The sequence below is a fragment of the Geobacillus proteiniphilus genome, from assembly GCF_001908025.1.
Lineage (GTDB): Bacteria > Bacillota > Bacilli > Bacillales > Anoxybacillaceae > Geobacillus > Geobacillus proteiniphilus.
In genome coordinates this window covers 1-57,671 of the sequence record NZ_MQMG01000012.1, presented here as the reverse complement: position 1 = coordinate 57,671, position 57,671 = coordinate 1, and the positions used below count along the sequence as shown (strand labels likewise).

53 protein-coding genes and 1 pseudogene (1 of these 54 running past the window's edge) are annotated in these 57,671 nt (G+C 54.6%); 53 read left to right on the top strand and 1 reads right to left on the bottom strand.

What is annotated here, in order from left to right; translation table 11 throughout:
• From flhB to BRO54_RS05925, 35 genes are all read left to right on the top strand, one after another.
• Positions 1-144: the end of a flagellar biosynthesis protein FlhB gene (gene flhB / locus BRO54_RS06095; RefSeq protein WP_074043423.1), read on the top strand. It extends 939 nt beyond the left edge of the window; only the last 144 of its 1,083 coding nucleotides appear in the window; its start codon lies beyond the left edge, outside the window; it ends in the stop codon at positions 142-144.
• 18 nt (positions 145-162) lie between these two features.
• Positions 163-2,208: a flagellar biosynthesis protein FlhA gene (flhA, locus tag BRO54_RS06090; RefSeq protein ID WP_074043422.1), complete on the top strand. Its 2,046-nt coding sequence runs from the start codon at positions 163-165 to the stop codon at positions 2,206-2,208.
• A complete protein-coding gene (gene flhF / locus BRO54_RS06085; RefSeq protein WP_074043421.1) occupies positions 2,205-3,317 on the top strand; it encodes a flagellar biosynthesis GTPase FlhF in 1,113 nt (370 codons plus the stop codon). The genes flhA and flhF overlap by 4 nt, the downstream gene beginning before the upstream one ends.
• Positions 3,311-4,177 (top strand): MinD/ParA family protein, encoded by an 867-nt coding sequence (locus tag BRO54_RS06080; RefSeq protein ID WP_074043420.1) that lies wholly within the window; start codon positions 3,311-3,313, stop codon positions 4,175-4,177. Before flhF ends, BRO54_RS06080 begins: the two co-directional genes overlap by 7 nt.
• 9 nt (positions 4,178-4,186) lie before the next feature.
• Complete coding sequence (locus BRO54_RS06075) at positions 4,187-5,236, top strand: protein-glutamate methylesterase/protein-glutamine glutaminase (protein WP_074043419.1); 1,050 nt, start codon at positions 4,187-4,189, stop codon at positions 5,234-5,236.
• A gap of 12 nt (positions 5,237-5,248) precedes the next feature.
• Entirely contained in the window at positions 5,249-7,249 is a 2,001-nt protein-coding gene (locus tag BRO54_RS06070) for a chemotaxis protein CheA (RefSeq protein WP_074043418.1), read from the top strand.
• 84 nt (positions 7,250-7,333) lie between these two features.
• Positions 7,334-7,771 carry a chemotaxis protein CheW gene (locus tag BRO54_RS06065; RefSeq protein ID WP_074043428.1) on the top strand — a complete coding sequence of 146 codons (438 nt, stop codon included), beginning with the start codon at positions 7,334-7,336 and terminating at the stop codon, positions 7,769-7,771.
• A gap of 22 nt (positions 7,772-7,793) precedes the next feature.
• Complete coding sequence (locus BRO54_RS06060; RefSeq protein WP_011230744.1) at positions 7,794-8,426, top strand: chemotaxis protein CheC; 633 nt, start codon at positions 7,794-7,796, stop codon at positions 8,424-8,426.
• The gene (locus tag BRO54_RS06055; protein WP_074043417.1) at positions 8,423-8,920 is read left to right on the top strand and encodes a chemotaxis protein CheD; all 498 of its coding nucleotides are present in this window, start codon (positions 8,423-8,425) and stop codon (positions 8,918-8,920) included. Before BRO54_RS06060 ends, BRO54_RS06055 begins: the two co-directional genes overlap by 4 nt.
• Positions 8,921-8,958: 38 nt before the next feature.
• Entirely contained in the window at positions 8,959-9,714 is a 756-nt protein-coding gene (locus BRO54_RS06050) for a FliA/WhiG family RNA polymerase sigma factor (protein WP_074043416.1), read from the top strand.
• 16 nt (positions 9,715-9,730) lie between these two features.
• Positions 9,731-9,976: a hypothetical protein gene (locus tag BRO54_RS06045; RefSeq protein ID WP_074043415.1), complete on the top strand. Its 246-nt coding sequence runs from the start codon at positions 9,731-9,733 to the stop codon at positions 9,974-9,976.
• Positions 9,977-9,984: 8 nt separating this feature from the next.
• Positions 9,985-10,602 (top strand): hypothetical protein, encoded by a 618-nt coding sequence (locus BRO54_RS06040; protein WP_074043427.1) that lies wholly within the window; start codon positions 9,985-9,987, stop codon positions 10,600-10,602.
• Positions 10,603-10,762: 160 nt separating this feature from the next.
• A complete protein-coding gene (gene rpsB / locus BRO54_RS06035) occupies positions 10,763-11,470 on the top strand; it encodes a 30S ribosomal protein S2 (protein WP_021322279.1) in 708 nt (235 codons plus the stop codon).
• A gap of 157 nt (positions 11,471-11,627) precedes the next feature.
• Positions 11,628-12,512, top strand: a complete 885-nt coding sequence (gene tsf / locus BRO54_RS06030; RefSeq protein ID WP_011230750.1) for a translation elongation factor Ts — start codon at positions 11,628-11,630, stop codon at positions 12,510-12,512.
• Positions 12,513-12,580: 68 nt separating this feature from the next.
• Positions 12,581-13,303 (top strand): UMP kinase, encoded by a 723-nt coding sequence (gene pyrH / locus BRO54_RS06025; protein WP_074043414.1) that lies wholly within the window; start codon positions 12,581-12,583, stop codon positions 13,301-13,303.
• 2 nt (positions 13,304-13,305) lie between these two features.
• Positions 13,306-13,863: a ribosome recycling factor gene (frr, locus tag BRO54_RS06020; RefSeq protein ID WP_011230752.1), complete on the top strand. Its 558-nt coding sequence runs from the start codon at positions 13,306-13,308 to the stop codon at positions 13,861-13,863.
• An 82-nt stretch (positions 13,864-13,945) separates the two neighbouring features.
• The gene (locus BRO54_RS06015; protein ID WP_014195472.1) at positions 13,946-14,719 is read left to right on the top strand and encodes an isoprenyl transferase; all 774 of its coding nucleotides are present in this window, start codon (positions 13,946-13,948) and stop codon (positions 14,717-14,719) included.
• Positions 14,716-15,510 carry a phosphatidate cytidylyltransferase gene (locus BRO54_RS06010; protein ID WP_033025096.1) on the top strand — a complete coding sequence of 265 codons (795 nt, stop codon included), beginning with the start codon at positions 14,716-14,718 and terminating at the stop codon, positions 15,508-15,510. The genes BRO54_RS06015 and BRO54_RS06010 overlap by 4 nt, the downstream gene beginning before the upstream one ends.
• Before the next feature lie 20 nt (positions 15,511-15,530).
• Entirely contained in the window at positions 15,531-16,679 is a 1,149-nt protein-coding gene (gene dxr / locus BRO54_RS06005; RefSeq protein ID WP_033025097.1) for a 1-deoxy-D-xylulose-5-phosphate reductoisomerase, read from the top strand.
• A gap of 2 nt (positions 16,680-16,681) precedes the next feature.
• Positions 16,682-17,947 (top strand): RIP metalloprotease RseP, encoded by a 1,266-nt coding sequence (gene rseP / locus BRO54_RS06000; protein ID WP_176202387.1) that lies wholly within the window; start codon positions 16,682-16,684, stop codon positions 17,945-17,947.
• 23 nt (positions 17,948-17,970) lie between these two features.
• Complete coding sequence (locus tag BRO54_RS05995; RefSeq protein ID WP_013523414.1) at positions 17,971-19,674, top strand: proline--tRNA ligase; 1,704 nt, start codon at positions 17,971-17,973, stop codon at positions 19,672-19,674.
• A 107-nt stretch (positions 19,675-19,781) separates the two neighbouring features.
• Positions 19,782-24,086 (top strand): PolC-type DNA polymerase III, encoded by a 4,305-nt coding sequence (locus tag BRO54_RS05990; RefSeq protein ID WP_074043426.1) that lies wholly within the window; start codon positions 19,782-19,784, stop codon positions 24,084-24,086.
• 244 nt (positions 24,087-24,330) lie between these two features.
• Positions 24,331-24,804: a ribosome maturation factor RimP gene (rimP, locus tag BRO54_RS05985; protein ID WP_015374427.1), complete on the top strand. Its 474-nt coding sequence runs from the start codon at positions 24,331-24,333 to the stop codon at positions 24,802-24,804.
• 24 nt (positions 24,805-24,828) lie between these two features.
• Positions 24,829-25,980 carry a transcription termination factor NusA gene (gene nusA, locus BRO54_RS05980; RefSeq protein ID WP_033025099.1) on the top strand — a complete coding sequence of 384 codons (1,152 nt, stop codon included), beginning with the start codon at positions 24,829-24,831 and terminating at the stop codon, positions 25,978-25,980.
• 13 nt (positions 25,981-25,993) lie between these two features.
• Positions 25,994-26,284 carry an RNase P modulator RnpM gene (gene rnpM / locus BRO54_RS05975; RefSeq protein WP_033025100.1) on the top strand — a complete coding sequence of 97 codons (291 nt, stop codon included), beginning with the start codon at positions 25,994-25,996 and terminating at the stop codon, positions 26,282-26,284.
• Positions 26,274-26,582 (top strand): YlxQ family RNA-binding protein, encoded by a 309-nt coding sequence (locus BRO54_RS05970; protein ID WP_033025101.1) that lies wholly within the window; start codon positions 26,274-26,276, stop codon positions 26,580-26,582. The genes rnpM and BRO54_RS05970 overlap by 11 nt, the downstream gene beginning before the upstream one ends.
• A gap of 13 nt (positions 26,583-26,595) precedes the next feature.
• A complete protein-coding gene (gene infB / locus BRO54_RS05965) occupies positions 26,596-28,815 on the top strand; it encodes a translation initiation factor IF-2 (RefSeq protein ID WP_033025102.1) in 2,220 nt (739 codons plus the stop codon).
• Positions 28,812-29,090 (top strand): DUF503 domain-containing protein, encoded by a 279-nt coding sequence (locus BRO54_RS05960; RefSeq protein WP_011230764.1) that lies wholly within the window; start codon positions 28,812-28,814, stop codon positions 29,088-29,090. The genes infB and BRO54_RS05960 overlap by 4 nt, the downstream gene beginning before the upstream one ends.
• 15 nt (positions 29,091-29,105) lie before the next feature.
• Positions 29,106-29,489, top strand: coding sequence for a 30S ribosome-binding factor RbfA (gene rbfA, locus BRO54_RS05955; RefSeq protein ID WP_033025103.1), 384 nt, complete (start codon positions 29,106-29,108; stop codon positions 29,487-29,489).
• A gap of 54 nt (positions 29,490-29,543) precedes the next feature.
• Positions 29,544-30,452, top strand: a complete 909-nt coding sequence (gene truB / locus BRO54_RS05950; RefSeq protein WP_033025104.1) for a tRNA pseudouridine(55) synthase TruB — start codon at positions 29,544-29,546, stop codon at positions 30,450-30,452.
• Positions 30,453-30,495: 43 nt separating this feature from the next.
• A complete protein-coding gene (gene ribF / locus BRO54_RS05945; protein ID WP_033025121.1) occupies positions 30,496-31,476 on the top strand; it encodes a bifunctional riboflavin kinase/FAD synthetase in 981 nt (326 codons plus the stop codon).
• 87 nt (positions 31,477-31,563) lie between these two features.
• On the top strand, positions 31,564-31,833 hold the full coding sequence (rpsO, locus tag BRO54_RS05940) for a 30S ribosomal protein S15 (RefSeq protein ID WP_011230768.1): 270 nt from the start codon (positions 31,564-31,566) through the stop codon (positions 31,831-31,833).
• A 140-nt stretch (positions 31,834-31,973) separates the two neighbouring features.
• Positions 31,974-34,145, top strand: coding sequence for a polyribonucleotide nucleotidyltransferase (gene pnp / locus BRO54_RS05935; RefSeq protein ID WP_013523420.1), 2,172 nt, complete (start codon positions 31,974-31,976; stop codon positions 34,143-34,145).
• A gap of 87 nt (positions 34,146-34,232) precedes the next feature.
• Positions 34,233-35,216, top strand: coding sequence for a polysaccharide deacetylase family protein (locus BRO54_RS05930; RefSeq protein WP_074043413.1), 984 nt, complete (start codon positions 34,233-34,235; stop codon positions 35,214-35,216).
• Positions 35,203-36,450: a M16 family metallopeptidase gene (locus BRO54_RS05925; protein WP_074043412.1), complete on the top strand. Its 1,248-nt coding sequence runs from the start codon at positions 35,203-35,205 to the stop codon at positions 36,448-36,450. Before BRO54_RS05930 ends, BRO54_RS05925 begins: the two co-directional genes overlap by 14 nt.
• Before the next feature lie 63 nt (positions 36,451-36,513).
• On the opposite strand, the gene BRO54_RS05920 is transcribed toward BRO54_RS05925, so the two are convergent.
• Positions 36,514-36,756, bottom strand: a complete 243-nt coding sequence (locus BRO54_RS05920; protein WP_011230772.1) for a YlmC/YmxH family sporulation protein — start codon at positions 36,754-36,756, stop codon at positions 36,514-36,516.
• Between the two features lie 194 nt (positions 36,757-36,950).
• Between BRO54_RS05920 and dpaA the strand changes: the two genes are divergently transcribed.
• The 18 genes and pseudogenes from dpaA to BRO54_RS05825 all read left to right on the top strand — a co-directional run.
• A complete protein-coding gene (gene dpaA, locus BRO54_RS05915) occupies positions 36,951-37,856 on the top strand; it encodes a dipicolinic acid synthetase subunit A (RefSeq protein ID WP_033025107.1) in 906 nt (301 codons plus the stop codon).
• The gene (locus tag BRO54_RS05910; RefSeq protein WP_013145721.1) at positions 37,853-38,458 is read left to right on the top strand and encodes a dipicolinate synthase subunit B; all 606 of its coding nucleotides are present in this window, start codon (positions 37,853-37,855) and stop codon (positions 38,456-38,458) included. The genes dpaA and BRO54_RS05910 overlap by 4 nt, the downstream gene beginning before the upstream one ends.
• Positions 38,459-38,569: 111 nt before the next feature.
• On the top strand, positions 38,570-39,613 hold the full coding sequence (asd, locus tag BRO54_RS05905; protein WP_074043411.1) for an aspartate-semialdehyde dehydrogenase: 1,044 nt from the start codon (positions 38,570-38,572) through the stop codon (positions 39,611-39,613).
• A gap of 20 nt (positions 39,614-39,633) precedes the next feature.
• A complete protein-coding gene (gene dapG / locus BRO54_RS05900) occupies positions 39,634-40,887 on the top strand; it encodes an aspartate kinase (RefSeq protein WP_074043410.1) in 1,254 nt (417 codons plus the stop codon).
• Between the two features lie 5 nt (positions 40,888-40,892).
• Positions 40,893-41,768, top strand: coding sequence for a 4-hydroxy-tetrahydrodipicolinate synthase (gene dapA / locus BRO54_RS05895; RefSeq protein ID WP_011230777.1), 876 nt, complete (start codon positions 40,893-40,895; stop codon positions 41,766-41,768).
• A 167-nt stretch (positions 41,769-41,935) separates the two neighbouring features.
• The gene (locus BRO54_RS05890) at positions 41,936-43,606 is read left to right on the top strand and encodes a ribonuclease J (RefSeq protein WP_074043409.1); all 1,671 of its coding nucleotides are present in this window, start codon (positions 41,936-41,938) and stop codon (positions 43,604-43,606) included.
• Between the two features lie 117 nt (positions 43,607-43,723).
• The gene (locus BRO54_RS05885) at positions 43,724-44,464 is read left to right on the top strand and encodes a ClpP family protease (RefSeq protein WP_074043408.1); all 741 of its coding nucleotides are present in this window, start codon (positions 43,724-43,726) and stop codon (positions 44,462-44,464) included.
• Entirely contained in the window at positions 44,461-44,685 is a 225-nt protein-coding gene (locus tag BRO54_RS05880; protein WP_074043407.1) for a YlzJ-like family protein, read from the top strand. The genes BRO54_RS05885 and BRO54_RS05880 overlap by 4 nt, the downstream gene beginning before the upstream one ends.
• 108 nt (positions 44,686-44,793) lie before the next feature.
• Complete coding sequence (locus tag BRO54_RS05870; protein ID WP_074043405.1) at positions 44,794-47,124, top strand: DNA translocase FtsK; 2,331 nt, start codon at positions 44,794-44,796, stop codon at positions 47,122-47,124.
• A gap of 208 nt (positions 47,125-47,332) precedes the next feature.
• Positions 47,333-48,064 (top strand): GntR family transcriptional regulator, encoded by a 732-nt coding sequence (locus BRO54_RS05865; protein ID WP_033025115.1) that lies wholly within the window; start codon positions 47,333-47,335, stop codon positions 48,062-48,064.
• 83 nt (positions 48,065-48,147) lie between these two features.
• Positions 48,148-49,239: a BMP family lipoprotein gene (locus BRO54_RS05860; RefSeq protein ID WP_014195487.1), complete on the top strand. Its 1,092-nt coding sequence runs from the start codon at positions 48,148-48,150 to the stop codon at positions 49,237-49,239.
• A gap of 127 nt (positions 49,240-49,366) precedes the next feature.
• The gene (locus tag BRO54_RS05855; RefSeq protein WP_011230784.1) at positions 49,367-50,893 is read left to right on the top strand and encodes an ABC transporter ATP-binding protein; all 1,527 of its coding nucleotides are present in this window, start codon (positions 49,367-49,369) and stop codon (positions 50,891-50,893) included.
• Entirely contained in the window at positions 50,893-51,939 is a 1,047-nt protein-coding gene (locus BRO54_RS05850; RefSeq protein ID WP_013145711.1) for an ABC transporter permease, read from the top strand. The genes BRO54_RS05855 and BRO54_RS05850 overlap by 1 nt, the downstream gene beginning before the upstream one ends.
• The gene (locus BRO54_RS05845) at positions 51,940-52,899 is read left to right on the top strand and encodes an ABC transporter permease (protein ID WP_011230786.1); all 960 of its coding nucleotides are present in this window, start codon (positions 51,940-51,942) and stop codon (positions 52,897-52,899) included.
• 211 nt (positions 52,900-53,110) lie between these two features.
• Positions 53,111-54,166, top strand: a complete 1,056-nt coding sequence (locus tag BRO54_RS05840; protein ID WP_074043404.1) for an RNA-guided endonuclease TnpB family protein — start codon at positions 53,111-53,113, stop codon at positions 54,164-54,166.
• 212 nt (positions 54,167-54,378) lie between these two features.
• Entirely contained in the window at positions 54,379-55,674 is a 1,296-nt protein-coding gene (gene yfmF / locus BRO54_RS05835) for an EF-P 5-aminopentanol modification-associated protein YfmF (RefSeq protein WP_074043403.1), read from the top strand.
• Entirely contained in the window at positions 55,655-56,944 is a 1,290-nt protein-coding gene (gene yfmH, locus BRO54_RS05830; RefSeq protein WP_074043402.1) for an EF-P 5-aminopentanol modification-associated protein YfmH, read from the top strand. Before yfmF ends, yfmH begins: the two co-directional genes overlap by 20 nt.
• Before the next feature lie 196 nt (positions 56,945-57,140).
• Positions 57,141-57,671: pseudogene (locus BRO54_RS05825) on the top strand (RNA-guided endonuclease TnpB family protein); the annotation flags it as partial.

The window sequence follows — 57,671 nt, the reverse complement described above, 5'->3', positions numbered from 1 at the left end:
CACGGCGTCGTTACCGTTGAGAACCGTCCGTTGGCGCAGGCGCTCTACCGCCAGACGGAAGTCGGCGACATGATTCCAGAGGCGTTTTTTAAGGCAGTGGCGGAAATTTTGGCGTACGTCTATCGGCTCAAAGGAAACGTGTAGCAACAAGGAGAGAAAACAATGCAAGCGCAAATCAAAGATTTATCCGTATTGTTTCTTGTCGTGCTCATCGTCGCCATGCTCGTCATCCCGCTGCCGACATGGCTGTTGAGCGTATTGATCATCATCAATATTTCCCTTGCCTTGCTTGTATTGCTGACGGCGATGAACACGAAAGAGCCGCTTGAGTTTTCCATTTTTCCGTCATTGCTTTTAGTGCTGACGTTGTTTCGGCTCGGGCTGAATGTGTCAACCACCCGCTCGATTTTAAGCAAAGGGGAGGCCGGCGGCGTCGTTGAAACGTTCGGAACGTTCGTCGTTGGCGGTGATGTCGTCGTTGGGTTTGTCGTGTTTTTGATTTTGGTCATCATCCAGTTTGTTGTCATCACCAAAGGGGCGGAGCGCGTCTCTGAAGTGGCGGCCCGCTTTACGCTCGATGCGATGCCCGGCAAACAGATGAGCATTGACGCCGATTTAAATGCCGGCATGATTTCGGAGCAAGAAGCCCGGCAGCGGCGGGAAAAAATCGCCCAAGAAGCGGACTTTTACGGCGCGATGGATGGAGCGAGCAAGTTCGTGAAAGGCGACGCCATCGCCAGCATCATTATCGTCGTCATCAACATGCTGTTTGGCATGGTGATCGGCGTCATCGAGCAAGGAATGGACATGGCTGAGGCGGCGAAGCGCTATACGCTTTTGACGGTCGGCGACGGAATCGTCAGCCAAATTCCGGCGCTGTTGATTTCCACGGCGACCGGCATCATCGTCACCCGGGCGGCGTCCGACAGCAACTTGAGCGGCGATATTATGCGCCAGCTGTTCGCCTTTCCGAAAATGTTGTACGTCACGGCAGGAACGATTTTCCTGCTCGGCTTGTTTACGCCGATCAACGACTTGTTGACGATGCCGATTGCGGGGCTGCTGGCGCTTGGCGGCTACCGATTTATCGAGCGGCAAAAGCAAGAAGAAGCGGCATTGGCCGGCCCGGAAGAGGAGATGGCAGCCGCCGACGAATTGAAAAGCCCGGAAAGCGTCATCCAACTGTTGCATATCGATCCGATTGAATTTGAGTTCGGCTATGCGCTCATTCCGCTCGCTGACGCCAATCAAGGCGGCGATTTGCTTGACCGGATCGTCATGATCCGTCGTCAGCTCGCGCTCGAGCTCGGCATCGTCATCCCGGTTGTGCGCATCCGCGACAACATTCAGCTGCAGCCGAATGAATACCGGATCAAAGTGAAAGGCGAGGAAGTGGCGCGCGGCGAGTTGCTGCTTGACCATTATTTGGCGATGAGCCCCGGAGTTGACGACGATTCGATTGATGGCATTGACACCATCGAGCCGGCGTTTGGTCTGCCGGCGAAATGGATTTCCGAGACCGTAAAAGACCGGGCGGAAATGCTTGGCTATACGGTCGTCGACCCGCCATCGGTCGTCTCGACACACTTGACGGAGGTGCTGAAAGCCCATGCCCACGAACTGCTGGGGCGCCAGGAAACGAAGCAGCTGATCGATCATTTAAAAGAATCGTATCCGGTGCTTGTCGACGATGTGACGCCGAATCCGCTGTCTGTCGGCGACGTGCAAAAAGTGCTCGCCAAGCTGCTGAAAGAGAAAGTGTCGATCCGCAACTTGCCGCTCATTTTTGAGGCGCTTGCCGATTTTGCCCGCCTGACCAGCGACACCGATTTGTTGACGGAATACGTCCGCCAAGCGTTGGCTCGGCAAATCACCTCGCAGTACGCCGTGCCGGGCGAGCCGCTGCGCGTCATTACGCTGTCGGGCAGGGCGGAAAAAACGATCGCCGACGCCGTGCAGCAAACAGAGCATGGCCGCTATTTGGCGCTCGAGCCGGCGCGGGCGCAGGCGTTTGTGGAAGCGGTCGCCGCGGCGCTTGAACGCTATCCGTTCGCCGGCCAGACGCCGATTTTGCTCTGCTCCCCGGCGGTGCGCATGTACGTCCGCCAGCTGACCGAGCGCCATTTTCCGACTGTTCCGGTGCTGTCGTACAACGAGCTTGAAGCGGATGTCGAAGTTCAAAGCGTGGGGATGGTGGAAATCGAATGAAAGTGAAAAAATTTGTCGCCCCGTCCATGAACGAAGCGATGAAAATGGTTCGCGCTGAACTTGGCCGCGACGCCGTCATTTTGCACTCGAAAGTCGTGCAGACCGGCGGATTTTTCGGTCTGTTTGCGAAAAAAAAGATCGAAGTGTTGGCTGGCGTCGATCCGGATCCACTGCCGCTGCGCCAGCCGGATGCCGCCGCGTCCTTTGCCCCTTTGCCGGCGGCCGAGCGGGAGGAAGACGGCTCGCTTGCCCGTGAGATCGAGGAAGTCAAGGCGCTCATCCGTCAGTTCAACGCCCGCTCGTCTTCGCTGCTATATCCTCCGCCGCTTGCGGAAGCGGAACGGCGCCTCGTTCGGCAAGGGATGGCGGATGTGTACGTCCGCCAAGTGATGGATCGCCTGCTTGAACGGTGGTATGCCGACAAAGACGGCCGGTCGCCCGCTGCGGTCTCCGCCTGGACGAAAGAAGCGGTGCGCGATCTATTGTCGACGCTTCCGTTTGTCAAAACAGCGGAGCAAAAAAAGTATATGATTTTGCTTGGCCCGACCGGGGTCGGAAAAACGACAACGCTCGCCAAAATGGCGGGGCGCGCCGTCCTCGAGCAAGGAAAAAAAGTCGGGTTCATCACGGCCGACACGTATCGGATCGCCGCCATCGACCAACTGAAGACGTATGCCGACATTTTGCACGCTCCGTTGGAAGTATGCTACAATGCCGACGATTTTCGGACGGCGAAGCGGAAATTGGCCGGCTGCGATCTCGTGTTCGTCGATACGGCTGGCCGCAACTTCCGCAACCCGCAATACGTGGATGAACTGCAGCAAACGCTCGAGTTTGACAGCGAAACGGAAACGTTTCTTGTATTCGCCGCCACCGGAAAGTATGACGATATGAAAACCATTTACAACCACTTTTCCCGCCTGCCGATCGATCGGCTGATCGTGACGAAGCTCGATGAGACGGACTCGTTTGGAACGATCGTCAATGTGTTGCTTGACAGCCGGCTTGCCGCCGCCTATTTCACGAACGGGCAAAATGTGCCGGACGACATGGTGGAAGCGTCCGCAGACCGGCTCGTTCATCTGCTGTTTGGGGCGGAGCGATGGTGAGCGATCAAGCAGAACGGCTGCGCTATGAGCTGGGCCGCCGGCTGACGCCGGCGGCGGGGCCGCGGACCATCGCGGTGACGAGCGGGAAAGGCGGAGTCGGCAAGTCAAACCTTTCGCTCAATTTTTCGCTGTCGCTCTCGAAACTCGGGTTTCGCGTCTTGCTGCTTGATATGGACATCGGCATGGGCAACATCGACATTTTGCTCGGCCAGTCGTCGCCATTGACGCTTTCGGATTGGTTTTCCGCGCGGTTGCCGCTCGCAGAGCTGGTAAAAAGCGGACCGGAGCATCTATCGTATATTGCTGGGGGGACGGGCGCCGCGCAATGGTTGAGTGTCGATCGATCCGCTATCGACTATTTGTTGGCCGAGCTGCAGACGGTGGCGTCGCGATATGATTATCTCATTTTCGATATGGGGGCGGGTGCCTCAGAAGAACGATTGTATTTTTTAAAGTCCGTCGACGATGTGTTTATTGTCACGACGCCGGAGCCGACCGCGATGACGGATGCGTACGCCATGATGAAATATATGCACACCGCCGGCAGCGAGGCGCCGTTTTCCGTCATCGTCAACCGCGCCGGCAGCGAGCGGGAAGGATATGGCGTCTTTTCGCGCCTGCAGCATGCCGCCAGCCGGTTTTTCCATAAAGACATCGCCTTGCTTGGCGTCGTTCCTGAAGACCGGACTGTCGCGCGCTGTGTCGTCCGGCAAACGCCGTTTGTTCTCTTTGATCCGGCGGCGAAGGCGAGCCGGGCAGTGCGTCAAATGGCATGCCGCTATGCGGCGGGAGGAGAAAAAGAGCCGGAGCGGGCTCCCCGCTTTTTTGCGAAGCTGCGTCAACTTTTGCTAGAAAGGTAGAGACGGAAAATGAAGACGATCAAGGTGCTTGTCGTCGATGACTCGGCGTTTATGCGCAAATGGATCAGTGATTTTTTGTCCGAACATCCGCGCCTCGAAGTCATCGGAACAGCTCGCAACGGCCGGGAGGCGCTCGACAAAATCGCCGCCCTAAGGCCGGATGTTGTGACGCTTGATGTGGAAATGCCGGTCATGAACGGACTCGAAACGTTGCAGCGCATCATGCGGGACCATCCCGTGCCGGTCGTCATGGTGTCAAGCACGACGACCGAAGGGGCGGAAAACACGATCGCCGCCATGCAGTACGGGGCGGTCGACTTTGTCGCCAAGCCGTCCGGACCGATTTCGCTTGATTTGTACAAAGTGAAGGACGAGCTGATTGGCAAAGTGTTGCACGCGAGCGAAGCGAACGTGGCCGCCTTGACTGCCCCGCGCCGCCAACGTCCGCCTTGGCGCCCACCGTTCAAAGCGGCGGCGCGGCCGCAACAGGCCATCGTCGCTGTCGGCACTTCCACCGGCGGCCCGCGCGCGCTCGAGACGGTGCTGACGCAGCTTCCGCCCGATCTAGCCGCTCCGGTCGTCGTTGTCCAGCATATGCCAAAAGGATTTACGACATCGCTCGCCAACCGGCTTGATGCGCTCGCCGCGATCACGGTCAAGGAGGCGGAAGACGGAGAAGTGCTGCGGAATGGCACCGCCTATATCGCGCCAGGCGGCGTCCATCTCATCGTTCGCGAAGAAGGCGGCGCGCTGAAAGCCCGCTTCGACGAATCGCCGCCGCGCGCCGGCCATCGTCCGGCTGTTGACGTGTTGTTCGAGTCGCTCGCTGCCATTCGCCGCTGTCGGAAAATCGCGGTGATCATGACCGGGATGGGAAGCGACGGAACGGCGGGGTTGAAAAAGCTGAAAGAAAGCGGGAACGCAAAAGCGATCGCGGAAGCGCGCGAGACAGCCGTTGTCTTTGGGATGCCAAGGGCGGCGATCGAGGCTGGCGTCGTTGATGTCATCGCTCCGCTTGACAGCATCGCCGCCGCCATCGTCCAATCGATCGGGGAGTAAGGGGGAAACGGCATGGACATGAGCCAATATTTGGATTTGTTTATTGATGAAAGCAAAGAACATTTGCAGGCGATCAACGAGCGGCTGTTGGAACTTGAAAAAACTCCGGAGGACATGTCTGTGGTGAACGATATTTTCCGTTCGGCCCATACGTTGAAAGGCATGTCCGCCACGATGGGATTTGAAGATTTGGCCAATTTGACGCACCAAATGGAAAACGTGCTCGATGGCATCCGCAATCGGCGGCTTTCCGTTACCCCGGAATTGCTTGACGTCATTTTTGAGGCCGTCGACCATTTGGAGGCGATGATCAGCTCCATCGCTGCAGGCGGCGACGGAACGCGCGATGTAAGGGGAACAGTCGAACAGCTGAAACGAATCGAGCAAGGGGAAATGCCGAACAAGCAGGCAGCAAGGGAAGAACCGCCCCTTGAACATGCGTATGGAGAATTTGAATACCACGTGCTCGAGCAGGCGAAGGAGCAGGGATTTTCCGTCTACGAAATCCGTGTTCGGCTTCGCGATGATTGCTTGTTGAAAGCGGCGCGCGTCTATATGGTGTTTGAACAGCTGAATGAAGTCGGAGAAATTGTGAAAGCAACGCCGCCGGTCGAGATGCTGGAGGAAGAACAGTTTGACCGGGAGTTTCTCGTTACGGTCGTATCCAAAGCGCCAGCCGATGAGTTGCAAAAGCGGCTGATGGGCATTTCGGAAATTGATGAGGTCAAGGTGTCTATGCTATCGATCGGCGAACCGTCGGCAGAAAGCGAGAAAGCGGCTGCGCCCCAACAACCGGCCGCTATGGAGCAGGCGGCGGCCGTTCAGGCCGAAGCAGAGGCGCCGGAAAAACAAACAGCGAAACAGGCGACGAAAACGATCCGCGTCAACATTGAACGGCTCGATCGGTTGATGAACTTATTTGAAGAATTGGTTGTCGACCGCGGTCGGCTTGAGCAAATTTCCCGCGAGCTGAACCATGCCGAATTGACGGAAACGGTCGAGCGGATGTCTCGCATCTCGAGCGATTTGCAGACGATCATTTTAAATATGCGCATGGTGCCGGTCGAAACGGTGTTCAACCGCTTCCCGCGCATGGTGCGCCAGCTCGCCCGCGAGCTCGGCAAAAAGGTGCGCCTTGACATCATCGGCGCGGATACGGAGCTTGACCGGACGGTGATCGATGAAATTGGCGACCCGCTTGTCCATTTGATCCGCAATGCGCTCGACCACGGCATCGAAGCGCCGGACGTCCGGGCGGCGCGCGGAAAGCCGGAAGAAGGGACTGTTCAATTGCGAGCGTACCATAGCGGCAACCATGTCTTTATTGAAATCGAGGATGACGGCGCCGGCATTTCCCGGGAGAAGGTGCTGCAAAAGGCGAAAAGCCGCGGCATTGTCTCGCCGCAGGCGGCGGAGCATTTGAACGATCAGCAAATTTACGAGCTTATTTTCGCTCCCGGCTTTTCGACCGCTGAGCAAGTTTCTGACATTTCCGGCCGCGGCGTCGGTTTGGATGTCGTCAAAAGCACGATTGAGTCGCTCGGCGGCACCGTTTCGGTCGATTCGCAGCCTGGAAAAGGGTCGCTCTTTTCGATTCAGCTGCCGCTCACATTGTCGATCATTTCTGTGTTGCTCGTTCAAATCGCCGAGGAAACGTACGCGATTCCGCTGTCATCGATCATTGAGACGGCGCTGGTGAAAAAGGAAGAGATTTTTTCCGCCCACAACCAGCCGGTCATCGATTTTCGCGGCAAAATCGTGCCGCTCGTCCGCCTGAAAGACGTCTTCGCTGTTCCTGGAGCGGCCGATGACGAAGATGCGGTGGCGGTCGTGATCGTCCGGAAAGGGGAAAAACTGGCGGCGCTGGCGGTCGACTCGTTTATCGGGCAGCAAGAAGTTGTGTTGAAATCGCTAGGAAACTATTTATCTTCGGTTTTTGCCATCTCGGGGGCGACGATTTTAGGAGACGGCCGAGTGGCGCTGATTATCGACTGCAACGCGCTCGTGAAGTAGGAGATGGCCGCGTCGGTGCGGGGGGCGCCTATGGCGTTGATCTGCCGTTTTCAGTGGCATGTCGAAAAAAAGGGGGAGGATTGGATGACGGCCAGCGTGCAAGCAGACTGGAAAGTGATTGCGTTTCGCCTGAAAGAAGAAGAATATGCTCTGGCGGTGCAGCATGTCCGTTCAATCGAGAAAATGCAGCCGATCACGCGCGTGCCGGGGACGGCCCATTATGTAAAAGGGGTCATCAACTTGCGCGGTGTTGTGACGCCGATCATCGATTTGCGCGAGCGGTTCGGGTTTGCCCCCGAACCATATGGGGAGCAGACGCGGATCATTATCGTTGCTCTTGAGGATATGGAAGTCGGGCTCATCGTCGATGCCGCGAATGATGTCCTTGATCTGCCGGCGGAAAGCATCGAACCGCCGCCAGAGGCAATTGGCTCCGTTGAGGCAAGTTACATCGACGGCGTGGCGAAAGTGGAGAATCGGCTCCTCATTTTGCTCGATTTGGCGAAAGTGCTCGACCGATAACCCGTGGAGAGGAGCGTTGACATTGGACGATATTCGCAACTTGACGGGGATGCATATTGACATTTTGCGCGAAATCGGCAACATTGGCGCCGGCAACGCGGCGACGGCTTTGTCGACGTTGCTAAACAAAAAAATTGAAATGGCGGTGCCGCGCGTTCAAATTGCGACGTTTGCCGAAATGATGGAATCAATCGGTGGACCGGAACAAGTAGTGGCGTGCGTCTATTTGCGCATCGAAGGAGAAGCGCCGGGAAACATGTTTTTCGTGCTGCCGCCTGAACAGGCTGAACGGTTTGTCCGCCGGATGATTGGCGATGACTCATTTTCGTTTCAAGGAGAAGCCCATGAGCTTGGCTGCTCGGCGCTTCAGGAGCTCGGCAATATTTTAGCCGGCTCGTATTTGTCGGCATTGGCTGACTTTACGCGGCTCAACTTGCACCCGTCCGTGCCGGCATTGGCCATCGACATGATCGGGGCTGTGCTGTCGTTCGGATTGCTTGAGCTGTCGCGTGTTGGCGATTACGCCATTTTGATCGACACAGCCATTTACGATGAACGGCGCCCGGATGAAAGCATCAACGGCCATTTCTTTCTTCTACCTGACCCCGAGTCGTTTTCCACCATCTTTCGAGCGCTAGGTGTGGATGGTCTATGAGCACAGCGCAGGCTGTCAAAATCGGCATTGCGGAAATGGAGGTCGTCATAGCGCCGAATGTCATCCGCACATGCGGACTCGGGTCGTGCGTCGGTGTCGTCATTTACGATGCAGGCAAGGCGGTTGCCGGCATGGCGCATGTCATGCTTCCGCATTCCTCGATGGCGCGCGGCGGAGTCATCAATGCGGCCAAATACGCTGATACGGCGGTCGAGGCGCTCGCTCAGCTCGTCATTGCCGCCGGCGGGCGGAAAGGGATGCTGAAAGCGAAGCTGGCCGGCGGGGCGCAAATGTTTTCGTTTTCGACAGCTGGCGGCGATATGATGCGCATCGGCGCGCGCAATGTGGAGGAAGTGAAAAAGCAGCTCGAGCGGCTTCACATTCCGGTCGTCGCCGAAGATGTCGGGGGCCATAGCGGCCGCACGATCGAATTTAATCCGCAGACGGGCGTGCTCTCCATCCGCACCGCCGCTCAAGAAATAAAGGAAATATGACCGGGATGCGCCGTTTCCGCAAGGCAAGGGGGAGAATGATGGGAAGCGCGCTAAAAGGCGAAGAACGGAAATACTGGGATGAATGGATCAACGGCCGTGACCGCCACGCGGCCGAGGAGCTGGTGCAGCGCTATATGCCGCTTGTTTTCTACCACGTGCAGCGGCTTTCGGCGACGCTGCCGAGCTCCGTGCCGAAAGACGAGCTCGTCAGCCTTGGACTCGTCGGCTTATACGATGCGTTGGAAAAATTTGATCCATCGCGTGATTTGAAGTTCGACACGTACGCCTCGTTCCGCATCCGCGGCGCCATCTTAGACGGCTTGCGCAAAGAAGACTGGCTGCCGCGCAGCATGCGCGATAAGGCAAAAAAAATTGAGGAAGCTATCGAGCGGCTCGAACAGCGGCATATGCGATCGGTGACGGCGAAAGAGATCGCCGCTGAGCTCGGGATGACAGAAGAGGAAGTGCAGGCGGCGGCGAGTGAAACGTTTTTTTCCCATTGGCTGCCGCTCGGGCAGACGACCGTCGACGAAGACGAAGGACTGTTGGCGGTTCGCGACGACCGCGCTCCGCTTCCCGAGGAGCAAATCGTCAAGCAGGAAATGATCGAAAAGCTGGCTGAAGCCATCGGACAGCTGAATGAAAAAGAACAGCTCGTCATCAGTTTGTTTTACAAAGAGGAGCTGACGTTTACAGAAATCGGGAGCCTTTTGCATTTGTCGACATCAAGAATTTCGCAAATTCATGCGAAAGCGCTTTGGAAACTGCGCCGCTTTTTTGCAAAAGAGCAATGAGGGGAGAGAAAAAGCGATGGACATCCAGCTTCCAGCGTTGCAAAGCGTCATGCCGAAAGCGCCCGACGCGGAAAGGATTCAGGCCTCGACGCAACAACACTCATATGCGGTGCAGGCGCAAATGGCAACTGCCGGTGAAAAGCGGGCGGAGCGTGCGCGCCGTCGGGTGACGGATAAACGAACGAGCGCCCGCCTCGAGGGGGAGGCGTCCCGTTTTGGAGGACACCCTTATAAAGGAAAAACGATCGACATTCAAGGATAGTGAACATCATGATGGCATTTTGGCTAACGATCAGTTTGCTGCTGCACGCCTTGTCGTTTTGGTTGATCATTGTGCTTTTCCTCCGTCTGTCGCGGCTTGGCGAGGCGGAGCGGCGGGCCGAGGAGATCGAGGAAGCAATGACCGCTTATCTCGCCGCCTGGAAGGAAGAAAACGAGCGCTTTTTGGCTGAGCTTGACTCATTGCTTGGCAGCGGAGCGGCTCCATTGGTTTCTGCACCGGAAACGAACAGTGCGCCCAGTGTGCAACGGGGCACGAGCGGGGAAGAGACGGCGTCTATGCCGGGGGCAGGAGGCGGTGAAATCGGAGCGGGGTTCGAAAAGCGAACGGCGGAAGCAAAAAAGGGAGAAAACGAGCCGGCGGAGCGGGGAGAAACCCGAAAACGCGCAGAAACAAGCCGCCCAAGCGCCGCTCCGGGCTATTTTCCAGACATCGGAGCGGTCAAGGATGTGCTCGAACTTTCATTCACCCGACCAGCCGACGCGAGTGAGCTCGCTCGCCGTCTATATGCGGAAGGGGCGACGGTTGAAGAAATTGCCAAACAGCTCGGCAAAGGGAAAACGGAAGTCGAGCTATGGCTCAAATTTGCGCAAAAAACGGATCAATAGGCGAATAACAGCTTGATTGCGGCTGATAGTTGTGATATATTTTTCATGGTGTGAATACACACGCCTGATGATTTCAGCAACGGTGCTGGCTCAGCCAGTCTTGCTGAAAGATGAGGCAGGCGGAGGACCAAAAACCACTAAGGAAACAGGAGGAGCATACATGTCGGTTATTTCGATGAAACAACTGCTTGAAGCTGGCGTCCACTTTGGACATCAGACGCGCCGTTGGAACCCGAAAATGAAAAAATACATTTTCACGGAGCGCAACGGCATCTATATCATCGACTTGCAAAAAACGGTGAAAAAAGTCGAGGAAGCATACAACTTCGTTCGCGAATTGGCGGCGAACGGCGGCAAAATTTTGTTCGTCGGCACGAAAAAGCAAGCGCAAGAGTCGGTGAAGGAAGAAGCGGAACGCTGCGGTATGTTTTACGTCAACCAACGCTGGCTCGGCGGCACGTTGACGAACTTCGCCACGATCCAAAAACGGATCAAACGGCTGCGCGAAATTGAAAAAATGGAAGAAGACGGCGTATTTGACGTTCTGCCGAAAAAAGAAGTCATCGGCTTGAAAAAAGAAAAAGAGCGTCTTGAGAAGTTTTTGGGCGGCATCAAAGACATGAAAGAGCTGCCGGATGCGTTGTTTGTCATCGACCCGCGCAAAGAGCGGATCGCGGTGGCGGAGGCGCGCAAGCTGAACATCCCGATCATCGGCATCGTCGACACGAACTGCGATCCGGATGAAATTGACTATGTCATTCCGGCCAACGACGACGCCATCCGCGCCGTCAAGCTGTTGACTTCAAAAATCGCCGATGCAGTGCTTGAAGCGAAACAAGGCGAAGAAGCGGCCGTCGCGGCAGAGTAACGATGCTCAAGAAAGGTGATAAGAGGGGAAAGCCTTTTATCACCTTTTTTTGAGACAGAAATGAGCAACTTTTGGCTATACTAACGAATAAGGGCAAAACGGGGAGCCGCTGCCGGCACCGATACATATACGGGACAATGAGAAGGAGGATTTTTTTATGGCGATTACAGCACAAATGGTGAAAGAACTGCGCGAAAAAACAGGCGCAGGCATGATGGACTGCAAAAAGGCGCTCACCGAAACGAACGGTGACATGGAGAAAGCGATCGACTGGCTGCGCGAAAAAGGGATTGCCAAAGCGGCGAAAAAAGCGGACCGCATCGCGGCCGAAGGAATGGCGTACATCGCGGTGGAAGGCAATACCGCCGTCATTTTGGAAGTGAACTCGGAAACGGACTTCGTTGCGAAAAACGAAGCATTCCAAACGCTTGTCAAAGAGCTGGCCGCCCACTTGCTGAAACAAAAGCCGGCTTCGCTTGACGAAGCGCTCGGTCAAACGATGGACAACGGTTCGACCGTTCAAGACTACATCAACGAAGCGATCGCCAAAATTGGTGAAAAAATTACGCTTCGCCGCTTTGCCGTCGTCAATAAAGCGGACGGCGAAACGTTCGGTGCGTACTTGCACATGGGTGGGCGCATCGGCGTATTAACGTTATTAGCCGGCAATGCGAGCGAAGACGTCGCCAAAGATGTCGCCATGCACATTGCTGCGCTTCATCCGAAATACGTCTCGCGCGACGACGTGCCGCAGGAAGAGATCGCGCATGAGCGCGAAGTGTTGAAGCAGCAAGCCTTAAACGAAGGCAAGCCGGAAAAAATCGTTGAAAAAATGGTCGAAGGCCGGTTGAACAAGTTTTACGAAGACGTCTGCCTGCTCGAGCAAGCGTTTGTGAAAAACCCGGATGTGACGGTGCGCCAATACGTCGAATCGAACGGAGCAACAGTCAAGCAGTTCATCCGTTACGAAGTCGGCGAAGGGCTCGAAAAACGCCAAGACAATTTTGCAGAAGAAGTGATGAGCCAAGTCAGAAAACAATGACGGACCGCAACAGGGAACACGCGCGTGTTCCCTGTTTTTCAAAGTGATTCGCATCATGGAGGTTGGACATGGAACAGCCAAAATACAAACGCGTCGTGTTAAAGTTGAGCGGAGAAGCGCTCGCCGGAAAGCAAGGGTTTGGCATTCATCCGGCGGTCATTCAGTCGATCGCCAAACAAGTGAAAGAAGTCGTTGAACTGGGCGTCGAGGTCGCCATCGTCGTCGGCGGCGGCAACATTTGGCGTGGAAAAACAGGAAGCGAAATGGGCATGGACCGGGCGACGGCCGATTACATGGGCATGTTGGCGACGGTGATGAACGCCCTCGCCTTGCAGGACAGCCTTGAGCAGCTCGGCGTGGAAACACGGGTGCAAACATCGATTGAAATGCGGCAAGTGGCTGAACCGTACATTCGCCGCCGGGCGATTCGCCATCTTGAGAAAAAACGAGTTGTCATTTTCGCCGCCGGCACAGGCAACCCGTACTTTTCGACCGATACGACCGCGGCGCTCAGGGCGGCGGAAATCGAGGCGGACGTCATTTTAATGGCGAAAAACAACGTCGATGGCGTCTACAGCGCCGACCCGAACGTCGACGCCAATGCGGTCAAATACGATGAGCTGTCGTACTTGGACGTCATCAAGCAAGGGCTCGGCGTCATGGATTCGACTGCTTCCTCGCTTTGCATGGACAACAACATTCCGCTCATCGTCTTCTCGATTATGGAAGAAGGCAATATTAAACGCGCTGTGTTAGGTGAAAACATCGGAACGATCGTAAGGGGGAAATAACGATGGCAAAGCAAGTGATCCAACAGGCGAAAGAAAAGATGGATAAAGCGGTGCAAGCGTTCACCCGCGAGCTGGCAAGCATTCGCGCCGGACGGGCGAACGCAGGGCTGCTTGAGAAAGTAACCGTTGACTATTACGGCGTGCCGACGCCAATCAACCAACTGGCCTCCATCAGTGTGCCGGAAGCGCGGCTGCTTGTCATTCAGCCGTACGACAAATCGGCCATTAAAGAAATGGAAAAAGCGATTTTAGCATCGGATTTAGGGCTGACGCCATCGAATGACGGATCGGTCATTCGTCTTGTCATTCCGCCGCTCACCGAGGAACGGCGCCGCGAGCTCGCGAAGCTTGTCAAAAAGTATTCAGAAGACGCGAAAGTCGCGGTGCGCAACATCCGCCGCGATGCGAACGATGAATTGAAAAAACTCGAGAAAAACGGCGAGATTACGGAAGATGAGCTCCGCAGCTACACGGACGAAGTGCAAAAGCTGACCGATGACCACATCGCCAAAATTGACGCCATCACAAAAGAAAAAGAAAAAGAAGTGATGGAAGTATAGGCAAAACCATGCAAACCCTCTATGTTGATGGAGGGTTTTTTTGCTATAATGGAAAGGCAAAACACGATCCCGGAGGACTCGTATGTTCAATAAAATGCGAAAAACAAAAGAGAAAGACGTCCCGGTGACGAAAGAAGAGGTGCTCAGGCATCCGATGCCGAACCACGTCGCCATCATTATGGACGGAAACGGGAGATGGGCGAAAAAGCGGGCGCTGCCAAGGGCGGCCGGCCATTACGAAGGCATGCAAGTTGTGCGCAAAATCACTCGTTTTGCGAATGAGCTGGGGATTCAGATTTTGTCGCTTTACGCGTTTTCGACAGAAAACTGGAAACGTCCGAAAAGTGAAGTCGATTATTTGATGAAGCTGCCGGAACAGTTTTTGACGACGTTTCTTCCCGAGCTCGTCGCCGAAAATGTCAAAGTCCAAGTGATCGGTCATGCGGAGGCGCTGCCTGATCATACGCGCCGGGCGGTCGAGAAAGCCGTGAAGGAAACAAGCGGCAACACCGGCCTTGTGTTAAACTTTGCCCTTAATTATGGAAGCCGGGCGGAAATCACTGCCGCCGTAAAGCAGATCGCCAAAGACGTTGAACGCGGGATGCTCGCGCCGGAAGACATCACCGAGCCGCTCATTTCCTCGTACTTGATGACGAGCGGGCTCGCTGACCCTGACTTGCTCATCCGTACGAGCGGGGAGATTCGCTTGAGCAATTTCATGCTTTGGCAGTTGGCGTATACGGAACTTTGGTTTACGGATGTCTTATGGCCGGATTTTACGGAGCAACATTTCTTAGAGGCGATTGCCGCTTACCAGCGGCGCGACCGCCGATTTGGAGGAGTGTCAGCGCGATGAAGCAGCGAATCATCACCGGAGTCATAGCGGCGGCGCTCTTTTTGCCGATTGTTATTTTTGGCGGATTTCCGTTTATAATAGTAACATATATATTGGCCACGATTGGGCTGTTTGAATTGTTGCGGATGAAAGGGATGCACCCGTTGTCGTTTGTCGGGGCGGCTGGATTGATCGCCCTTTGGCTGTTGCTCGTTCCCGCCCGTTACGGCGGCGAGTGGTTGGCGTCTGGGACCGCCAAATTTGGCGTGCTCGCCGCTTTGGCTTTTTTGCTGCTTGTCGGCACAGTCGTGACGAAAAATGCGCTCTCGTTCGATGAGGCGGCGTTTGTCGTTTTGGCGGTCGTCTATGTCGGCGTAGGGTTTTTCTGTTTCGGCGCTGTTCGTTTGGTTGGGTTCGTGTACTTCGTTTATGCCTTGTTTGTCATTTGGGCGACTGACATTGGGGCGTATTTCTTTGGCCGCGCGTTTGGCCGGCGCAAGCTATGGCCGGAGATCAGCCCAAAAAAAACGGTGGAAGGCGCCATCGGCGGCATCGCTTCCGCGGCTGTTGTCGCTGCGATTTACGAGTGGGCGGCGGCGCCGTTTGGCAGTTTGGCGGCTGCGCTTGGCGTCGCGTTGCTGCTGTCGGCGTTCGGTCAGCTCGGCGATTTGATCGAATCGGCATTTAAGCGCCATTACGGCGTCAAAGATTCCGGGGCGATTTTGCCGGGACATGGCGGCATTTTAGACCGGTTTGACAGCTTGCTGTTCGTGCTGCCGCTGTTGTACATATTGCTTGAAATCGCACGATAAGTGGGTGAGGAGTGAAACGATTGAAATATATTAGTATATTAGGGGCGAGCGGATCGATCGGCACACAGACGCTCGATGTCATCCGCGCCCATCCGGACGAATTCCGCTTGGCCGCCGCATCGGTCGGGAAAAATATCGAGGCGGCGAGGCGGCTGATCGCTGAATTTTCCCCAAGTCTTGTCGCCGTCGCTGACCGCGATGCGTATGAAGTGCTCTCTCGCGAGTACCGCGGGCGGACGGCGATCGTGTACGGGGAGGAAGGATTGATTGAAGCGGCCGTTTGCCCACAAGCCGATGTTGTCGTCACCGCCGTCGTCGGCAGCGTCGGCCTCGTGCCGACGCTGAAGGCGATTGAAGCGGGAAAAGCGATCGCCCTCGCCAACAAAGAGACGCTCGTTGTCGCCGGACATCTCGTCATGGCTGCAGCCAAGCGGCGCGGCGTGCCGCTGTTGCCGGTTGACAGCGAACATTCCGCCATTTTTCAATGTCTGCAAGGAGAAAAGATTGAACAAGTTGACAAACTCATTCTGACCGCATCCGGCGGCAGCTTCCGCGACAAGACGCGCCGAGAGCTCGCTCATGTGACGGTCGAGGAGGCGCTCCGCCATCCGAACTGGTCGATGGGGGCAAAAATTACGATTGATTCGGCGACAATGATGAATAAAGGGTTTGAGGTCATTGAGGCTCATTGGCTGTTCGGGCTGCCGTATGAGCGGATCGAGGTCGTTTTGCATCGAGAAAGCATCATCCATTCGCTCGTTGCGTTTCGCGATACAAGCGTGTTGGCCCAGCTCGGCGAGCCGGATATGCGCGTTCCGATCCAATATGCGCTTGCGTATCCAAAGCGGTTGCCGCTCCCGTCCGCCAAGCCGCTTGATTTAATCTCGCTTGGGGCGCTCCATTTCGCCCCGGTTGATTTCGACCGCTATCGCTGTTTGCGTCTCGCCTATGAGGCTGGCAAGCGCGGCGGCTCGCTGCCGACGGTGTTGAATGCGGCCAATGAGGAGGCGGTGGCGGCGTTTTTAGCCGGGCGCATTCCATTTTTGGCCATCGAGGAGTGGATTGAACGCGCGCTCGAGCGCCATCGGCCAGTGAGCGATCCGCAGCTTGAGGACATTCGCGAAATCGATGCGGACGCGCGCGCCTACGTTCGCTCACTACTATCATAAAGGTGGTTGAAACGTTGGAATCGATCATTTCATTTATCATCGTCTTTGGTGCCCTCGTCTTTTTTCACGAGCTCGGCCACTTGTTGCTAGCAAAACGGGCCGGCATTTTGTGCCGCGAATTTGCCATCGGCTTCGGGCCGAAAGTGTTTTCGTTTAAGAAAAACGAAACGGTGTACACGATCCGCCTTCTCCCGCTTGGCGGCTTCGTCCGCATGGCCGGCGAAGACCCGGAGACGATTGAATTGAAGCGGGGGCAAGTCGTCGGCCTCTTGCTTGATGGCAGCGGCCAAGTGGAAAAAATCGTCCTCAACCATAAGGACGATTATCCGAATATCCGCGTTGTGGAAGTGGAAGAGGCTGATTTAGAGCATGGAATGTATGTGACCGGCTATACGGACGGCGAGCGGTTCGAGCGGTTTACGGTCAAGGAGCCGGCATTTTTCGTCGTCGACCGCCAAGAGATTCAAATCGCCCCGTACCATCGCCAATTTGCGGCAAAAACGCTCGGACAGCGAACGATGACGATTTTGGCCGGACCGCTCGCCAACTTTCTCTTGTCGCTCGTTGTCTTTATCATCATCGGCCTTTTGCAAGGCTATCCGGTCGACAAGCCGGTGATCGGCGAGCTGACGCCGGAAGGAGCGGCGCGCGCTGCCGGCTTGAAGCAAGGGGATGAAGTGATCGCCATTAACGGCGAACGGATGGAAACGTGGACGGAAATCGTCAACACGATTCGCGCCCATCCGGGAGAACCGCTTCAGTTTCAAATTGAGCGGAATGGGAAAGAACGGAGTGTGACGGTCACTCCGGAGGCGAAAACGGTGCAAGGGGAGACGATCGGCTTGATCGGCGTCTATCAGCCGATGGAAAAATCGGTGTTGGGCTCGATCAAGCAAGGGCTGGTTGAGACGTACTACTGGACGCGGGAAATTGTAACGGGGCTCGGCCAATTGATCACCGGCCAGTTTCAGCTTGACATGCTGTCCGGACCGGTCGGCATCGCCGTATCGACCGGCAAAGTTGCTGAGTCCGGGATCTACTACTTGATGAAATGGGGCGCGATTTTAAGCATCAACCTGGGGATTGTCAACTTGTTGCCATTGCCGGCGCTAGACGGCGGGCGGCTCCTCTTTTTCGCCATTGAAGCGGTGCGCGGCAAGCCGGTCGACCGGCAAAAAGAAGGAATGGTCCATTTTATCGGCTTCGCCCTGCTTATGCTGCTCATGCTCGTTGTGACATGGAATGACATTCAAAAATTTTTCCTATAGAGAGAAAACGAGGTGGCTAATGGATGAGACAAAGTCAAGCATTTATTCCGACGTTGCGTGAAGTGCCGGCGGATGCGGAAGTGAAAAGCCATCAGCTCCTGCTGCGGGCCGGCTTCATTCGTCAAAGTGCAAGCGGCGTCTATACGTTTTTGCCGCTTGGGCAGCGTGTTTTGCAAAAAGTGGAAGCCATCATTCGCGAGGAAATGAACCGGATTGGAGCGATGGAGCTCTTCATGCCGGCCTTGCAGCCGGCTGAGCTTTGGCAGCAGTCCGGCCGCTGGTACTCGTACGGGCCGGAGCTGATGCGCTTAAAAGACCGGCACGAGCGCGATTTCGCCCTCGGGCCGACGCATGAGGAAATGATCACGGCGATCGTCCGCGACGAAGTGAAAACGTACAAGCGGCTGCCGCTTGTCTTGTATCAAATCCAAACGAAATTCCGCGATGAAAAGCGTCCGCGTTTTGGGCTGTTGCGCGGCCGCGAGTTCATGATGAAAGACGCCTACTCGTTCCATACGTCGAAAGAAAGCTTGGATGAAACGTACAACAACATGTATGAGGCGTATGCGAACATTTTCCGCCGCTGCGGATTGAACTTCCGCGCCGTCATCGCCGACTCGGGGGCGATTGGCGGCAAAGATACGCATGAGTTTATGGTGCTCTCGGACATCGGCGAAGATACGATCGCCTACTCCGATGCGTCTGACTATGCCGCCAACATCGAGATGGCGCCGGTCGTGGCGACGTACGAAAAAAGCGATGAGCCGCCAGCCGAATTGAAAAAAGTGGCGACGCCGGGGCAAAAAACGATCGCTGAAGTCGCTTCGCACTTACAAATATCGCCGGAGCGCTGCATCAAATCGCTTTTGTTCAATGTGGACGGCCGCTATGTGCTCGTTCTCGTCCGCGGTGATCATGAAGCGAACGAGGTGAAGGTGAAAAACGTGCTCGACGCGACGGTCGTCGAATTGGCGACGCCGGAAGAAACGGAGCGGGTGATGAACGCTCCAATCGGCTCGCTCGGCCCGATCGGCGTCAGCGAAGACGTCACTGTGATCGCGGACCATGCTGTCGCCGCCATCGTCAACGGCGTTTGCGGTGCGAACGAGGAAGGATACCATTACATCGGAGTCAACCCGGGCCGCGATTTTGCCGTCAGTCAATACGCCGATTTGCGCTTCGTAAAAGAAGGCGACCCGTCTCCAGATGGCAAAGGGACGATCCGCTTCGCCCGCGGCATTGAAGTCGGGCATGTGTTTAAGCTGGGGACAAAATACAGCGAAGCGATGAACGCCGTCTATTTGGATGAAAACGGCCAAACGCAGACGATGATCATGGGTTGCTACGGCATCGGCGTATCAAGATTGGTGGCCGCGATCGCCGAACAGTTTGCTGACGAACACGGGCTCGTGTGGCCGGCTTCGGTCGCGCCGTTTCACATCCATTTGCTGACAGCGAACGCAAAAAGCGATGAACAGCGTGCGTTGGCGGAAGAGTGGTATGAAAAGCTCGGACAGGCTGGGTTTGAAGTGTTGTATGACGACCGCCCCGAACGGGCCGGGGTGAAGTTTGCCGACAGCGATTTGATCGGCATTCCGCTCCGCGTCACCGTCGGCAAGCGAGCGGGCGAAGGCGTTGTGGAAGTAAAAGTGCGGAAAACAGGCGAGACGTTCGATGTGCCGGTCAGCGAGCTTGTCGACACTGCGCGCCGTCTCCTTCAATCATGAGTGCCGGCGCTGGCGAAAAAGAATTCTGTCTTTTTCGCCGGCGCTTTTGTTATGGTATGATTGATTATAGAAAGAGAATGATGTTGAGAGGGGAACAAACGGACGTCATGGTGACAAAAGAGCAAAAAGAGCGGTTTCTCATCCTGCTTGAGCAGCTGAAGATGACGTCGGACGAATGGATGCCGCATTTTCGTGAGGCCGCCATTCGCAAAGTCGTAATCGATAAAGAGGAGAAAAGCTGGCATTTTTACTTTCAGTTCGCCAACGTGCTGCCGGTTCATGTATACAAAACGTTTGTCGATCGGCTGCAAACGGCGTTCCGCCATATCGCCGCCGTCCGCCATACGATGGAGGTTGAAGCGCCGCGCGTGACAGAGGAGGATGTGCAGGCGTATTGGCCGCTTTGCCTTGCCGAGCTGCAAGAAGGCATGTCGCCGCTTGTCGATTGGCTCAGCCGGCAGACGCCGGAGCTGAAAGGAAACAAGTTGCTTGTCGCCGCCCGCCATGAAGCGGAAGCGCTGGCGGTCAAACGGCGGTTCGCCAAAAAAATCGCTGATGTGTACGCTTCGTTTGGGTTTCCACCCCTTCAGCTTGACGTCAGCATCGAGCCGTCCAAACAAGAAATGGAACAGTTTTTGGCGCAAAAACAGCAAGAGGACGAAGAGCGGGCGCTTGCTGTACTGACCGATTTGGCGAGGGAAGAAGAAAAGGCCGCGTCTGCGCCGCCGTCCGGTCCGCTTGTCATCGGCTATCCGATCCGCGACGAGGAGCCGGTGCGGCGGCTGGAGACGATCGTCGAAGAAGAGCGGCGCGTCGTTGTGCAAGGCTATGTATTTGACGCCGAAGTGAGCGAATTAAAAAGCGGCCGCACGCTGTTGACCATGAAAATCACAGATTACACGAACTCGATTTTAGTCAAAATGTTCTCGCGCGACAAAGAGGACGCCGAGCTCATGAGCGGCGTCAAAAAAGGCATGTGGGTGAAAGTGCGCGGCAGCGTGCAAAACGATACGTTCGTCCGTGATTTGGTCATCATCGCCAACGATTTGAACGAAATCGCCGCAAACGAACGGCAAGATACGGCGCCGGAAGGGGAAAAGAGGGTCGAGCTCCATTTGCATACCCCGATGAGCCAAATGGACGCGGTCACCTCGGTGACAAAACTCATTGAGCAAGCGAAAAAATGGGGGCATCCGGCGATCGCCGTCACCGACCATGCCGTTGTTCAATCGTTTCCGGAGGCCTACAGCGCGGCGAAAAAACACGGCATGAAGGTCATTTACGGCCTTGAGGCGAACATCGTCGACGATGGCGTGCCGATCGCCTACAATGAAACGCACCGCCGTCTTTCGGAGGAAACGTACGTCGTCTTTGACGTCGAGACGACGGGCCTGTCGGCTGTGTACAATACGATCATTGAGCTGGCGGCGGTGAAAGTGAAAGACGGCGAGATCATCGACCGGTTCATGTCGTTTGCCAACCCTGGACATCCGTTGTCGGTGACAACGATGGAGCTGACCGGGATCACCGATGAGATGGTGAAAGACGCCCCGAAGCCGGAAGACGTGTTGGCCCGTTTTGTTGACTGGGCCGGCGATGCGACGCTTGTTGCCCACAACGCCAGCTTTGACATCGGGTTTTTAAACGCGGGTCTCGCTCGCCTGGGGCGCGGAAAAATCGCGAATCCAGTCATCGATACGCTCGAGCTGGCCCGTTTTTTATACCCGGATTTGAAAAACCATCGGCTCAATACATTGTGCAAAAAATTTGACATTGAATTGACGCAGCACCACCGCGCCATCTACGACGCGGAGGCGACCGGGCATTTGCTTATGCGGCTGTTGAAGGAAGCGGAAGAGCGCGGCATACTGTTTCATGACGAATTAAACAGCCGCACGCACAGCGAAGCGTCCTATCGGCTTGCGCGCCCGTTCCATGTGACGCTGTTGGCGCAAAACGAGACTGGATTGAAAAATTTGTTCAAGCTTGTGTCATTGTCGCACATTCAATATTTTCACCGTGTGCCGCGCATCCCGCGCTCCGTGCTCGTCAAGCACCGCGACGGCCTGCTTGTCGGCTCGGGCTGCGACAAAGGAGAGCTGTTTGACAACTTGATCCAAAAGGCGCCGGAAGAAGTCGAAGACATCGCCCGTTTTTACGATTTTCTTGAAGTGCATCCGCCGGACGTGTACAAACCGCTCATCGAGATGGATTATGTGAAAGACGAAGAGGTGATCAAAAACATCATCCGCAGCATCGTCGCCCTTGGTGAGAAGCTTGACATCCCGGTCGTCGCCACCGGCAACGTCCATTACTTGAACCCAGAAGATAAAATTTACCGGAAAATCTTAATCCATTCGCAAGGCGGGGCGAATCCGCTCAACCGCCATGAGCTGCCGGATGTGTATTTCCGTACGACGAATGAAATGCTTGACTGCTTCTCGTTTTTAGGGCCGGAAAAAGCGAAGGAAATCGTTATCGACAACACGCAAAAAATCGCTTCGTTAATCGGCGATGTCAAGCCGATCAAAGATGAGCTGTATACGCCGCGCATCGAAGGGGCGGACGAGGAAATCCGGGAAATGAGCTACCGGCGGGCGAAGGAAATTTACGGCGACCCGTTGCCGAAACTTGTTGAAGAGCGGCTTGAGAAGGAGCTAAAAAGCATCATCGGCCATGGCTTTGCCGTCATTTATTTGATCTCGCACAAGCTGGTGAAAAAATCGCTCGATGACGGTTATCTTGTCGGGTCGCGCGGATCGGTCGGCTCGTCGTTTGTCGCGACGATGACGGAAATCACCGAGGTCAATCCGCTGCCGCCGCATTACGTTTGCCCGAACTGCAAGCATTCGGAGTTCTTTAACGACGGTTCGGTCGGCTCAGGGTTTGATTTGCCGGATAAAAACTGTCCGCGATGTGGGACGAAATACAAAAAAGACGGGCACGACATCCCGTTTGAGACGTTTCTCGGCTTTAAAGGCGACAAAGTGCCGGATATCGACTTGAACTTTTCCGGCGAATACCAGCCGCGCGCCCACAACTATACGAAAGTGCTGTTTGGCGAAGACAACGTCTACCGCGCTGGGACGATTGGCACGGTCGCCGACAAAACGGCGTACGGATTTGTCAAAGCGTATGCGAGCGATCATAATTTGCAGCTGCGCGGCGCGGAAATCGACCGGCTCGCGGCTGGCTGCACCGGGGTGAAGCGGACGACCGGGCAGCATCCGGGCGGCATCATCGTCGTCCCGGATTATATGGAAATTTACGATTTTACGCCGATTCAATATCCGGCCGATGACACGTCCTCCGAATGGCGGACGACCCATTTCGACTTCCATTCGATCCACGACAATTTGTTGAAGCTCGATATTCTCGGGCACGACGATCCGACGGTCATCCGCATGCTGCAAGATTTAAGCGGCATCGATCCGAAAACGATCCCGACCGACGACCCGGATGTGATGGGCATTTTCAGCAGCACCGAGCCGCTTGGTGTTACGCCGGAGCAAATCATGTGCAATGTCGGCACGATCGGCATTCCGGAGTTTGGCACGCGCTTCGTTCGGCAAATGTTGGAAGAGACAAGGCCAAAAACGTTTTCCGAACTCGTGCAAATTTCCGGTTTGTCGCACGGCACCGATGTGTGGCTCGGCAACGCGCAAGAGCTCATTCAAAACGGCACTTGCACGTTATCGGAAGTCATCGGCTGCCGCGACGACATTATGGTCTATTTGATTTACCGCGGCCTCGAGCCGTCGCTCGCTTTTAAAATCATGGAATCCGTGCGCAAAGGAAAAGGCTTAACGCCGGAGTTTGAAGCAGAAATGCGCAAACATGACGTGCCGGAGTGGTACATCGATTCATGCAAAAAAATCAAGTACATGTTCCCGAAAGCGCACGCCGCCGCCTACGTGTTAATGGCGGTGCGCATCGCCTACTTTAAGGTGCACCATCCGCTTTTGTATTACGCGTCGTACTTTACGGTGCGGGCGGAGGACTTTGACCTTGACGCCATGATCAAAGGGTCAGCCGCCATTCGCAAGCGGATTGAGGAAATCAACGCCAAAGGCATTCAGGCGACGGCGAAAGAAAAAAGCTTGCTCACGGTTCTTGAGGTGGCCTTAGAGATGTGCGAGCGTGGATTTTCTTTTAAAAATATCGATTTGTACCGCTCGCAGGCGACGGAATTCGTCATTGACGGCAATTCGCTCATTCCGCCGTTCAACGCCATTCCGGGGCTTGGGACGAACGTGGCGCAGGCGATCGTGCGCGCCCGCGAGGAAGGCGAGTTTTTGTCGAAGGAGGATTTGCAGCAGCGCGGCAAAGTATCAAAAACGCTGCTGGAGTACTTAGAAAGCCGCGGCTGCCTTGACTCGCTTCCGGACCATAACCAGCTGTCGCTGTTTTAGTGGAAACGCCGCCGCTGAAGGAAGCGGACAGCGCTCTTTCGTCTGGGCGGCAGTTTCCCGTTGCAATATATTTCCCAATGTGTTATAGTTTTAGTGGAATTGGCAAAGATAATGGCAAGCAAAGAGTGGGGAAACCCACTCTTTCGTCTTGAATGGACACCCGTCTCTCGTTCATTCCCCGCCCTGTGCAGGGGATTTTCTCATTATGCCATGCATGCACGTTTGCTCGGTAAGGAGGAACACAATGAGCAAAAAGGTGACAGAAACGGTCGAACAACTCGTCACACCGATCTTGGACGAAATGGGGCTTGAACTCGTCGATATTGAATATGTGAAGGAAGGGAAAAATTGGTTTTTGCGCGTTTTCATTGACTCTGACGATGGCGTCGATATTGAACAATGCGGTGCTGTCAGCGAAAAATTGAGCGAAAAGCTGGATGAAGTCGACCCGATTCCGCATAACTATTTTTTGGAAGTGTCATCGCCCGGAGCGGAGCGGCCGCTGAAAAAGGCAAAAGATTTTGCCAAAGCCATTGGGAAACATGTATATATCAAAACGTATGAACCCATTGAAGGAGAAAAGCAGTTTGAAGGCGAACTAACCGCTTTTGACGGAACGACCGTGACGCTGTTGGTCAAAGACCGCGGACGGCAAAAAACGGTCGCCATTCCGTATGAAAAAGTGGCAAGCGCCCGATTAGCCGTCATTTTCTTCTAATCGCAAAAGGGGGATTTTTGTTGCATGAACACGCAATTGCTTGAGGCGTTAGCCGATTTGATGCGGGAAAAAGGCATCAGCAAAGAAGTTGTCATGGAAGCGATCGAAGCGGCGATCGTTTCGGCGTATAAACGCAATTTCGGACAGGCGCAAAACGTGCGCGTCGATCTCAATATGGACACCGGCACGATCCGCGTGCTCGCCCGCAAAGATGTCGTCGAAGAGGTGACCGACCCGCGCCTTGAAATTTCGCTTGAGGACGCGCAGCGGATCAATCCGAACTATCAAATCGGCGATGTCGTCGAGCTCGAAGTGACGCCGCGCGATTTCGGGCGCATCGCCGCGCAGACGGCGAAGCAAGTCGTCACCCAGCGCGTGCGCGAGGCGGAGCGGAGCATCATCTACGCCGAATTTGTCGACCGTGAAGAGGACATTATGACCGGCATCGTCCAGCGCGTTGACCCGCGCTTTGTCTACGTCAGCCTCGGCAAGGCGGAGGCGCTCCTGCCGGCAAACGAACAAATGCCGAATGAAACATATAAGCCGCACGACCGGTTGAAAGTATACATTACGAAAGTGGAAAAAACGACAAAAGGGCCGCAAATTTTCGTCTCCCGCACCCACCCGGGACTGTTGAAACGGCTGTTTGAGCTCGAAGTGCCGGAAATTTACGACGGAACGGTCGAGATTAAATCGATCGCCCGCGAAGCCGGCGACCGTTCGAAAATTTCCGTCCACTCCGACAACCCGGAAGTCGATCCGGTCGGCGCGTGCGTCGGACCGAGAGGGCAACGCGTGCAGGCCATTGTTGATGAGCTGAACGGAGAAAAAATCGATATCGTCCGCTGGTCGGCCGATCCGGTGGAGTTTGTCGCCAACGCGTTAAGCCCGGCGAAAGTGCTGCGCGTCATTGTCAACGAAGAGCAAAAGGCGACGACGGTCATCGTTCCGGACTATCAGCTGTCGCTCGCCATCGGCAAACGCGGGCAAAACGCGCGGCTGGCGGCGAAATTGACCGGCTGGAAAATCGATATTAAAAGCGAATCGGAAGCGCGGGAGATGGGCATTGATCCGCATGCGCCAACCACTTCGCTTGATTTCAGCGATGCGGCGGCCGATAATGAAAATAGCGAAGAAAACGGCCCATCGTTTGATCAATCGGCGGAAATCGAGTGAGGGGGAATGAAAAATGGCAGCGCAAAAGAAAATTCCGTTGCGCAAATGCGTCGTCACTGGAGAGATGAAGCCGAAACGGGAGATGGTGCGCATCGTCCGCTCGAAAGAGGGGGAAGTGTCGATCGACCCGACCGGCAAAAAGGCGGGGCGCGGCGCGTATATTACCCTTGATCCGGAATGCATTTTGCAGGCGAAAAAGAAAAACATTTTGGCCCGCCATTTAAAAGCAGACATCGCCGATGCGATTTATGACGAATTGCTCGCCTTGGCGGAAAAGGAGAAACAGGCCGGACATGAAGCATAACCGTTGGGCATCGATGCTTGGATTGGCGCAGCGGGCGGGCAAAGTCGTCTCCGGCGAGGAGCTTGTCGTCAAAGAAGTGCAGCGGGGCCGGGCGCGGCTCGTCTTGCTTTCGCAAGACGCATCGGTCAACACCGAAAAAAAAGTAACGGATAAATGCACGTTTTATGGCGTCCCGCTTTGCAAAGTGCCGGACCGGTATACGCTTGGCGGCGCGATCGGCAAGGACGCCCGCGTCGTTGTCGCTGTCACCGACGAAGGGTTTGCGCGCCAATTGCAGACGATGCTCGACCGATCTTAATGGGGGTGAATGTATGTCGAAAATGCGTGTGTATGAATACGCGAAAAAACAGAACGTGCCAAGCAAGGACGTTATTCATAAATTGAAAGAAATGAACATTGAAGTGAACAACCATATGGCGATGCTGGAGGCTGATGTCGTCGAAAAACTCGACCATCAATATCGCCCGAACGCCGGGAAAAAAGAAGAGAAAAAAGCGGAAAAGAAAACGGAGAAGCCGAAACGGCCGACGCCGGCGAAAGCGGCCGATTTTGCTGATGAGGAAATTTTTGACGACAGCAAAGAAGCGGCGAAAATGAAACCGGCGAAGAAAAAGGGAGCGCCAAAAGGGAAGGAAACGAAAAAAACCGAGGCGCAACAGCAAGAAAAGAAACTGCTCCAAGCGGCGAAAAAGAAAGGAAAAGGGCCGGCGAAAGGGAAAAAGCAGGCAGCACCAGCCGCAAAACAAGCGCCGCAGCCGGCGAAAAAAGAAAAAGAGCTGCCGAAAAAAATTACGTTTGAAGGCTCGCTTACCGTGGCCGAACTGGCGAAAAAGCTTGGCCGCGAACCGTCGGAAATTATTAAGAAGCTGTTTATGCTCGGCGTGATGGCGACAATCAACCAAGATTTAGACAAAGACGCCATCGAGCTCATCTGCTCGGATTACGGGGTTGAAGTCGAAGAAAAAGTGACGATCGATGAGACGAACTTTGAAGCGATCGAAATTGTCGACGCGCCGGAAGATTTGGTTGAACGGCCGCCGGTCGTGACGATCATGGGGCACGTCGACCATGGGAAAACGACGTTGCTTGATGCGATCCGCCATTCCAAAGTGACGGAGCAAGAAGCCGGCGGTATTACGCAACACATCGGTGCGTATCAAGTGACGGTCAATGACAAAAAAATTACGTTCCTCGATACGCCGGGGCATGAAGCGTTTACAACGATGCGGGCGCGCGGCGCGCAAGTGACCGATATCGTCATTCTTGTCGTTGCCGCGGATGACGGGGTGATGCCGCAGACGGTGGAAGCGATCAACCACGCCAAGGCGGCAAACGTGCCGATTATTGTCGCCATCAACAAAATTGATAAGCCGGAAGCGAACCCGGACCGCGTCATGCAAGAATTGATGGAATACAACCTCGTTCCAGAAGAATGGGGCGGCGATACGATTTTCTGCAAGTTGTCGGCGAAAACGAAAGAGGGCCTTGATCATCTTTTGGAAATGATTTTGCTTGTCAGTGAGATGGAAGAATTAAAAGCCAACCCGAACCGGCGCGCGGTCGGTACGGTGATCGAAGCGAAGCTTGATAAAGGGCGTGGCCCGGTGGCAACGCTTTTGATTCAAGCGGGAACGTTGCGTGTCGGCGATCCGATCGTCGTCGGCACAACATACGGGCGCGTGCGCGCGATGGTGAACGACAGCGGCCGGCGCGTCAAAGAGGCGACTCCGTCGATGCCAGTCGAAATTACTGGGCTGCATGAAGTGCCGCAAGCCGGCGACCGCTTCATGGTGTTTGAGGATGAGAAAAAGGCGCGGCAAATCGCGGAGGCGCGGGCGCAGCGGCAGCTGCAGGAGCAGCGAAGTGTCAAAACGCGCGTCAGCTTGGATGATTTGTTCGAACAAATTAAGCAAGGCGAAATGAAAGAGCTGAACTTGATCGTCAAAGCCGATGTTCAAGGATCGGTTGAGGCGCTTGTCGCCGCCTTGCAAAAAATCGATGTGGAAGGCGTGCGGGTGAAAATCATCCACGCGGCGGTCGGCGCCATCACCGAATCGGACATTTCGCTGGCGACGGCATCGAACGCCATCGTCATCGGCTTTAACGTCCGTCCGGATGCAAACGCAAAGCGCGCCGCTGAATCGGAAAAAGTCGACATCCGTCTCCATCGCATCATTTACAATGTCATCGAGGAAATTGAAGCGGCGATGAAAGGGATGCTCGATCCGGAGTACGAGGAAAAAGTGATCGGCCAGGCGGAAGTGCGGCAAACGTTCAAAGTATCGAAAGTCGGCACGATCGCCGGTTGCTATGTCACTGACGGCAAAATCACCCGCGACAGCAAGGTGCGCCTCATTCGCCAAGGCATCGTCGTCTACGAAGGGGAAATCGATTCGCTCAAGCGGTATAAAGACGATGTGCGCGAGGTGGCGCAAGGGTATGAATGCGGGCTGACGATCAAAAACTTCAATGATATTAAAGAAGGAGATGTCATCGAAGCATACGTCATGCAGGAAGTGGCTCGGGCATGATCGGCTTCGCCGCGTGCGAATGCATCATCTACAACGCCCGATCGCTCAAGGATAAACGGGCCGTCCTGCAGCGAGTGATGACAAGAATCCGGCAAAAATATAACGTCTCTGTGGCCGAAATCGATCATCAAGACGCATGGCAGCGAGCGACCATCGGTCTTGTCGCCATTACGTCCAGCCGCCGGGCGACCGAACGGGAGCTCGAACGGGCGCTCGCTTTGATCGACTCGTTCCCTGAGCTGGAGCGGGCGGCCACGTCATTCGAGTGGTTGTAACCGAGGTGATGGATGATGAATATACGGGCAACTCGCGTTGGCGAGCAAATGAAAAAAGAGTTGAGCGACATCATCAGCCGCAGGCTGAAAGACCCGCGCATCGGCTTTGTCACGGTGACCGATGTGCGGGTCACCGGCGATTTGCAGCAGGCGAAAGTGTACATCAGCGTCCTCGGCGATGATGAACAGCGGGAAAATACATTGAAGGCGCTCGAGAAAGCGAAAGGGTTTATCCGTTCGGAAATCGGACAGCGCATCCGCCTGCGCAAGACGCCGGAAATTTTCTTTGAAATCGATGAAACGATCGAATACGGCAGCCGCATCGAACAGCTGATCCGGCAAATTTCAAGCGATGACCACCCGGCGAAAGAGGCGGATGAGGAGCCGAACAATGGATAGACGAACCGTCTATCCATTTCCATTCATGATTATGGAAACGGAAAGGGTGCGCCGATGGACGGGGTATTGCTGCTCAATAAACCGAAAGGGATGACGTCGCACGACTGCGTGGCCAAAGTGCGCCGCCTGCTTGGCGTAAAAAAAGCGGGGCACACCGGCACGCTTGACCCAAACGTGTCCGGTGTGCTGCCAATTTGCCTTGGCAAGGCGACGCGCATCGCCGAATTTTTGACCGGGACGACGAAAACGTACGAAGGAAAAGTGACGCTTGGCGCGGCGACGACAACCGAAGATGCGGACGGCGACATCATCGCCGCCCGTCCGGTTGACCGATCGATTGCGCGCGCGGAGATCGAAGCGGTGTTTGACAGCTTGACCGGGGAAATTGAGCAAACACCGCCGATGTACTCCGCGGTGAAAGTGGGCGGCAAAAAACTGTATGAATACGCGCGCGCCGGCATCGAAGTCGAACGCCCGACGCGGCGCGTGACCATTTATGAGCTCGAACTGCTTGATGAATGTGAACAATTCTTTGGGAAAACGGTGTCATTTCGCTTTCGCGTCACGTGCAGCAAAGGCACGTACGTACGCACACTGGCGGTGATGATCGGCGAGCGGCTCGGCTATCCGGCGCATATGTCCGACCTCATCCGCACGGCGTCCGGGCCGTTTCGGCTTGAAGATTGCGTGACGTTTGAAGACGTTGAGCGCCGGGCGGCCGACGGGACGGCCGATGCCTTGCTCATTCCGATCGAGCGAGCCCTTTTTCATTTGCCGAAATATGAAATCAATGATAAAGTAGCAGAGAAGGTAAAAAATGGGGCGCTGCTCCGGCTTCCCGCTTTTTTAGAGAAGCTTGACGGGCCGGTCGTTCTTGTTTCGCCCGAGCGGGAAGCGCTGGCCCTGTACGTGAAGCATCCGGCGCACCCCGGTTTGATGAAACCGCTCAAAGTGTTTCGTTAACGCCGCGGGTGCAGCGCGGAAATAAAGAAGGTAGGTCATGGACATGGAAACGCTGTTTCTTTCGCATCCGCACCGTCTCGAACGCCAGGCGCTCCCTCCGACGGTGATGGCGCTCGGCTATTTCGATGGCATCCACCTCGGCCATCAAAAAGTGATCCGCACCGCGGTCGAGATCGCCAACGAGCGCGGGTACGAAAGCGCGGTGATGACGTTTCATCCTCATCCGTCCGTTGTGCTCGGCAAACAGTCCGAGCTGCGCTTGATCACGCCGCTTGGCAAAAAGGAGCAACTAATTGCATCACTTGGCGTCAACCGGCTGTACATCGTTGAATTTACGCCGACGTTTGCCGCGCTGTCGCCAGAAGCGTTCGTTGACCAATATTTGGATGGGTTGCACGTGAAGCATGTCGTCGCCGGCTTCGATTTCACTTACGGGCGGTTCGGAAAAGGAACGATGGAGACGATGCCGATTCATGCGCGCGGCCGCTTTGGACAGACGGTCATTCCGAAGCTCGCGGTCGACGGGGAAAAAGTGAGCTCGTCCCGGGTGCGGAAACTGCTCGAAGACGGGGCGGTCGAACAGCTCCCCCGCCTGCTCGGCCGCTTTTACGAGCTTGAAGGAACGGTCGTTGCCGGGGAGCGGCGCGGACGGATGATCGGCTTTCCAACGGCGAACATCGCTTTAAACAGCGATTATGCCTTGCCGACAGTCGGCGTCTATGCAGTCAAGGCGACGATCGGCGGGCAAGTATATGAAGGGGTGGCGAACGTCGGCTACAAACCGACGTTCCATGAAACGCGCGAAGGATTGCCGAATATTGAAGTGCACTTGTTCGAGTTTTCCGGCGATATTTATGGACAAACGATGACAATTGAGTGGCACCGCCGTCTGCGGAGCGAGCGGAAGTTCGCCAGTGTCGACGAACTGACGGCGCAAATCGCCCGCGATAAGAAAGAGGCGGAGCAGTATTTCCGCTGTTTCGGCGAAAAGACTTGCATTTTGCCGGAAAAAGAGGTATTCTAATCAATGTATGCGAACCATTGCTTGGCTAGGCGAGTCACCGACGCCCGCTCGGCAATCGGGGATGTAAAGCTAGGGAGGTGAACAACGATGGCATTGACGCAGGAGCGCAAACGCGAAATCATCGAGCAATTTAAAATCCATGAGAACGACACCGGTTCTCCGGAAGTGCAAGTTGCTATCCTGACGGAGCAAATCAACAACTTGAACGAGCATTTGCGCATTCATAAAAAAGACCATCATTCACGGCGCGGCTTGCTGAAAATGGTCGGGAAGCGCCGCAACTTATTGGCCTATTTGCGCAAGAAAGATGTGGCGCGCTACCGTGAATTGATTGAGAAACTTGGATTACGTCGATAAAAAAGCGGGAGCATTCCCGCTTTTTTGCTAGTTTATAGGCGTGATTGACACGGCGATGATAACAATGGCGCCAATTCGTCTATACTAATCATCAGCGGATCCATATTTTTATTTGTACATAGAGAGGAGTACTCGTCTGTATGGAACAAGAGAAACGCGTGTTTTCCATCGATGTGGCTGGGCGGCCGCTCATTGTTGAAACCGGCGAACTGGCGAAACAGGCGAACGGGGCGGCGCTCGTCCGCTACGGCGATACGGTCGTGCTGAGCACGGCCACCGCGTCGCGGGAGGCGAAAAACGTCGACTTTTTCCCGCTCACCGTCAACTACGAGGAGCGGCTGTACGCCGTCGGGAAAATTCCGGGCGGGTTTATTAAGCGCGAAGGCCGCCCGAGCGAGAAAGCGATTTTGGTGAGCCGACTCATCGACCGGCCGATTCGCCCGCTGTTTGCTGAAGGATTCCGCAACGAAGTGCAAGTCGTCTCGATGGTCATGAGCGTCGATCAAGACTGCGCGCCGGAAGTAGCGGCCTTAATCGGTTCGTCGGTGGCGCTGACGATTTCCGACATTCCGTTTGAAGGGCCGATCGCCGGTGTCATCGTCGGCCGCGTCGACGGCCAGTTTGTCATCAATCCGACGGTCGAGCAAATGGAAAAAAGCGATCTGCATCTTGTCGTCGCCGGCACAAAAGATGCGATCAACATGGTGGAAGCCGGGGCGGATGAGGTGCCGGAAGAAGTGATTCTTGAAGCGATCATGTTCGGCCATGAGGAAGTGAAGCGGCTCATCGCCTTCCAAGAGGAAATCGCCGCCCAAGTCGGCAAAGAAAAAATGGAAGTCGTCCTTTACGAGCCGGATCCAGCGCTGGAGGCGGAAATCCGCCAGCTTGCGGAAGCGGACATTAAGCGAGCGGTGCAAGTGCCGGAGAAACTGGCGCGCGATGCTGCCATTGAAGATGTGAAAGCTGGCGTCATCGCCAAATATGAGGCGGAAGAAGCGGATGAGGAGAAGCTCAAGCAAGTACAGGAAATTTTGCATAAGCTCGTGAAAGAGGAAGTGCGCCGTTTGATCACGGTCGAGAAAATCCGTCCGGACGGGCGCAAAGTCGATGAAATCCGTCCGCTCTCATCGGCGGTCGGCGTCCTGCCGCGCACGCACGGCTCCGGTTTGTTTACGCGCGGGCAGACGCAAGTGTTGAGCGTTTGCACGCTTGGGGCGCTTGGCGATGTGCAAATTTTGGACGGGCTTGATCTTGAAGAATCGAAGCGGTTTATGCACCATTACAACTTCCCGCCGTTTTCCGTCGGGGAAACCGGGCCGATGCGCGGGCCGGGGCGGCGTGAAATCGGACACGGGGCGCTTGGCGAACGGGCGCTCGAGCCGGTCGTGCCGTCGGAGCGCGAATTCCCGTATACGATCCGCCTCGTTTCGGAAGTGCTTGAGTCGAACGGCTCGACATCGCAGGCCAGCATTTGCGCCAGCACGCTGGCGATGATGGACGCTGGGGTGCCGATTAAAGCACCGGTCGCCGGCATTGCTATGGGGCTTGTGAAAAACGACGACCATTACACGATTTTGACCGACATTCAAGGCATCGAAGACCATCTTGGCGATATGGACTTTAAAGTCGCCGGCACGAGAAAAGGCGTCACTGCGTTGCAAATGGACATTAAAATCAAAGGGTTGACGCGCGAGATTTTGGAAGAGGCGCTCATGCAAGCGCGCAAAGGGCGGCTTGAGATTTTGGACCATATGATGCAAACGCTCAGCGAGCCGCGCAAAGAGCTGTCCAAATATGCGCCGAAAATTTTGATCATGCACATCAATCCGGACAAAATCCGTGAGGTCATCGGACCAAGCGGCAAGCAGATCAACAAAATCATCGATGAAACCGGCGTCAAAATCGACATCGAACAAGACGGCACGATTTTCATCTCGTCTGTGGATGAAGCGGCCAACCAAAAAGCGAAGCAAATCATCGAAGACATCGTCCGCGAAGTCGAAGTCGGCCAAGTGTATTTGGGCAAAGTGAAGCGGATCGAAAAATTCGGCGCCTTCGTTGAGCTGTTCAACGGCAAAGACGGGCTTGTCCACATTTCCGAGCTCGCTGAAGGGCGGGTCGGCAAAGTCGAAGACGTCGTTTCGATTGGCGATGAAATTTTAGTGAAAGTAACGGAAATCGATAAGCAAGGGCGCGTCAACCTGTCGCGCAAAGCGGTGTTGCGCGATGCCCGCAACATTGGAGGGGAACTGCCGCGGGAATCTAGGGAAAAACGAGGAAGACGGCCGGAGCGCCATCGCATGAAGCCTTAGGAATTTGTTTCTTAAGGCTCTTTTGTTATGTTCTATCCTGTCCCCCTAAGACATATGTTGTAGTAGTAAAAAAGGAGGGGGACAAGGGTGAACAACGGCTATGCCCGCTATATGGCGCTAGCGGTCATGTTTCTTGCCGCCTGGGCGGCGGTTCATTGGCCGCCGGTTGGCGATTACATCGCGAGCTGGCGCCCGATGGAAACGACCGCGATGAAAGAGCGCGACAAGCTGTATGACACGATCGTCAAACAAGCGAAGCAATATGAAATTCCCGCCCAAGATGCGGTCATCGATAAAGTATGGAAGGCGACGCCCGGCTACAACGGGCTCGCCGTCGACATCGATGCTTCTTATGAAAATATGAAGAAAACCGGAACGTTTGACGAACGGAAACTTGTGTTCCGTCAAGTGCCACCCCGCGTCCATTTGGACGATTTGCCGCCGGCGCCGATTTACCGCGGCCATCCTGACAAGCCGATGGTGGCGTTTGCTGTCAATGTCGCTTGGGGGGAAGAATACCTCCCCGACATGCTTGAGACGCTGAAAAAATACAATGTCAAGGCGACGTTCTTTTTAGAGGGGCGATGGGTAAAAAATCACCCGGAGATGGCAAAAATGATAGCAGACGCCGGCCATGAAATCGGCAACCATTCCTACAGCCATCCCGATATGAAAACGCTCGCTGTCGACAACATCCGACGTGAGCTCGAGAAAACAAACGAAGTGATTGAGGCGGCGACGGCGGTCAAATGCAAATGGTTTGCCCCGCCAAGCGGCAGCTACCGCGACGAGGTCGTCGAGATCGCCGCGGAACTCGGCATGAAAACGATTCTATGGAGCGTCGATACAATTGATTGGCAAAAACCGTCGCCATCTGTTATAGTGAAACGGGTGACATCAAACGTCCATCCCGGCGCCATCATTTTAATGCATCCGACGATGCCGACGGCGGCTGCGCTTGACGAGCTGATCGCCTCGATCAGGCGCCAAGGCTACGCCTTAGGCAGCTTGACGGCCTTATTCGATGAGAAAAGACTGGCAAACAAACAGGAGGAACATGGAGTTGATTAACAAATATACGTGCAAAAACGGTGTGCGAATCGTGCTCGAGCAAATCCCGACCGTGCGCTCGGTGGCCATCGGCATATGGATCGGGACTGGCTCGCGCAATGAAACGGAGCAAACCAACGGCATTTCCCACTTTTTAGAGCATATGTTTTTCAAGGGGACAACGACGCGTACGGCCCGGGACATTGCGGAAGCGTTCGACAGCATCGGCGGGCAAGTGAACGCTTTTACATCGAAAGAGTATACATGTTACTACGCCAAAGTGTTGGATGAACACGCGCCGCTGGCGCTTGAAATGCTCGCCGATATGTTTTTCCACTCGACATTTGTGGAGGATGAGCTGCAAAAGGAGCGCAACGTTGTGCTCGAGGAAATCAAAATGTATGAAGATACACCGGATGACATCGTCCACGATTTGCTCGGCAAAGCGTGCTATGCAAGCCACCCGCTCGGCTATCCGATTTTGGGCACGGAAGAGACGCTGCGCACGTTCACTGGCGACACGCTGCGCCAATATATGGCGGATTACTATACACCGGATCGCGTCGTCATTTCGGTCGCCGGCAACGTCGACGAACGGTTTATTGACGAGGTCGAGCGCTATTTCGGCTCGTTCACCGCAGAAAGCAAGCCGCTTTCTTCAGGGACGCCGTTGTTTGTGCCGCAAAAGATCGCGCGCAAAAAAGACACCGAGCAGGCGCACGTATGCATCGGATTCAACGGGCTGCCGATCGGCCATCCGGACGCGTATCCGCTCCTCATCTTGAACAATATTTTAGGCGGCAGCATGAGCAGCCGGCTGTTTCAGGAAGTGCGCGAACAGCGCGGATTGGCGTATTCGGTGTTCTCGTACCATTCCGCCTACCAAGACAGCGGCCTGCTCGCCATTTACGCCGGCACAGGAAGCAGCCAGCTTGATGTGCTGTTCGAAACGATCCAGCAGACCATTCGCCAGCTGAAGGAGGACGGAGTGACCGAAAAAGAGCTGCATAACAGCAAAGAGCAGATGAAAGGAAGCCTGATGCTTGGGCTCGAGAGCACGAACAGCCGGATGAGCCGCAACGGCAAAAATGAACTCCTTCTCGGCCGCCATCGCTCGCTTGATGAGATCATTGAAGAGATTGAAAGCGTCACAGCAGAAAAAGTAAACGAACTGGCGCGCACGGTTTTCACGGACGATTACGCACTCGCCTTAATCAGCCCGGACGGCGTGCTGCCGCGCCCGCTCCGTTCATAGACCGAGCATCAAAAAAGCTAACGACCTTTCGCTAGGTTGTTAGCTTTTTCGTTTCCGCCTCTTTCATCCTTCCTCGGGGACATCGATCATCACCATATCGGCGCCGATTTTGCGAATATATTTCCACGGCACGCGAATTTCCTGTCCGTCTTTGCGAAACCCGAACCATTTTCCCGTCGGGATGAGCAGCGCCTCGATCTGCCCCGTCTGCTCGTTAATTTCCAAATCGGTCTGCCCGAGCACCCCGAGCCGCTCAGCTCGGCTTACATCGACAATTTCTTTTCCGCTTAACTCGCTCAGCCTCATGCTGGTTTCCCCCCCTTTTGGCTTCTTTACTTCTATATGTAAGGAACAAAACCGGAAAAAATGACTGCCTCTTGTCTGCTGTCAGCGCATATCACCCATTTTTTCCTACAAGGATATTCACCTATATTTTCTTTCCGACATAAGATGGGAAAGGAAACGGAGCAGTTTGCCAAAAAAGAAGGTGAGCGTACAACATGATGCTGACAGGAATGCACATCGCCATCATCGGCGGCGATGCTAGGCAGCTTGAAGTCATTCGCAAACTCGTTGAACTCGATGCGAAGTTGTCGCTTGTCGGCTTCGACCAGCTCGCCCATCATTTCACCGGGGCGATGAAGCTGCCGATTGGCGAAGTCGATTTTGCCGATTTGGATGCGATCATTTTGCCGGTTCACGGCACGACGCTGGACGGAAACGTCAACAGCGTGTTCGCCCACGAACCGATTCCGTTTACAGAAGAGATGGTGCAAAAAACGGCGCAGCAATGCACGATTTATTCCGGCATCAGCAACGCGTATTTGGACGAATTGGTGAAAAAAACAGGGCGCAAGCACGTGCAGTTGTTTGAGCGCGACGATGTCGCCATTTACAACTCGATTCCGACCGCGGAAGGCACGGTGATGATGGTCATTCAGCATACGGATTTTACGATCCATGGCTCGCGCGTCGCTGTCTTGGGGCTTGGACGCGTCGGCATGACCGTCGCCCGAACGTTCGCCGCGTTGGGGGCGAAAGTGAAAGTCGGGGCGCGCCGGTCGGAGCATCTCGCCCGCATCACGGAAATGGGGCTCGTGCCGTTTCACTTAAACGATTTGGAAAAAGAAGTGCGTGACATTGACGTCTGTATCAACACCGTGCCTCATCTCATCGTGACGGCGAGCGTCATCGCGAAAATGCCGCCTCATACGCTGATTATCGATTTGGCGTCAAAACCGGGCGGCACTGACTTCCGCTATGCCGAAAAGCGCGGAGTGAAAGCCATTTTGGCGCCCGGGCTGCCTGGGGTCGTCGCGCCGAAGACAGCTGGGCAAATCATTGCCAACGTCTTGGCGCAACTGTTATATGAAGATTTACAAAAACGGGAGGAGAATCATGCATGAGCGGGAACAGCTTGAAAGGAAAACGGATCGGCTTTGGCCTCACCGGGTCGCATTGCACATATGATGCGGTGTTCCCGGAGATCGAGAAGCTCGTCAACGAAGGAGCGGAGGTGCTGCCGATCGTCACCTATACGGTGAAAACGACGAACACCCGCTTCGGGGAAGGGGAAGAATGGGTGAAAAAACTGGAGCAGCTGACCGGAAACGAGGTGATCGATACGATCGTCAAAGCAGAACCTCTCGGACCGAAAATTCCGCTCGACTGCATGGTGATCGCCCCGCTTACCGGCAACTCGATGAGCAAGCTAGCCAACGCCATGACCGATTCCCCGGTGCTCATGGCCGCCAAAGCGACGATGCGCAACCACCGCCCGGTCGTGCTTGGCATTTCCACAAACGATGCGCTCGGCTTAAACGGCGTCAACTTAATGCGGCTTATGGCGGCAAAAAACATTTATTTCATTCCGTTCGGCCAAGACGCCCCGCAGGCGAAGCCGAACTCAATGGTCGCCTACATGCCGCTTTTGCGCGATACGATTCTTGCCGCGCTTGAAGGGAAGCAGCTGCAGCCGGTCATTATCGAGCGGTTCCGCTACAACTGAATCAAAAATCAATGTTCCGCATAAAAATGTTCTCTCGTCCGCAACGGAATGTGATAAAATAAAGACTATGAATTCACTTCTTAGAGTGACGATGTGGAAGGAGAATGGTTGATGGCTCAAAAACAATATCATGTCGCTGTCGTCGGAGCAACGGGGGCAGTTGGGCAGCAAATGGTGCGGACGCTTGAAGACCGGAACTTCCCGGTTGGAAAATTGACCTTGTTGTCATCGGAGCGGTCAGCCGGCAAAAAAATGCGCTTCCGCAGCGAGGAGATCGAAGTGCGGGCGGCATCGCCCGAGCGCTTTGATGGGGTCGACATCGCCTTGTTCAGCGCCGGCGGCGCCGTATCGAAAGCGCTGGCGCCGGAAGCGGTGCGGCGCGGGGCGATCGTGATCGACAATACGAGCGCGTTTCGGATGGAGGAAAACGTGCCGCTTGTCGTTCCGGAAGTGAACGAAAGCGACTTGACGTGGCATAACGGCATTATCGCCAATCCGAACTGCTCGACGATTCAAATGGTCGTGGTGTTGGAGCCGATTCGGAAAGCGTTTGGCTTAGAGCGCGTCATCGTCTCGACGTACCAGGCTGTCTCCGGGGCGGGAGCGCAGGCAATTGAAGAGCTCAACGAGCAGACGAAAGCCGTGCTCGAAGGCAAGCCGGTTGAGGCGAACATTTTGCCAGTGAAATCGGACCGGAAGCATTACCAAATTGCGTTCAACGCCATTCCGCAAATCGATAAGTTTCAAGACAATGGATTTACGTTTGAAGAAATGAAAATGATCAATGAAACAAAAAAAATTATGCATATGCCTGAGCTGAAAGTGGCGGCGACGTGTGTGCGCATTCCGGTAGCGAGCGGCCATTCGGAATCGGTGTACATCGAAATTGAACAAGACGGCGTCACCGCTGCCGACTTGCAGGCGGTGCTCCGCGAAGCGCCGGGCGTCGTGCTTCAAGATGATCCGAGCGAACAGCTGTACCCGATGCCGGTGGACTGCGTCGGTAAGTATGACGTGTTTGTCGGCCGCATTCGCCGCGATTTGGACAACCGCCGCGGCTTCCATCTATGGATTGTCGCTGACAACTTGCTAAAAGGCGCAGCCTCGAATTCGGTGCAAATCGCAGAAAGTTTGTTGAAGCTCGGGCTCATTTGAAAAAGCATCGAGGTGTTAGCATGAAACTCATTGTTCAAAAGTTCGGCGGCACGTCCGTCCGCGATGAGCGCGGACGGAACTTGGCGCGCCGCCATATTGAACGGGCGTTGGAAGATGGCTATAAAGTCGTGGCCGTCGTATCGGCTATGGGACGTTGCGGCGATCCATATGCGACCGATACGCTGCTTAGTTTGATCGGCGGCGTTCATCACCATGTCACAAAACGAGAGCAAGATATGCTTATGGCGTGCGGAGAAATCATCTCAAGCGTTGTGTTCAGCAACTTGTTGAACGAACACGGCATCAAAGCGACGGCGTTCACCGGCGCCCAGGCCGGATTCCGCACGAACAGCGATCATACGAACGCGAAAATTCTCGAAATGCGCTGCGACCGCCTCCTTGAGGCGCTTCGGCAATACGACGTTGTCGTTGTCGCCGGCTTTCAAGGCATGGCGGAAAACGGCGACATGACAACGCTCGGCCGCGGAGGAAGCGACACGTCGGCGGCGGCGCTCGGCGCGGCGTTAAACGCGGAGTGGGTCGATATTTTCACCGATGTCGACGGCGTCATGACCGCTGACCCGCGCATCGTTGAGAGCGCCCGGCCGCTTGATGTCGTCACGTATACGGAAATTTGCAACATGGCGTACCAAGGGGCGAAAGTGATCCATCCGCGCGCGGTGGAGATCGCCATGCAGGCGAAAGTGCCGCTGCGCATCCGCTCGACGTACTCCGATGCACCCGGGACGCTCGTCACTTCATCGGTCCGCGGCCGAAAAGGAAGCGATGTGAAAGAGCGGCTTGTCACCGGCATTACGTACGTCGCCGACGTCACACAAATCAAAGTGCTGGCGAAAGAAGGCCGCTATGAGCTGCAGTCTGACGTGTTTCAAGCGATGGCCCATGAAGGGATCAGCGTGGACTTTATCAACATTTCCCCGTACGGTGTTGTGTACACCGTGAGCGGCGACATGACGGAAAAAGCGGTGGCCGCCCTGCGCCGCATCGGCTACGAACCGGCCGTGACGCCCCGATGCGCCAAAGTGTCGGTCGTCGGCGCCGGCATTGCCGGCGTGCCGGGGGTGACGGCGAAAATCGTCACCGCCTTGTCGGAGCAAGGCATTCAAATTTTGCAGTCGGCCGACAGCCATACGACGATTTGGGTGTTAGTGAAGCAAGACGATATGGAAAAAGCGGTCAACGCCCTGCATGACGCCTTCTGCTTATCCGAGGCGGATGCGGGCGGAGATGAAGCGATTTGGAGCGAGGAGTGAAAACCGTGGTTCAGTTCGGGAACATCATAACGGCGATGGTCACGCCATTTGACCGAAAAGGAAATCTCGACTTGGCAAAAACGACGGAGCTTGTCAACTATTTGCTTGACAATGGCACAGACGCGCTCGTTGTCGCCGGCACGACCGGCGAGTCGCCGACATTGACGACCGAGGAAAAAATCGCGCTTTTCCGCCATGTCGTCTCCGTCGTCAACGGCCGGGCGCCGGTCATTGCTGGAACGGGCACAAACGATACGCGCGCGTCGATCGAGCTGACGAAAAAGGCGGAAGAGGCGGGCGTCGATGCTGTCATGCTTGTGGCGCCGTATTACAACAAGCCGAACCAAGAAGGGCTGTATCAACATTTCAAAGCGATTGCCGAAAGCACATCGTTGCCGGTGATGCTGTATAACGTTCCAGGGCGCACGTCGGTGAGTCTTGCTCCGGAGACGGTCATCCGGCTGTCCGAAGTTCCGAACATTGTCGCTGTCAAGGAAGCGGGCGGCAATTTGGACGCCATGGCGGAAATCATTGAGCGTACGCCGGACGACTTTTTGCTCTACAGCGGCGACGACAGCTTGACGCTTCCAGTGCTAGCGATCGGCGGCAATGGCGTCGTCTCGGTCGCTTCGCACATCATTGGCAATGAAATGCAAGAAATGATTCGTTCCTTTTTAGCGGGCGATCATCAGAAGGCGGCGGCGCTGCATCGAAAATGGCTGCCGCTCATGAAAGGCTTGTTTGCCGCCCCAAGCCCGGTGCCGGTGAAAACGGCGCTGCAGCTGCGCGGGCTGGACGTCGGTTCGGTGCGCCTTCCGCTTGTGCCGCTCACCGAACAAGAGCGGAAGGAGCTAAGCCGCCTGCTCGATGCGCTGTCGTAACGAAACGATTCCCCAACGCTTTGCTTGCGCGTTGGGGCCTTTTTTTGCCTTGGCTGTGAAATCCATTGGTTGGTTGATGAACCATCTTGTGTTTTTCCGCACCGATTCGTTATAATAAAAGCAAGTGACTTTGAGCGGGTTAGCATCACAATTGGGAGGACGCAGCCTTGAAATCGAAAATAAAGCCGGTAGAGAAAATACGCATTTTTTCCCTCGGGGGAGTCGGAGAAATCGGCAAAAACATGTATGTCATCGAATTGGACGAGGATATTTTTGTCATCGACGCCGGGGTGATGTTTCCGGAAGACGAAATGCTCGGCATCGACAAAGTGATCCCGGACATCACATATTTGATTGAACGGCAGCATCGCATTCAGGCAATTTTTCTCACCCACGGGCACGAGGAGCATATGGGGGCGATCGCCTATGTGCTCAAGCAGCTGCCTGTGCCGGTATACGGAACGAAGTTGACGCTTGGGTTGGCGGAGGCGCTGTTAAAAGAACAAGGGGTGTCGGGCGCGAAGCTCAATGAAGTTCATCCGGACGCGGAACTCGTGTTTGACAAGGCGAAAGTGACGTTTTTCCGCACGATCCACAGCATCCCCGATTCCGTCGGCATCAGTCTGCATACATCGCAAGGTGCGATCGTGTACACGAGCGATTTTAAATTTGACCAAACGCCGTATGGCAACAACCGCACCGACTTGGGAAAAATGGCGCAAATCGGCGAAGAGGGGGTGCTGTGTCTTTTGTCGGACAGCACGAATGCCGAACGCCCCGGCTACAGCGGCTCCGATACGGTGGTCGCCTATGAGATCGCTGACGTGATCGGCCATGCGAAAGGACGCGTATTTGTTGCCTGCTACGCTTCCAACATCACCCGCATTCAGCAGGTGCTGTACGCTGCCCACCAATCCGGGCGCAAAGTGGCAGTGATCGGCAAAACGCTGCATAAAGTAATGGACATCGCCGTGCGCCTTGGCTATTTGCACGTTCCAGACAAGGTGACGATTTCTGCGCATGATATCGATCGTTATGGCGACCGCGAGCTCGTCATTTTGACAACCGGCGGGCACGGCGAGCCGATGAGCGCGCTTTGGCGCATGGCGCGCCAAGCGAACAAACAAGTGAACATCAAAGAAGGGGATACCGTCATCGTCGCCGCATCCGTCATGCCGGGCTATGAGCTCGGGTTCGCGAAAACGATTGACGCCTTGTACCGGGCCGGCGCCAACGTGATTTACCGCGACCGGCAAGTGCACGTATCCGGGCACGGTTGCCAAGAAGAATTAAAGTTGATGCTCAATTTAATGAAGCCAAAATACTTTATTCCGGTGCACGGAGAATATCGGATGCAAAAAGCGCACGCCCGGTTGGCGAAGGCGGTCGGCATCTCGGAGGAGCGGACGTTTTTAATCGACAAAGGCGAAGTGATCGAGTTCCGCGGCGGCGCCGCCCGCTCCGGCGGCAAAGTGCCGTACGGCAACATTTTAATTGACGGCCTTGGCATTGGCGATGTCGGCAACATCGTGTTGCGCGATCGCCGCTTATTGTCCCAGGATGGCATTTTGATCGCCGTCGTCACGCTGAACAAAGAAACGAAAACGATCGCCGCCGGCCCAGAGATCATTTCGCGCGGGTTCGTCTACATGCGCGAGTCTGAGACGCTGCTTGAGGAAGCAGAGAAAATGGTGGCGGCGATCATCGAGCGCTGTCTTGAATCATACATGCTCGAATGGTCGTCGTTGAAAGCGAACATCCGCGAAGCGTTAAGCCAGTTTTTATTTGAAAAAACGAAGCGCAGACCGATGATTTTGCCTATTATTATGGAAGTATAATGCAATCATGCTCAAAGTCCACAGTAAAATGCTGGGAACGGTCAGCCGTTGCCGGCATTTTTCTTTTTTCTTTCGGCCATACTAAGCGTATGATCGACAAGAAAGGAGATGAAATGGATGGAGAAGGAGCGTTATTTTCAAGCGGAAACCGAGGGAGAACAACCGGAAACAAAGACCGGGGAAGCAACTGCGGCCATCACCCAGCTTGGGCAGACGAACGTCCCGCAAATGGAACCCGATACGAACATTCATTGTTTGACGATCGTCGGACAGATTGAAGGGCATATTCAGCTGCCGCCGCAAAATAAGGCGACGAAATACGAGCACGTCATTCCGCAAATTGTGGCCATCGAGCAAAACCCGAAAATTGAAGGGCTGCTCGTCATTTTAAATACGGTCGGCGGCGATGTGGAAGCAGGGCTCGCCATTGCCGAAATGCTCGCCTCGCTCTCGAAACCGACTGTTTCCGTTGTGCTTGGCGGCGGCCATTCGATCGGCGTGCCGATCGCTGTGTCGTGCAACTATTCGTTCATCACCGAGACGGCGACGATGACGATTCATCCGATCCGTTTGACGGGGCTTGTCATCGGCGTGCCGCAGACGTTTGAGTACTTGGATAAAATGCAGGAGCGCGTCGTCCGCTTCGTGACGAAACATTCGAAGATCAGCGAGGAAAAGTTTAAAGAGCTCATGTTTTCCAAAGGCAATTTGACGCGCGACATCGGCACGAACGTCGTTGGGCCTGACGCCGTCCGGTACGGGCTCATCGATGAAGTCGGCGGCGTGTCCCAAGCGATGGCGAAGCTGCGCGAGCTGATCGAGATGAGGAAAAACGGGGAAGGGAAGATGATCCAATGATTTTGTATACGATCATGCCCGAACATTTGATTTTTCCGGTCGATGCCGCCGTTTATGAGAAGCAGAAAATGGTGTATTACGATGGTATTCCGTTTCTCGTCCAAGCTGTAGAAACGGGAGAATATGAAATCGTGCAAAACTTAAGCACGAATCCGTACCATTTTTTAAACGCCAAATATGCGCCTGGGGCGCGATTTCCGGCTTCCGCGGCAACATCGTAATGAATTGTTCGGCCGTTCATGATATAATAGTAGACAAACGAAAAAAAGCAGCCATTGTTGGCTGCTTTTTTCCGGCTTGCCAATTCATTCATGCTGGAGTGAACGATCATGGCGAAACGAAAGCGAAGAAAAAAAGGGAAGCCGTCAAAAACGCAGCCATGGACGGAAACAATCCGCTTTGAATTGATCGGCCTTGGCTTGCTCGCGGTCGCCGTCGTCGCAATGGCCCGCCTCGGGCTTGTCGGGGAGACGCTCGTGCTTGTGGGCCGCTTTTTTTTCGGCGAATGGTACATGCTATTAGTAGGCGGACTTTTCATATTATCGCTCCTTCTCATGTGGCGGCGGGAGTGGCCATCATGGACGGGCCGTCCGTTTGTCGGCGCTTCGGCCATCGCCGCGGCGCTCCTGCTTTTAAGCCATGACAAGCTGTTTGAACTCATGTCGCGGCGAGGCGAGCTAGACCCAAGCGTCATCCGGACGACGTGGGGGCTGTTTTGGAACGAAGCGAGCGGCAAGGCGGCCGATGTGGATTTAGGGGGCGGAATGGTCGGCGCGCTGTTGTTTGCCGCCAGCTACCAACTGTTCGATTCGCCCGGGACGAAATGGATTTGTTTCCTTCTGTTCATCGTCGGCTTTGTCGTGCTGACCGGGAAATCGCTGCGCGAGACGGCCGGCAAATGGGTTGCTTTTGCCGCAGCGTTTGTGCGAAAAGAATGGTTGGCGTTTGTCGAAGATATAAAGCAATGGCGGGCGGGGAGGAAGCGCAAGGCCAACCGCGGCCGAAGCCGACGCTCGCGGTGGGCGGCCGCAAAGCGGGAAGACGAGCCGGCTGAAGCAAGCAGCGTCGAGCCGGATGAGGAACTGCTTTCCCCGCCGCCGATCATTTCCGATTTTGCCGCGGTCCGGTCGGCCGCTGAGCCGGAAGAAGAGAAGAATCCACTGGTGGAAGGCGACAGTGGGGGGGAGGAGGACAAACCGGCGCCGCCGTTGGCGTTTTCCGAGCATGAAAACACCAATTACGACCTGCCGCCGCTTGATTTGCTTCGCCTGCCGAAGCCGGCCGGGCAATCGGCCGATCATGCGAACATTTACGCCAACGCGCGCAAACTGGAGAAAACGTTCCAAAGCTTCGGCGTCAAGGCGAAAGTGACGCAAGTGCACCTCGGTCCGGCGGTGACGAAATATGAAGTGTATCCGGACGTCGGGGTGAAAGTGAGCAAAATTGTCAGTTTAAGCGACGATTTGGCGCTCGCTTTGGCGGCGAAAGACATCCGCATTGAAGCGCCGATCCCCGGCAAGTCAGCGATCGGCATCGAAGTGCCAAATGAAGAGATCGCCACTGTTTCGCTGCGCGAAGTGCTGGAAGCCATTGAGCATACACGGGATAAGGCGAAGCTTTTGATTCCGCTTGGGCGCGACATCTCCGGTGAAGTCGTCGCTGCGGAACTAAACAAAATGCCGCATTTGTTGATCGCCGGCGCGACCGGCAGCGGCAAAAGCGTCTGCATCAACGGCATTATCGTCAGCCTGCTCATGCGCACGAAGCCGCATGAGGTGAAGCTGATGATGATCGATCCGAAAATGGTGGAGTTAAGTGTGTACAACGGTGTTCCTCATTTGTTGACGCCGGTCGTCACCGACGCGAAAAAAGCGGCCCAGGCGCTGAAAAAAGTCGTCCAAGAAATGGAGCGGCGCTACGAGCTGTTCTCGCATACCGGCACGCGCAACATTGAAGGGTATAACGAGCATATCCGCCACCATAACGAAACGGCGTCGGAACAGCAGCCGCTTTTGCCGTACATCGTCGTGATCATCGACGAATTGGCCGACTTGATGATGGTGGCTTCCTCGGATGTGGAAGAGGCGATCACCCGTTTGGCGCAAATGGCGCGCGCCGCTGGCATCCACTTGATCATCGCCACCCAGCGCCCGTCGGTGGACGTCATCACCGGCGTCATCAAAGCGAACATTCCGTCGCGCATCGCCTTCAGTGTATCATCGCAAATTGACTCGCGCACCATTTTGGATATGGGCGGGGCGGAAAAACTGCTCGGCCGCGGCGATATGCTGTTTTTGCCGATGGGGGCCTCAAAACCGGTGCGCGTCCAAGGGGCGTTTGTCTCCGACCAAGAGGTGGAAGAAGTCGTTCGGTTTGTCACCGGGCAGCAACAGGCGCAATACTATGAGGAGATGCTCGTCGAAGACAGCGAATCCTCTTCCTCAGCCCTTGAAGACGATTTGTACGATGAGGCGGTCCGTCTTGTCGTCGAAATGCAAAGCGCCTCCGTCTCGATGCTGCAGCGCCGCTTCCGCATCGGTTACAATCGCGCCGCTCGGCTCATTGATGCCATGGAGGAGCGCGGCGTCGTCGGCCCGTATGAAGGAAGCAAGCCGCGCGCCGTTCTTTGGTCGAAAGAAGATTTAAAAAAGACATCATAAATGGGAAAAAGGGCGGGCGAAAAAAGCCTGCCCGCTCAATCATACATCTTATTGGAAGCGCTGCCAATCCTATTTCTTTTTCTTCGACAAAATTTGATATCGCCTATTTATTTGCCCAGTAAAAAATGATATAGTAATCTCAAAAAGGTTATATGTCTAATGTCAGAGGTCTGATCTCAACGGAATGCGTAACACGGAGGACGTTGTCATGTCAATCAAATCAGACAGCCGCCACCTTTACTTGCAAGTCATCGATCGCATCAAGCGCGATATTGAAACGGGAGTGTACAAAGAAAAGCAAAAACTGCCGTCCGAGTTTGAACTCGCCAAACAGCTTGGCGTCAGCCGGGCGACATTGAGGGAAGCGCTGCGGGTGCTTGAAGAAGAAAACATTATCATCCGCCGCCACGGCGTCGGAACGTTTGTCAACGCCCGCCCGCTGTTTACGTCCGGCATTGAGCAGCTCTCAAGCGTCACGGATATGATTCGCCAAGCAGGGCGCAAGCCGGGAACGATTTTTTTGTCTTCCTCCATCCAACAGCCGACGGAAGACGATATGCGCCGCTTCCAATGCCGGCCGGACGAGGATTTGCTGCTCATCGAGCGGGTGCGCACCGCCGATGGAGAGCCGGTCGTTTATTGCTTGGATAAAATTTTATGTAAATATTTGCCAAAGGGCATCTCCTATGAACAGGAGTCGCTGTTTGAAAACTTGCACAACCAAACGCATCGCGACATCGCCTATGCGGTCGCGCGCATCGAGCCGCTCGGCTATCACGAAAAAGTGTCGCCGATTTTGCAATGCGACCCGGAAACGGCGCTGCTTGTGCTCAAGCAAATGCATTTCGATAAAAACGATGAGCCGATTTTTTATTCCGTCAACTACTTCCGCTCCGACAAGTTCAGCTTCCATGTCATGCGGAAGCGGTTCAGCTTTTAAGGGGGTGAAAATGGGTACATAGAAAGAGAGCGGAAGCTTTATACTAATTAAGGAACAAATTTTCAAGTTAGGGGGTAATGAATGTGAAAAAGCGAATCGGGTTGGTGTTGTCCGTCCTGTTTGCCGCCGGCACGCTGCTTAGCGCCTGCGGACAAGCCGGCAACAATGCGGGAGGCGGCAATCAGAAAGATACGTTCAGCGTCGCCATGGTCACCGACGTCGGCGGCATTGACGACAAATCGTTCAACCAGTCGGCTTGGGAAGGGCTGCAAAAGTTCGGCAAAGACAACGGGCTTGAAAAAGGCCGCGGCGGCTACGACTACTTGCAGTCATCGAGCGACGCCGACTATGCCACGAACTTAAACAAGCTTGTGCGCAGCGACTTTGACTTGATTTTCGGCATCGGGTATTTGATGGGCGACGCGGTGAAAGAAGTCGCCAAGCAAAACCCGAAAAAACATTTCGCCATCGTCGACACCGTTGTTGACGAGCCGAACGTCGCCAGCATCACGTTCAAGGAGCATGAAGGCTCGTTCCTTGTCGGTGTTGTCGCCGGGCTAATGACGAAAACGAATAAAATCGGCTTTGTCGGCGGGATGGAGATTCCGTTGATCGAAAAATTCGAAAGCGGATTCCGCGCCGGCGTCAAAGCGGTCAATCCGAAGGCGACTGTGGAAGTGCAATACGCCGGGGCGTTCGACCAAGCGGATAAAGGGAAAGCGATCGCCTCGAGCATGTACGCGTCTGGCATCGACATCATCTACCATGCAGCTGGAGCGACTGGGAACGGCGTCTTCTCGGAAGCGAAAGATTTGAAGAAGAAAGATCCGAACCGCGAAATTTGGGTCATCGGTGTTGACAAAGACCAAGCGCCGGAGGGAGAAGTGAAAGTCGGCGGCAAAACGTACAACGTAACGCTCACTTCGATGGTGAAACGCGTCGACGTCGCTGTCTATGACACGGCGAAACGGGCGAAAGAGGGCGACTTCCCGGGCGGCAAAACGATTGAGTACGGGTTGCCGGAAAATGGGGTCGGCATTGCCCCGACGCAAGACAACATTCCGGAGAACGTGTTAAAAACAGTTGACGAATGGAAGCAAAAAATCATCAAAGGCGAAGTGAAAGTTCCGACAAACCGGAAAGAGTACGAACAATTCGCTGCGACGATCAAGTGACGAACAACGGCGAAGAAGGCTAGTGCGCGCCGCTAGCCTTCTTCAAAATCATGAAATGAAGGGCGGCTGTTTCGCTGTCGCCTTTCATTTTGTGATTTTGACCTTGCTTGAGTAAGGAGTGAATCGCTTGGAATACGTGATTGAAATGCTCAATATCCGCAAGGTGTTTGGCACGTTTGTCGCCAATGACAACATTACGCTGCAAGTGAAAAAGGGGGAGATACACGCTCTGCTTGGCGAAAACGGGGCCGGCAAATCGACGCTCATGAACGTGCTGTTCGGTTTATACCAGCCGGACGGCGGCGAAATCCGCGTGAAAGGAAAGCCGGTGCGCATCACCGACCCGAACGTCGCCAATGATCTTGGCATCGGCATGGTGCATCAGCACTTTATGCTCGTCGATACGTTCACCGTGACGGAAAACATCATCTTAGGCAGCGAGCCGACGCGGGCCGGAACGATCGATATGAAGCGGGCGGAGCGGGAAGTGCGCGAATTGTCGGAACGATATGGACTCGCGGTCGATCCGACAGCGAAGATCGCCGACATTTCCGTCGGCATGCAGCAGCGCGTGGAAATTTTAAAGACGCTTTACCGCGGCGCCGATATTTTGATTTTTGACGAACCGACAGCGGTGTTGACGCCGCAGGAAATTCGCGAGCTCATGCAAATTATGCGCACGCTCGTCCGCGAAGGAAAATCCATCATTTTAATTACGCACAAACTCAAAGAAATTATGGAAGTGTGCGACCGCGTCACCGTCATCCGCCGCGGCAAAGGAATTGCGACGCTCAATGTGGCGGAGACGAATCCGAACGAACTGGCGGCGCTCATGGTCGGCCGCGAGGTGCAGTTTACGACCGCTAAGAAACCGGCTGAGCCGGGAAAACCGGTGTTGGAAATTAAAGACTTAGTCGTCAAGGACGCGCGCGGGATCAAAGCGGTCAACGGTTTGAACTTGACGGTGCACGCCGGCGAGATCGTCGGCATTGCTGGAGTCGACGGCAACGGCCAGACCGAGCTCATTGAAGCCATAACCGGCTTGATCAAAGCTGAATCAGGGACAATCCGCCTCAACGGCCGAGACATTACGAATTTGCCGCCGCGTAAAATCATCGAAGCCGGCGTCGGCCATATTCCGCAAGATCGGCATAAGCACGGGCTTGTCCTTGACTTTCCGATCGGCGAAAACATGGTGCTGCAAACGTACTATCAGCCGCCGTACTCGAAACGGGGTCTGTTGAATTTTCAAGCCATTTACGAAAAAGCGCGCCAGCTCATCCGCGAATTTGACGTGCGCACGCCGGATGAATATACGAAGGCGCGGGCGCTATCGGGCGGAAACCAGCAAAAAGCGATCATCGGCCGTGAAGTCGACCGCGACCCGGACTTGTTGATCGCCGCCCAGCCGACGAGGGGGCTTGATGTTGGAGCGATCGAATTTATTCATAAGCGGCTCATTGAACAGCGAGACCGCGGGAAAGCGGTGCTGCTCGTCTCGTTTGAGCTTGACGAAGTGATGAACGTCAGCGACCGGATCGCTGTCATTTATGAAGGAAACATCGTCGCCATCGTTGATCCGAAAGAAACAACCGAACAGGAGCTCGGGCTGTTGATGGCTGGAAGCAAACGGAAGGAAGCAGGTGTGTCGTGATGAAGTCGAATCGTCTCCAGCAATTTTTGATACCATTGTTGGCCGTTCTTCTTGGCATGATCGCCGGTTCGATCGTGATGCTTGCAAGCGGCTACAACCCGATCGCCGGCTTTGGCGCTCTCGTGTACGGGGCGTTTGGCGATACGTACTATATCGGCGAAACGATCCGCCAGACGACGCCATACATTTTAACGGGCTTGGCGGTGGCGTTTGCCTTTCGCACCGGCTTGTTTAACATCGGGGTCGAAGGGCAGCTCATCGTCGGCTGGCTCGCTGCCGTCTGGGTCGGGGTGTCCTTTGATTTGCCCAAAATCATCCATTTGCCGCTTGCCTTGTTGGCCGCCGCGTTGGCCGGGGCGCTATGGGGCTTGATTCCGGGTGTGCTGAAGGCGTATTTAAAAGTGCACGAAGTCATTATTACGATCATGATGAACTATATTGCTTTGCATGTAACGAACGCCATCATCCGTTCCGTTTTGTCTGATGAGGGATTTAAATCAAAGCCGGTGAAAGAAAGCGCATCGCTTCACTCCGACTTTTTTGATGCCATTACGCATCATTCCACCATGCATTACGGCATTTTCATCGCTGTCGCCGCCGCATTTGTCATGTGGTTTTTGCTTGAGCGGACGACGAAAGGGTTTGAGCTGCGGGCGGTCGGTTTCAATCAGCATGCGTCACAGTACGCGGGCATGAATGTGCGCGCCAACATCATTTTAGCGATGGTCATCTCCGGCGCTTTTGCCGGCGTCGCCGGGGCGATGGAGGGGCTTGGCACATTTGGAAACATCTCGACGAAAGCCGGCTTTACCGGCCTTGGATTTGATGGCATCGCGGTTGCCTTGATCGGAGGAAACAACGCGTTTGGCATTTTGCTCTCCGCCTTGTTGTTTGGCGCCTTAAAAGTCGGGGCGTTGGAAATGCCGTCAAGCGCCGGCGTGCCGACCGAACTCGTCGATATTATTATCGCGCTCATCATTTTCTTTGTTGCATCCAGCTACATGATCCGCTGGCTGTTATCTCGTTGGCAAAAGGGGGCGGAGTAAGTGAGCGTGTATGACGTCTTGCAAACGATTGTCCCGACAACGATTTTCTTTGCGGCTCCTCTCATTTTCACCGCCCTTGGCGGCGTGTTTAGTGAACGGTCCGGTGTCGTCAACATCGGGCTTGAAGGATTGATGACCATCGGCGCGTTTGTCGGCATCGTCTTTAATTTGACGTTTGCCGATCGGTTTGGCGAATGGACGCCGTGGCTTGCCTTATTGGCTGCCATGGTGGTCGGCGCTGTATTTTCCCTGCTGCATGCTGTCGCGTCGGTCACATTTCGCGCCGACCAAGTCGTAAGCGGGGTGGCGATCAACTTTTTGGCGCTTGGTCTGTCGCTGTTTTTAGTGAAGAAAATGTACGGCAAGGGGCAGACGGACCAAATTCAAGTTGGGTTTGACAAAATTGACGTGCCAGTGTTAAGCGACATTCCCGTCATCGGGCCGCTGTTGTTTTCCAACGCGTACGCGCCGTCATATATCGCCATTGCGCTGGCGTTTGTATCATGGTATGTCATTTACAAAACGCCGTTTGGCCTGCGGCTGCGTGCGGTCGGCGAACATCCGATGGCGGCGGATACGATGGGGATTCATGTCGCCAAAATGCGCTACATCGCTGTCATGATCAGCGGCGCGCTCGGCGGCTTGGGCGGTGCGGTATACGCGACGATCATTTCCCGCGATTTCAGCCATGCGACCATTTCCGGGCACGGATTTATGGCGCTTGCGGCGATGATTTTCGGCAAGTGGCATCCGATCGGCGCGATGGGGGCGGCGCTCTTTTTCGGGTTGGCGCAAAGCTTAAGCATCGTCGGGCAAACGATTCCGTTCTTGAAAAACGTCCCGACCGTTTACTTGCTCATCGCCCCGTATGCACTCACGATTTTGGCGCTTGCCGGCTTCATCGGCCGCGCTGAGGCGCCGAAAGCGGCCGGCACGCCATACATCAAAGGGAAACGGTGATGAAAGCGGCTGTCCGAAAAACGGACGGCCGTTTTTTGCTGAATGGAATGATTTGCATTTTTCCATTGGCAAAAGGTATATTGTTGATAAGACGCTTTACAGATCCGCGAGCGAGAAAGCCCACTCCTTTAGGGGTGGGATGAAAGCGAGCCTTTTTCTTTGAATGATTCTAAAAAATGGTAGCCTGTCATCGCCACAAGGAGGTGAATCCATGCCCACGATCACACTAAGGCTGGAACTGCACAAACCAACGAAAGCCAAACAAGAAATGTACGAACGGATGACCAACATCAACACCCAATTTGCGAATTGGCTGTTGAATCATCCCAAACTCAATCAAGCGACGAGTAAACGATTTAAAGAGTTTTCCTCGCAACGGTTTCCTTCTGCCATCGTGAATCAGACGATTCGAGAAGTGAAGTCTCAAAGGAAACATCAGAAGGCAAAAAGGTTTAAAACATTATGGTGTTGCTTCAACAATCAAAATTGGAACGTCGAGCGAAAGGGAGAGTTCTATACGGTTTCATTCCCAACATTAGAGAAGCGAGTCGGCGTGCCGGTGGTCACGCGTCCCTATCAAGAAGCATGGCTGAATCGGCTGCTTAATGGAACCGCCAAACAAGGGGCAGCCAAGCTCTACAAAAAGAGAAAGAAATGGTACTTGGCTGTTGCGATCACATTTGAAGTCCAACAACAGGAAGAAACCAAGGTAATGGGCGTTGATTTGGGACTTCGTTATATCGCCGTTGCCAGCGTAGGAACGAAATCGTTGTTTTTCAAAGGGAACCGATGCGCCTTCATTCGCCGACGATATGCGGCTCTGCGGCGAAAGTTAGGCAAAGCCAAGAAGCTCCATATGATTCGCAAAATCGGCCGTAAAGAGTCCCGCTGGATGAAGGATATGAACCATAAAATCAGCCGTCAAATCGTCCACTTTGCCCTCGCCAACGGTGTTGGCGTGATTCGGATGGAAGATTTGACGGGGATTCGGAAACGAGCCGCTTCTGCAAAAGAAGCAGGACGAAGCCTCCATTCCTGGTCGTTTCATCAATTGCAAACGATGATTGCCTATAAAGCTGAAATGGCAGGCATTCGGGTGGAGTGGGTGAATCCGACCTACACAAGTCAAACATGCCGATGCGGGCATCGGGAGAAAGCGAATCGAAACGGCATCCACTTCCAATGCAAAAAATGCGGATATATGATTCATGCCGATCTGAATGGCGCCATCAACATCGCCAAAGCGATTTCGGGTTTGAGCGCCTAACCTAGCGCACTGGTCACAGGTGCGCCGCCCATTGGGGTACATCTTAACCCGATGGGACGGGGTGATGACACACCCCCCGAACTTGGGCGTTGTCCGAACCAGAAATGGATGAGGGCGCAAACGACCCAAGAATCCCGCGCCTTTAGGCGTGCGGAGTGTCAAAATAAAGGTAGTGCATGTTTGCAAAGAGAAAAAGTAAGGAGGGAGTTGGATTGGTCGACGAAAAAGTCACAGCGGTCGGACCGGTTCGCGTCCATACGATTTCGACCGATAAGTACAAAACGAACACGATCGTTTGGAAAATGAAAGCCCCTCTTGCTAAAGAGACGGTCACGCTGCGCGCGCTTTTGCCATACGTCTTGCAAAGCGGCACGGCCGACTATCCGAGCGTTAAGGCGCTGCGCACCTATTTGGATGAACTGTATGGGGCGACGCTGAACGTCGATTTAACGAAAAAAGGCGAACATCATATCATGACGATTCGCATCGATGTCGCCAATGAACGATTTTTGCCGGAGCAAACGCCGTTGCTTTCGAAAGCGCTTCAGTTGCTGGCCGATCTTCTTTTCCGCCCGGCTCTTGATGGCGGGCGGTTTGTCACCGACATTGTCGAGCAGGAAAAGCGGGCGCTCCGTCAACGCATTCAGGCGGTGTATGATGACAAAATGCGCTATGCGAACATGCGCCTTGTAGAAGAAATGTGCAAAGGCGAACCGTACGCCCTCTCGCCAAACGGCGAGCTTGAAGACGTGGACGGCATCACGGCGGAAGGGCTGTATCGCTATTATGAACGAGCGCTGGCCGAGGATGAGCTGGATCTATATGTCATTGGCGACGTGGCTGAAGAGGCGGTGCTCACAGCGGTGAAGCAGCGTTTCTCTTTGCCGGACCGTCCAAAGCGGGAGCGCGCATCGTCGGTTTCTGTCAAGCCGCAAGGGGAAGTTCGCGAAGTCATCGAGCGGCAAGACGTGAAGCAAGGAAAGCTCAACATCGGCTATCGGACGAATGTGACGTACGAGGATGACGATTATTACGCCTTGCAGCTGTTTAACGGCATTTTCGGCGGCTTTTCCCATTCGAAGCTGTTCATCAACGTCCGCGAGAAGGCAAGCCTTGCCTATTATGCCGCCTCAAGGCTTGAGAGCCATAAAGGGCTGCTCATGGTCATGTCCGGCATTGAACCGGCCAACTATGAGAAGGCGCGCCGCATCATCGATGAGCAAATGCAGGCGATGAAAAACGGCGATTTCACTGACGAAGAAATGGCGCAGACGAAAGCGGTCATCCGCAACCAGCTGCTTGAGACGCTCGATACGCCGCGCGGGCTTGTGGAGGTGTTGTACCATAACGTCGTCTCAACGCGAAAGCGCCCGATCGATGAATGGATTGCCGGCACCGATCAAGTGACGCGCGAGGATGTGGTGCGCGTCGCTGACAAGGTGGAGCTTGATACGGTGTACTTTTTGACCGGAATGGAGGCGACGGAAGATGGAAAAACGGGTGTATGAGACGCTGCACGAAGAGCTGTTTTATGAAAAAATGGACAACGGCCTTGACGTGTACATTTTGCCGAAAAAAGGATTCAACAAAACGTATGCGACATTCACCACGAACTACGGTTCGGTCGACAACCAGTTCGTCCCGCTCGGTAAAACGGAGATGAAGCGCGTTCCGGACGGCATCGCCCATTTTTTGGAGCATAAGCTGTTTGAAAAAGAAGACGGCGACGTGTTTCAGCAGTTCAGCAAACAAGGCGCCTCGGCGAACGCCTTTACGACGTTCACCCGCACTGCCTATTTGTTCTCAAGCACCGACAACGTCGAGAAAAACTTGGAAACGTTGATCGATTTTGTGCAAAGCCCGTACTTTTCCGACAAGACAGTGGAAAAAGAAAAAGGGATCATCGGCCAGGAAATCCGGATGTACGACGACAACCCGGACTGGCGCGTCTATTTCGGCGCCATCGAAAGCATGTATCACAACCATCCGGTCAAAATCGACATCGCCGGCACAGTTGAATCGATCGCCCAAATTACGAAAGAGCTGCTGTATGAGTGCTACGAAACGTTTTACCACCCGAGCAACATGCTTTTGTTTGTCGTCGGCCCGGTCGATGAACAAAAAATCATGCAGCAAATCCGCGACAACCAGGCGAAAAAGTCGTTCCCGCAAGCCCCAGAAGTGAAGCGGTTTGCGTATGAAGAACCGAGCGCAGTAGCGGAAAAGAAAAAAGTGATTCCGATGCATGTGCAGACGAACAAATGCTTTGTCGGCATCAAAGCGCCGTCCGTTCCTGAAGCCGGCGAACAAAAACTTCGGCATGAGCTTGCCTTCCACGTCGCATTGGACTATTTGTTTGGAAAAAGCTCGCCGCATTATGAACGGCTGTACCGCGAAGGGCTGATCGATGATACGTTCATGTACGACTATACGGAAGAGCGCGGATTCGGTTTTGCTCTGGTCGGCGGCGACACGAGGGACGCTGAACGGCTCGCCTCGGAAATTCAAACGGTGTTGCTGTCGTTTGCTGCGGAGACTATAAAAAAGGAAGAGTTTGAACGGGTGAAAAAGAAAAAAATCGGCGCCTTTTTGCGCGCGCTCAACTCGCCGGAATACATCGCCAACCAGTTTACGCGCTACGCGTTTTACGGATCCAACTTGTTTGACATTTTGCCGGCGCTTTCATCGCTTACCATGGACGACATCGCGGCGGTTGCCTCTTCTTGCTTCCGCGATTCGCAAATCGCTGTTTGCGAAGTCGTTCCAAAAGGGCAATAAGGGGGCTGACCCAAAAGGGTGATTTTCTTTAACAAAACACAACATATTGTTTCTTAATGATTGTTTTATACCTATATATGGTAATAAGAAGGTGTCCCGATCCTTTTGGGACACCCTCATGAAAGCGAGCCGTTTTCTTATATTGAATGATTCTGAAAAAAATGGTATCCTGTCATCGCCACAAGGAGGTGAATCCATGCCGACGATCACGCTAAGGCTGGAACTGCACAAACCAACGAAAGTCAAACAAGACATGTACGAACGGATGACAGAAGTGAATACCGCGTTTGCGAATTGGCTGTTGAATCATCCCGAGCTGAATCAAGCGACGAGCAAACGATTTAAAGAATTTTCATCGCAGCGGTTTCCTTCTGCCGTCGTGAATCAGACGATTCGAGAAGTGAAGTCCCAAAAGAAAAACCAGAAAACAAAGAAGTTTCGAACATTATGGTGTTGCTTCAACAATCAAAATGTGAAGGTGGAAAAGAAAGGAGAGTTCTACACCGTTTCATTCCCCACACTGGAGAAGCGAATTGGCGTGCCGGTGGTCACGCGCCCCTATCAAGAAGCATGGCTGAATCGATTGTTGGACGGAACCGCCAAACAAGGGGCAGCCAAGCTCTACAAAAAGAGAAAGAAATGGTACTTGGCTATCGCGATCACATTTGAAGTGGAGCCGCGACACGAAACAAAGGTGATGGGGGTTGACCTTGGGCTTCGCTATATC

Bases quoted from the DNA above. Each gene is read 5' to 3' on its own strand.
- pyrH (WP_074043414.1), top strand. From the start codon at position 12,581: ATGGAACAGCCAAAATACAAACGCGTCGTGTTAAAGTTGAGCGGAGAA.
- BRO54_RS06075 (WP_074043419.1), top strand. From the start codon at position 4,187: ATGAAGACGATCAAGGTGCTTGTCGTCGATGACTCGGCGTTTATGCGC.
- BRO54_RS06070 (WP_074043418.1), top strand. From the start codon at position 5,249: ATGGACATGAGCCAATATTTGGATTTGTTTATTGATGAAAGCAAAGAA.
- rimP (WP_015374427.1), top strand. From the start codon at position 24,331: ATGAGCAAAAAGGTGACAGAAACGGTCGAACAACTCGTCACACCGATC.
- BRO54_RS05880 (WP_074043407.1), top strand. From the start codon at position 44,461: ATGATTTTGTATACGATCATGCCCGAACATTTGATTTTTCCGGTCGAT.
- BRO54_RS05925 (WP_074043412.1), top strand. From the start codon at position 35,203: ATGGAGTTGATTAACAAATATACGTGCAAAAACGGTGTGCGAATCGTG.
- BRO54_RS05990 (WP_074043426.1), top strand. From the start codon at position 19,782: ATGGTGACAAAAGAGCAAAAAGAGCGGTTTCTCATCCTGCTTGAGCAG.
- BRO54_RS06065 (WP_074043428.1), top strand. From the start codon at position 7,334: ATGACGGCCAGCGTGCAAGCAGACTGGAAAGTGATTGCGTTTCGCCTG.
- tsf (WP_011230750.1), top strand. From the start codon at position 11,628: ATGGCGATTACAGCACAAATGGTGAAAGAACTGCGCGAAAAAACAGGC.
- pnp (WP_013523420.1), top strand. From the start codon at position 31,974: ATGGAACAAGAGAAACGCGTGTTTTCCATCGATGTGGCTGGGCGGCCG.
- flhF (WP_074043421.1), top strand. From the start codon at position 2,205: ATGAAAGTGAAAAAATTTGTCGCCCCGTCCATGAACGAAGCGATGAAA.
- nusA (WP_033025099.1), top strand. From the start codon at position 24,829: ATGAACACGCAATTGCTTGAGGCGTTAGCCGATTTGATGCGGGAAAAA.
- frr (WP_011230752.1), top strand. From the start codon at position 13,306: ATGGCAAAGCAAGTGATCCAACAGGCGAAAGAAAAGATGGATAAAGCG.
- BRO54_RS05960 (WP_011230764.1), top strand. From the start codon at position 28,812: ATGATCGGCTTCGCCGCGTGCGAATGCATCATCTACAACGCCCGATCG.
- BRO54_RS05850 (WP_013145711.1), top strand. From the start codon at position 50,893: ATGAAGTCGAATCGTCTCCAGCAATTTTTGATACCATTGTTGGCCGTT.
- dapG (WP_074043410.1), top strand. From the start codon at position 39,634: ATGAAACTCATTGTTCAAAAGTTCGGCGGCACGTCCGTCCGCGATGAG.
- BRO54_RS06055 (WP_074043417.1), top strand. From the start codon at position 8,423: ATGAGCACAGCGCAGGCTGTCAAAATCGGCATTGCGGAAATGGAGGTC.
- BRO54_RS05870 (WP_074043405.1), top strand. From the start codon at position 44,794: ATGGCGAAACGAAAGCGAAGAAAAAAAGGGAAGCCGTCAAAAACGCAG.
- rnpM (WP_033025100.1), top strand. From the start codon at position 25,994: ATGGCAGCGCAAAAGAAAATTCCGTTGCGCAAATGCGTCGTCACTGGA.
- BRO54_RS05995 (WP_013523414.1), top strand. From the start codon at position 17,971: ATGAGACAAAGTCAAGCATTTATTCCGACGTTGCGTGAAGTGCCGGCG.
- BRO54_RS05885 (WP_074043408.1), top strand. From the start codon at position 43,724: ATGGAGAAGGAGCGTTATTTTCAAGCGGAAACCGAGGGAGAACAACCG.
- BRO54_RS06010 (WP_033025096.1), top strand. From the start codon at position 14,716: ATGAAGCAGCGAATCATCACCGGAGTCATAGCGGCGGCGCTCTTTTTG.
- yfmH (WP_074043402.1), top strand. From the start codon at position 55,655: ATGGAAAAACGGGTGTATGAGACGCTGCACGAAGAGCTGTTTTATGAA.
- BRO54_RS06080 (WP_074043420.1), top strand. From the start codon at position 3,311: ATGGTGAGCGATCAAGCAGAACGGCTGCGCTATGAGCTGGGCCGCCGG.
- flhA (WP_074043422.1), top strand. From the start codon at position 163: ATGCAAGCGCAAATCAAAGATTTATCCGTATTGTTTCTTGTCGTGCTC.
- BRO54_RS06040 (WP_074043427.1), top strand. From the start codon at position 9,985: ATGATGGCATTTTGGCTAACGATCAGTTTGCTGCTGCACGCCTTGTCG.
- dpaA (WP_033025107.1), top strand. From the start codon at position 36,951: ATGATGCTGACAGGAATGCACATCGCCATCATCGGCGGCGATGCTAGG.
- BRO54_RS05910 (WP_013145721.1), top strand. From the start codon at position 37,853: ATGAGCGGGAACAGCTTGAAAGGAAAACGGATCGGCTTTGGCCTCACC.
- BRO54_RS05920 (WP_011230772.1), bottom strand. From the start codon at position 36,756: ATGAGGCTGAGCGAGTTAAGCGGAAAAGAAATTGTCGATGTAAGCCGA.
- BRO54_RS06045 (WP_074043415.1), top strand. From the start codon at position 9,731: ATGGACATCCAGCTTCCAGCGTTGCAAAGCGTCATGCCGAAAGCGCCC.
- infB (WP_033025102.1), top strand. From the start codon at position 26,596: ATGTCGAAAATGCGTGTGTATGAATACGCGAAAAAACAGAACGTGCCA.
- BRO54_RS05970 (WP_033025101.1), top strand. From the start codon at position 26,274: ATGAAGCATAACCGTTGGGCATCGATGCTTGGATTGGCGCAGCGGGCG.
- BRO54_RS06050 (WP_074043416.1), top strand. From the start codon at position 8,959: ATGGGAAGCGCGCTAAAAGGCGAAGAACGGAAATACTGGGATGAATGG.
- truB (WP_033025104.1), top strand. From the start codon at position 29,544: ATGGACGGGGTATTGCTGCTCAATAAACCGAAAGGGATGACGTCGCAC.
- ribF (WP_033025121.1), top strand. From the start codon at position 30,496: ATGGAAACGCTGTTTCTTTCGCATCCGCACCGTCTCGAACGCCAGGCG.
- BRO54_RS05865 (WP_033025115.1), top strand. From the start codon at position 47,333: ATGTCAATCAAATCAGACAGCCGCCACCTTTACTTGCAAGTCATCGAT.
- BRO54_RS06015 (WP_014195472.1), top strand. From the start codon at position 13,946: ATGTTCAATAAAATGCGAAAAACAAAAGAGAAAGACGTCCCGGTGACG.
- BRO54_RS05840 (WP_074043404.1), top strand. From the start codon at position 53,111: ATGCCCACGATCACACTAAGGCTGGAACTGCACAAACCAACGAAAGCC.
- rbfA (WP_033025103.1), top strand. From the start codon at position 29,106: ATGAATATACGGGCAACTCGCGTTGGCGAGCAAATGAAAAAAGAGTTG.
- rpsB (WP_021322279.1), top strand. From the start codon at position 10,763: ATGTCGGTTATTTCGATGAAACAACTGCTTGAAGCTGGCGTCCACTTT.
- asd (WP_074043411.1), top strand. From the start codon at position 38,570: ATGGCTCAAAAACAATATCATGTCGCTGTCGTCGGAGCAACGGGGGCA.
- rpsO (WP_011230768.1), top strand. From the start codon at position 31,564: ATGGCATTGACGCAGGAGCGCAAACGCGAAATCATCGAGCAATTTAAA.